We start from the raw sequence: 57,671 nt of genomic DNA, 5'->3' as shown, positions 1-57,671 counted from the left end.
ATACGCCCGAAGAGGAGAAGCTGTCCTGCAGCCGGGACCTGGAGAAGCTGCGTCATGCAGCGGAGTATTACCGCTGGCTGCAGCAGTTTGTCGACGGCCTGAAGAACGGGGAGATGTTCGGCGGACCGGGTGGGGAGCAGCGTTGAGTTGCATGAAGGGCGTCTCAGTGATCTGGTTCCGCTGGCTCGGTTCCTGAGCGACGAGGTCCTGAATAAGTGCGCCCGGAAAGTGATCAGCAGCGGTAAACGGAGTGATTTGACGCCGCTGCTCCCTTTTCTAGAGAGCGATACCGTCGATAAGATCGCATTGCAGATGATGACCGAATGACCTGACCGTCTAACAAGGGCGGCTTGAATATGCCGGAATCACCAAATAACAGCAGGCAGACCCGTAATCATACGGATCTGCCTGTTCCATTATTTCCGCTATTCCCCCTGCCGCAGCCGTTCAATCAGCGTATTCTTACTCAGTATCCTGTACGAGCTCAGGGTCACCGTGTAAGCAATGACAGCCAGCACCGGGATGACCAGCACAAAGGGCAGCCAGCTCATGCGGAATACGGTAAAAGCCGTGTTGCCCGCAATGCTCTTGGCAATGTTATAAGTGAGAAAGACACCAAGGGTTGAGGTAATGGCGGTGGTCAGAAGGACATTGTACAGCCCCTCATAGATCAGCATTTTTTTGAGCTGCCGCTTGGTCATACCGATGCTCTCCAGCAGGGCGAATTCATTCCTCCGTATAATAACACCCGTAACGACTGTATTGATATAATTCAGGATGCCGATCAGCGCAATGACGAAGCTCAGGCCATAGCCGATAATCTGAAAAATCCGGATAAATCCGTCCAGCTCCTCCCGGTAATCCTCTCTCGATTTAACCACCAGCTCATCACTGGAAGCGGCCAGAGATTTGGCGGCCTGTGTTGCACTGTCCAGCTTGTCCGGGTCAATATGCAGCGTTGCTGACAGCGCCCATGGCGGGTTGGTCCCCGCAGGCAGCTCTCTGGTTAATTCGGATGAGGGGAAGAACGCATTGAACCCGTACGTTGAGAAAGACTGGGTCGTCGCAGCATAGAGCGCATCGTAATTCATTACAGCCATGACCTCATAGCTTTTGCCCAGATTTTTAAACTCAATCATATCACCGGGATGATAGTAAGAGGTATAAGTATCTTCCCCCCGCATGTTGGCTTGAGCCACCAGTATATAGTCCCCGGAAGCGAATTTCTTCGGATTGAATCGGCCTTCGATAACATCTTTCTCTACCAGGCCGTACCAGCCGGGATCGATGCCATACAGACTAAGATGAACAAGATTATTCTCCAGCAGGCTTGTAAGATAAGGCTCCTTCGGCTCTGTCTCTGACAAAGGCTGCAATACAGCACGAATTTTCTCATCCATATCATGAATATCATAATAGTAGTAAACCTTCTCCACGCTCTCCACGCCGTCAATCCGCGCCAATTCACTGCTGAATGCTTCCGAGAGCTTATAAGGATCGCCTGGGCGCTCCCCCTCATATGTTTCAATTTTCTCATTACGGATCACCACATCCCCGGAAAGAAACGAGCTAAGATACTTATTCACATCAAGCGAAGCTATCACCGTAAAAATAATACTGAACAGCACAATGCTCAAGGAGAGGGAGGTCAGCATGAGGGTGAGCTTCTTTTTGCTGCGGAACAGGTTCGTGAAGGCCATGACATGCAGCCGGCCTCCGCGCTTCGAGCGTTTGTTCATCCGCCGCGTTGTCTGTACGCCCGTATACCTGACCGCTTCGACAGGTGCAATCCGCGCGGCCATCCGGCCAGGCTTACCTGCGGCAATCCATACAGTCAGATAAGCGAACAGGGCGGCTCCAATGAAAATCCAAGGGCTGGCGGAATAAGCGGCTTCCATAGGCTCACTTGAAAAGGTGTTCATCATCGGCGTAAGCAGCCGTCCGATTATATAGCCTGCAGCGAGGCCGAAGGGAAGCCCGATCAGATACAAGACCTGTGATTGTATTCTGATGATCCGTTTGAGCTGCCTTGGTGTCGTCCCGATCGCTTTGAGCAGACCGTAGAACTTCACATCACGCACAACCGATATGTAAAAAATATTATAAATCAGCAGATACCCGCTCAGCATAATAATGAAGACGACAGCTACATAAGGCACAAATTCAATAAGATTGTCGGATAGGGAAGAGGTCGTATAAGCCCAGTTGATCCCGATGGGTCTGTCTATACCCGTATCAGCAAGTACTTTATCCAGCTTTTTTTCAATATTGACTGCGTTCTTGAACATTACGCTCATCTCTGCGGTGTTTACATAGGAGCCGCTGGCTTCAGACTCTGCCGGATCGATCCCTGATATGTTTTGTTGCACCCATGCATCGGAGACAAAGGCCAGCCCCGCGATCGCCAGATTTTTATCCGCTTCATAATAGCCTGACACGACAAAATCCTGCTTAAGAACACGCTCAGTAATATCAATGTCCAGCTGTATCCGCTCACCAATTGCATGTTTTATACCTAGCTTATCCAGCACCCAGGTGCTCAGCACAACCTCATTCTCGGCTTCCGGCAAACGCCCCTCAATAAGATGAATAAAACCATGCCTGGCATAGGCTTCATCAATCTGCTTAACCTCTACCGGACTGTCCCGGAACACTTCGTTCCGCAAGATCCCGGCATTCAGCGAAACGCTGTATTCCTTAATGCTGGGATGCTCCTTTAAAATCTCTATCTGCTCAGGACTCACCCGTTTGAAGCCGCCGTGAAAATCACTGCCGACCGTCCTCATCATCGTTAATTCCATCGACTTGTTAAGGTTCATCGCCATGGTGAAAATCGAGGTGATCAGCAGTGTCGTCAGTACGACAGCACAGATGACAGCCAGGTTGCGCAGCGGATTGGCCCGCAGGCTTCGTAGTGAGAGGCGGGTTACGATTTTACGGTTATTGTTAGCAATCATAATGTCTTAGCTCCGGCCGATGCTGCGTTCCCGGATACAATGCGCCCGTCCTCAATGCGGATAATCCGGTCAGCCATCTGGGCAATGGATTCGTTGTGCGTAATCATAACAATGGTCTGGTTGAACTTTTCGCTCATCTGCTTCAGCAGGATCAGCACTTCCTGGCTTGTTTTGCTGTCGAGATTGCCTGTCGGCTCGTCCGCCAGAATAATCGAAGGCTTGGTAGCGAGCGCTCTGGCAATAGCGACCCGCTGCTGCTGACCGCCTGAGAGATTAGAAGGGAGAGAATGAATTTTGGACTGCAGGCCCAGCGCCTGAATGACCTCATCCAGATACGTCTGGTCGATACTGCCGCCGTCAAGCTGGATGGGAAGCGTAATATTTTCAAGCACACTAAGGATCGGCACCAGATTATAGCTCTGAAACACGAACCCGACCGAGCGGCGCCGGAAAATTGTCAGCTTTTCATCACTCATCGCAAAAAGCTCGTTTCCGTCCACCGTAACCTTGCCTTCCGTAGGCCGGTCCAGACCGCCCAGCATATGCAGCAGGGTGCTTTTTCCGCTGCCGCTGGTGCCGACAATGGCGACAAAATCCCCTTTTTCTACCGTCAGGGATATATCATCCAGCGCTTTTACCGTTGTCTGCGGATCTTTGCCGTAATATTTCTTCAGGTGCAGGGTGCTTAAAATAGGCATTTGCATATCTCCTCCATCATTTGTGGTTGTCCTCTAAGATAACAGACCATTCTAACCGGACAGTGTCTGAAATCTGACGGAATTGACACATTCAAAGCTGAGGGAGATAGATCGTAAGCCTGCTTCCCTGACCTGGCTGCGATGCTGCTGTGATGTAGCCGCCCTGGATACTGATGATTTTTTGCGCCAAAAAAAGTCCGATCCCGATCCCCTCATAATCCCCGGCGTTATGCCCTCTATAGAAGCGTTTGAAAATATGCTCCAGCTCGTCCTCCGGAATCCCGATTCCCGTATCGGTAACCTCAATCCTGGTGAACATTTCATTGCCCTCCGCTGCAATCCGGATACTGCCGCCCGGCTCCGTATATTTCACAGCATTCTCCAGCAGATTGAACAGCGCTTCGCTGGTCCATTTATGATCGTGGCGGGCTGACGTAAGAGGGGCGCATTCAATGGTAATGCGGATGTTTTTATTGCTGGCGCGTGTATACAAATGTGAGAGGGCACTGGTAACCGTTGCTGTAACCGGCCTTACCTCACTCTTGAGATTGATCATGCCCGTCTCCAGCCTCGATAACTTAATCAATGAGGTAATCAGCCATTCCAGCTTTTCCGATTGGGCCTCGATCTGCTGCAGCAGCTGCCGGGTGTCCGTGCTCAGATCCGGTGTTTCCGCAACTAGCTGACTGTAGAGCAGAATGCTTGCAAGGGGTGTTTTGGTCTGATGCGAGATGTCGGAGATCAGCTCCTTGATCATGTTCTTTTCGGCTGCGAGGTTATGCTCGTTCGCCTTCCCCACTTCAATATAGCGCAGGAGCTTATGCTCAAGAGATGACAGCCGGGTCTCGTCAAAAAGGGTCAGTGGCTCTTGCCCGTGAATCGCCCGGTCCACCATTTCATCCACCGTATCCATGAAGCCTGTAATCTGCCGCTGCAGCATACGGTTATATAGTGCACCCGTACCGAGCATGGCAATCAGGAAGAGCAGGGTAAGCTGCAGAAGTGCCGGACTGAACCCTTCCAGAAAAAGAACGGTTGCGGTGTAGCCTGTTAGTAGAAGCACAAATAATGCTGAGAAAATAATAAGGAGCCGTTTATTAGGCCGGATATTACCGTTATTGGTCATAGATACGGCCTTTCTGTCCACATGTACCCCAGACCGTAGACGGTTTTGATGTACCTGGGCGAGGCAGAGTCGTCCTCAATTTTGGAGCGCAGCCGCTTTACGGCCACTGTCAGGGCATTCTCATCCACAAACTCCGCATCCTGCGACCAGATTTTATCGATTAACTGCTCTCTGCTCAAAACGATGCCGGGATTCGAGACCAGGATGTTCAGCAGCTTGAGCTCCGTTTTGCTGAAGGCCAGCGGTTCCTTATGTTTGTAGAATTCCAGTTTCGCGAAATCCAGGCTCAGCGGACCGAACGTAAGGATCTCGTCAGCCTGCGGGGCAGTCCGTTTAAGCACAGCCATCACCCTGGCCCGCAGTACCATCAGGCTGAACGGTTTGGTGATATAGTCGTCTCCCCCGAGGGCGAATCCGGTAACGATATCCGGCTCCATGTCGTTGGCAGTCAGAAAAATAACCGGGACCTGTGAGGTTCTCCGCAGCTGCTCGCAATAGTCCAGCCCGCTTCCGTCAGGCAGATTAATATCCAGCAGGATCAGATCGATCCGGGCTTGGGCAAAAATCTGCTCAGCCATAGCCAGTGTATAGGCCTGCTCAATCCGGAGGCTGTTCTGGGCGAGGGAGAGGGCGATGCCTTTGTTCAGGCTGCGGTCGTCTTCGACGATCAGTAAGGTTTTCAAGGGCAGTGCTCCTTTGAATGGGTCGTATTTGCTTTATGTACGAAAAGGAAGGGGCAGGCTTTACTTCAATATTATGTACAGCGTCATAGGATCACGCAAGCGGGACTGATCACATAAGCGTGGACCGGCAGTCTCCAGTCCGGCGTCCTCCCCGACTAAGGTCCAGTTCATAAAACCGTCCGCGGTCTGTTTTGAAAGTCTGCAGATTACCCTAGAATAAAGCTATAAGAACGAGGTCAACGAAAGGCGGTGAGAAAAAATGCAGAATAGAAAAGGTAACGGACTTGCTATTGTCCTTATCGTGATCGGAGCGGTTATGCTGCTCGGGGTACTGCCCCACCTGATTCAAGGAATTTTCGGAATCCTGTTCCCGGTGCTGTTGGTAGCTCTCGGATACTATGGAATTAAAAGCGGACGCAAAATTATCGGCTGGATCGTATTGTTCATCGGTGTTATGGCTTTGATCTCGAAGCTTTCCTGGATCATCGGACCACTGCTCGGGGTTGCGCTGGTTGTCTGGGGCATCTCGGTGCTGAAGGGCAGAAGCGGCAGAACATACTAAGAATACAGGCAGAACAAGATTACTTAATAAGAAGCAGGGAGGGAACAGGAAATCATGAGTGTTTTTCGCCGCATGAGGGATATTACCGTAGCTAATCTAAATGAACGACTTGAACAAAGCCAGGACCCGGTGAAGCTGATCGATCAGTTCTTGCATTCGACCCGTGAGGAGATCGCTGAAGCAGAACGGCTGTACCAGCAATATGCTGCCCATACCAAGCAGCTGCAGGTGCAGGTGAATCAGGCAACGGCCATGAGAAACAAACGTGAGGAGCAGGCGCTGCTGGCGCTCAAGGCCGGTGAAGACAATCTGGCAAAGATGGCTTTGCAGGAGAAAATCATCCACGAGGAAAAACTGGAGCAGTACAGCGGGCTGCTGGAACAGAGCCAGGGATCGCTGTATGAGCTGGAGAGCCAGCTGAATGAACTGAAGGTTGAATACCAGACGGTGTATAACAAGCGTCAGTACTATGCGGCACGCATGGAGTCGCTGAGACTGCAGCAGCGCATGAACCAGCGGGCGGCTGCATACGGTAACGGCAGCGATGTTCCCAAGATGTTCGGACGGCTTGAAGACCGGATGAACGATTGGGAGCTGGAGGCCAAGAGCCTGCGGGACCTGCGCCGCATGGGCCAGGAATACGCAGTGCAGGCCGGCGAGACCGTAGCAACTGTATTGGAAAGAGAAATGGCTAAGCTCAAGGAGAAGCTTAACAATGGCGGAAAGGAGTAGTGCTATGACCCGGTTGTATCGTTCAACCCGCGACAAGGTAATGACAGGGCTGGCTGGAGGATTGTCCGAGACACTCGGCATTGATTCTACCCTGTTCCGGATTCTGCTGCTCGTCAGCATTCCCTTTACCGGAGGCGCAACCATACTTGTATATTTCATTGCAGCACTGATCATTCCGAAGGAGCCGACGCAGTATAATCCGTTCGGTCCCGGACCGGGGGCACCCGGCGGACCTTATGGCGGCCATTACGGCGGCCCCGGATATGGAAGCGGACCGCAGGGCCCGCATGCACAGGGCGGCTACGGCGGACCTGGCGGACAGCCCGGCTACAACCCGAACCCGGGATATAACAAAGCTAATAGTTATCCCGGCCAGGATTCAGGTCTGGATGCGATGATGAAGGATATCGAGAAGAAGGCACTGCAGAAAGAAGTCGAAGAGCTCAAACAAAAACTTGCTAAATACGAGAAGGGAGAAGTGTAAAACATGGGAGTATTTCAACGGATTAAGGATATGACGAAAGCGTCGGTAAACGACTTGCTGGATAAAGTAGAGGACCCGATCGTAATGCTGAACCAGTACCTGCGCGATATGGAGGCTGAAATTCACGAAGCAGAGGTTACTGTTGCCAAGCAGATGGCCAACGAGCGCCGCATGAAGCAGCGTGTTGAGGAAGCCGCCAAAATGTCCGGACAACGCGCAGCCCAGGCTGAGCTGGCTCTGAAGAACGGACAGGAAGAGGTTGCCCGCAAGCTGCTGGAAGAGAAAATCTACTTCGACCAGAAGCAAACTGAATATGGCGATCTTCACGCCCAGGCAGAAGTGCAGGCCAAAGAACTGGTACAGCAGCTGCATGACATGAAGGATGAGTTCTACAAGCTGCGCAACAAGCGCAACGAGCTGGTATCCCGTGCACAGATGGCTAAGGCCAAGAAGCAGATGTCGCAGATCAGCAGCGTGCATTCCATCGAAAGCGGCAGCGCGTCCCTCGGCTTCCACCGTATGGAAGAAAAGATCATGCAGCTTGAAGCTGAAGCCGATGTTATGCGTGCCCCTTACAGCCCATCCTCCGGCTTGTACAACAAACCGGTTGACGCCGAGAAACAGCTCAAAGTGGAAGAGCAGCTTGCCGCTCTGAAGAACAAATTGAATCCTCCATCTTCACCGTCCCTGGACAAAAAAGAAGATTAATCCCTGTTCCTAAAAAGCAGGCGGATATGATATGCTGAACAAGGTAAAAGCCATACGGTATGGGTCACCATACCGGTATGGCTTTTGTAGCGGGATACGGTATACCGAATCATTATTGGCGGATTACAGGTATTTTAACGTTGAATATAAAGCAGAGGGACCTGATTCCTCTCTTATGTTATATAGTTTAGGTTTACGAAGACAGTTTTGCTCCGCAAAACTTAGCAAATGCTTACGAAGTTAGTTTTGCTTCGCAAAACTTTTAGGAGGTGCGCTATGGATAAACGGAACCGTTTGATTGCCATCGGACTGATTGGCGTGGGCTGCTTGATGATATTTGGCAAATGGATCGGATTTTTCTCCGTTGTCGCGCTCCTGTTCCTGCTGCTCGGGATATACCGCACAACCTCAGGCAAAGTCAAGCAGGGCTACAAGCTGCTGGGAATTGGCGCAGTACTGCTGCTGCTGGATCATCTGCTGCTGGTGCTGGGCATCTGCCTGATATCGCTCGGCGTGTTCTATGTCAAATCGAAACGGCTGCAGCAGGGCAAAGCGTTCATGCAGAAGCAGAGCTTCTCCTCCCGTTTTGACTGGGATTTGTCGCCCTGGGTGATGCGGAGCCTGAGTGCGTGGCATGTCCTTGGGGAGGGAGATGTGGATCTTTCACTGGCAATCGCTGAGGATAAGGAAACCATCATGCTATTTCAGGGGATATTCGGGGATATGGATATCCACCTGTCCGATGACTATGGCGTAGAGATTGAAGCCTTTGTGCTGTTCGGCTCGATCGAGTTCGGCAGCCACCGCGATACGGGGATGATGAACCGGCTGAACTGGAAGTCTGCCAACTATGATACCTGCTCTAATAAGGTGAAGTTCAGCATTTCCTATCTGATGGGGGATCTGGATCTAACCAAATCCTGACCGCTGTGTGGTTTGTATTGAGAGAGGGAGGCTCCTGCACGTGGATAAAAAGAACAGCAGCATGGTGACGCGCAGCATGGGTGAAGGAGCTTTATTCTCCTTTGTCATGCTGCTGGTTTTCTTGTACATTATGTATACATATGGTTATTTGAAGCCTTTCGAGAATTGGGAGATTGGAATCCGCACGGCGGTGACGCTCATCCTGCTGCCGGTGGTCTTCGGAGTCGGCTTTGGCTTCTTTCAGAGCTTCCGCTTCAAGCGCAGGCTGGAGCGGCTGCGGGGAACTTTGGTCGCCTGGGAAAAAGGCAACCTTACCCCGGCAATGCCGGTGCTCGGCAGCGATGAGCTGGGCCGGCTGGGCGAGCAGCTTGGCCGGATCAGCGGCAAGTGGGAGAACCAGGTGAACACCCTTCAGCGGCTGTCGACCAACAATGCGAAGCTGGCCGAGCAGGCGCGGGTGTCGGCGATCATCGAGGAACGGCAGCGCCTGGCCCGCGAACTGCATGATGCGGTGTCCCAGCAGCTGTTCGCCATCTCGATGACGGCGACGGCTGTGGGCCGGACGCTGGAGAAGGATTTTGACAAGGCCCAGCGGCAGATTGCCCTGATTGAGGAGATGGCTGCGGTAGCCCAGTCGGAGATGCGCGCGCTGCTGCTGCATTTGCGGCCGGTATACCTGGACGGCAAGGGACTTGAGCAGGGGCTGCAGGAGCTGATCAAAGAGCTGCAGATCAAAGTGCCGATGGAGATTATTTTTGAGATGGACCCGGATGTACAGCTGCTGAAAGGGGTGGAGAATCACCTCTTCCGCATTGTACAGGAGGCCATCTCGAACACCCTCCGCCACGCCAAGGCAGAGAAGATGGAAATCCGGCTGCACCGGCGCGGTGACTCTGTAAGACTGACGCTCAGGGACGATGGCATCGGCTTTGAGATTGATGACAGCAAGCTGACTTCATACGGTCTGTCCAATATGCAGGAGCGGATTGCAGAAACCGGCGGCTCCATACAGTTTATTACGGCGCCAGGCAAAGGGATGCGGATCGAAATTACTGTACCGCTGGTCAATGAATAAGGAGGCAAGGGCAACCATGGAAACAGAAGAAATCAAGGTTCTGCTGGTGGATGATCATGAAATGGTGCGGATCGGACTTGCCGCAGTGCTCGGTACTGAAGACGGTATTGAGGTGGTCGGTGAAGCCGGCAGCGGTGAGGAGGGCATCCGGCTGGCCCAGGAGTACAATCCGGATGTAGTGCTGATGGATCTGGTAATGGAGGGTATGGACGGCATTGAGACAACCAAACGGCTGCTCAAGCTGTATCCGGACTGCAAGGTTATTGTGCTGACAAGCTATCTGGACGATGAGAAAATGTATCCTGTCATTGAAGCCGGAGCGTTCAGCTATCTGCTGAAGACCTCGCGGGCAAGCGAAGTAGCGGATGCTATCCGTGCTGCAGCCAGAGGGCAATCCGTGCTGGAGTCCCAGGTTGCATCCAAAATGATGAACCGCTTCCGCAACAATGCCAAAGCGGAGGCCCCGGCTTACAAGGAGCTTACCGAACGTGAGATGGAAGTATTGAAGCTGCTGGCCCAGGGCAAATCCAACCAGGATATTGCCGACCAGCTGATCATCGGGATCAAGACGGTAAAGTTCCACGTTACCAACATTCTAGCCAAGCTGGGCGTCGAGGACCGGACCCAGGCGGCTATTTATGCGTACAAGAACGGGCTGGCGGAGTAACTTTGGCTGGCAACTATAGGCTAACCTCACCCCTTTCGGCTGTGGTGGCTAAATGGGCGAAATGAAGGGCAGAAATGCCTCTGAATTCGGCTATATTGGCCGAATGTGCGAAATGAAGGGCAAAAATGCCTTTGATTTCGGCTGTGGTGGCTAAATGTGCGAAATGAAGGGCAAAAATGCCTTTGATTTCGGCTGTGGTGGCTAAATGGGCGAAATGAAGGGCAAAAATGCCTTTGATTTCGGCTGTGGTGGCTAAATGGACGAAATGAAGGGCAAAAATGCCTCTGAATTCGGCTATATTGGCCGAATGTGCGAAATCAAAGGCAAAAATGCCTCTGATTTCGGCTCCGATGGCCTTATGGGTGAAATGAAGGGCAAAAATGCCTTTGATTTCGGCTGTGGTGGCTAAATGGGCGAAATGAAGGGCAAAAATGCCTTTGATTTCAGCCTAACCAGGCTGCTTTTCGTAGTATAAAGGGATTTATCCCACTAAATTAGCCTATCTAAGCTGGAAATAGCCGAATTAAGGGGATTATTCCCTCTATTTTCGCTGATAACGGGTGTAAAAAGCCAAATTAAGGGGATTATTCCCTCTAATAAGTTCATCGAAGGTTAGTAGAGCCAACATAAAGGGATTATTCCCTCTATGTTGGCTTTTGTGCATTGAGGCGTATTCCCTCTTGCGACGGATAATAGGCATATTGCAATACTCAAGGTTCAAGTTCAGGTCCGGAGCCTGTTGTGTGCACACTAAATCCTAATACCCTGTAAGTTTTGGACTTTAGCGGAGTTTCTAGCATGCATGTATATCTTCTCCCGAATCAGGTTATCCTTTCTAGTAGATTAATAGATCGGATGAGAGAGGGAGATGCGGAATGCGGCTGGGGAAACATGAACAAGGGATGGGGAAGCTAACGCTGGTCATGATTGGTCTCAGCCTGCTGGTGCTGCTGCTGGCCGGATTCGCAAGCGGAGCCGGCCGTACTGCTGCAGATGAACCTGCAGCAGACACCGCGCTCTCTGCGTCCAGCCCGGAGCAGCTGACCCGCTCCCTGAATCTCCTGGCCACGGCCGGCCGGGAGATAACAGCCGGTGGTTCTCCGCTGCGGCTGGTTGTGAAATGGCAGGGCGAGTACAGCGGTGAAACTGCGGATACCACTGACGCTGGAGATCAAGCAGAAGCCACTGCTGCAGCTCAAGCTATGAAGAATGCGGATACCACTGACGCTGGAGATCAAGCAGAAGCCACTGCTGCAGCTCAAGCCATGACGAATGCGGATACCGCTAACGCCGTGGATCACGCAGCAGGCACAACTGCAGCTCAAGCCATGACGAATGCAGATGCCGCTAACGCGGCAGATCATCCAGTCGGCGTTAATACGGCCCAAGCCATGTCTGCTAGCGGAGCCGCAGATTCTGCCGCATCGGCAGCCCGGCTGGCAGACCAGCTCGGACTCGGCAAGCTGATGACCGCTGAAGAAGACGGCCATGTAACTTATAGAGCCTCTCGTGCGCTGGATTCAACCAGTACGATTTCATTGTTCTGGAGTGAGCTGGGTGAGGGTGTAAGTTATGTAATCGTGACAGTGGAGACGCAGGATCTGCTGCAGGCAGAAGCGGTTCAGACTGCAGCGGCAGACGCAGGAGCACAGATGCTGGCCGCCGGCATTACTCCAGAATGGAATGCTTCACTGCAGGGCACATCATTGGTGCATGAATCTCCCCGCGAGGCGCTTGAGCGAGCGGAGGGGGCAATTGCTGAGCGGTTGGGTGGATTAGAAGCAGCAGAAAGCTATGAAGATGATGCGACATACAGTCGTTCCTACAGCATTCAAGGCGCACAGAGATACGTGAACAGCGGAGATAACAGGATAGCTCTCCAGGCTGCTGTACACCACAACAGCAATGACAAGAGTAACCGCGTGACAATCGGGCTGCCGCTCATTACGATTGAATATTAATGAAGCTTTGCACAGTCCTCGTCATAATCAGCCGTAATTCAGCATATCCTAACAAAAAGCTCCGCAAAACCGGGCTCCGCGTTTGCGGAGCTTTTTGCCGGAAGGTATAATATGTAAGTGTGCCAGCAGCTATTGCCCCGGCCGCAGACTATAAGCTTTGGTATGAAAAAGGATAAGAAAGTTTAATGGAAAATTACGAAATCCCGAGAAAAACTGTCAGGAATGTGATAGCATCCTTACGGCGAATATGATAAAATGACATCACGCCGTGCTACGGCACGTTGAGAATGATTGTCAACTAACTATATTACATACAGAGAGATGAGGAGCCATGGCTGAAAATCAAACCCTTGATGAACTGCATACACCCGGTGCTGTATTCTTTATTTTTGGGGCAACCGGAGATCTGGCCCGGCGGAAGCTGTTCCCTGCGATATACAGCTTGTACCGCGAAGGCAAGCTGACACATGATTTTGCGGTAATTGGCGTGGCTCGGCGTCCCCGTACCCAGGAGGAGTTCCGGGAGGATGTGAAGGAATCCATCCGTGAATTCTGCCGTTATCAGGTAGCCGATGCTGCGGAATGGAATGATTTTGTACAGCATTTCGAATATAAATCACTGGATATTAACAATGTGGACGGCTTCCGTGAGCTGAGTGCGCAGACAGAGCTGCTGGAGCAGAAGTTCCAGATCCCGGGCAACCGGATGTTCTACCTGGCTCTGGCTCCTGAGCTGTTCGGCAGCGTCTCGTTCAACCTCAAGGCGGGCGGAATGCTGCAGGGTGCCGGCTGGAACCGTCTGGTTATCGAGAAACCGTTCGGCTACAATCTGGAGTCCGCAGAGCAGCTGAATGAGCAGATCCGCCAGGTCTTCAAGGAAGAAGAGATCTACCGGATTGACCACTATCTGGGCAAGGAAATGGTGCAGAACATTGAGGTTATCCGTTTTGCCAATGCGTTCTTTGAACCGCTGTGGAACAACAAGCATATTGCCAACATTCAGATTACCCTTGGTGAAACGGTCGGGGTAGAAGAGCGCGGCGGGTACTATGATCATGCCGGAGCACTGCGCGATATGGGGCAGAACCATATTTTGCAGCTGCTGACGATGATTGCGATGGAGCCGCCAAGCCGTCTGCTGGCCGAAGATATCCGTGACGAGAAGGTGAAGGTGCTCCGTTCGCTGCGTCCGTACTCTTCTTCGGAGGAAGTGCGCGAGAATGTAGTGCGCGGGCAGTACACTCAGGGCCTCTACAAAGGTAAGAGCCTGCCGGCTTACCGCCAGGAGGATAAGGTGGATCCTGAGTCCAATACCGAGACGTATTTTGCAGCGCGTATCTTTGTAGACAACTTCCGCTGGGCGGGCGTTCCGTTCTACATCCGTACCGGCAAACGTCTGCCTGTGAAGACAACGGAAGTGGTGGTGGAGTTCAAGGGCATGCCGACCAATGTATACCTGGGTCAAAAGCATAAGCTTGAGCCGAACCTGCTCGTTATCCGCGTCAATCCGATGGAAGGCATCTATGTGAAAATTAACGCCAAGAAGCCGGGCTCGGAGTCGGAAATTCAGCCGCTCGCCATGGACTTCTGCCAGAGCTGCATGGTCGGCATCAACTCGCCGGAGGCTTACGAGCGTCTGCTGCATGATGCGGCACGCGGCGATTCGACCTATTTTACCCGTTGGGATGAAGTATCGTCGGCCTGGTCCTTCGTTGACCGGATCGCCACAGCGTGGAAGGAAGAGAGCAATGATCTGGCATCCTACCCTGCAGGCTCATGGGGTCCGGTAGAAGCAGATCAGCTGCTGGATCAGGACGGCTTCCACTGGTGGCCGGTGAACGGACAGGATGAAGATAATGTGGTATGGCGTGTGAACAGCTAGTACCAGCTTTATAGATTACACAACAGCGTTTCCCCGGTGGCGGGGGAGCGCTGTTTTTGTATTTTAAGTGAAAGTTACAAAAAAAGGATTTCATATATGTTAATTTGCTATATACTTCCTTTTAATGTAGAGAAAAACAACACGGGTAAAGTGCATCAGCCGCCTGAAGGCCTACAACATCCTTGGCAGGAATGGGGCGTTAGATGATGAAGAGGACACGGCAAGCTCATAAGCAGTACAGCTTTTTTCTGGGAACCCTGCTATGCGGCTATAATCTGGCTGATAAACTGTACGGGGCGGTATATATTGTGCTGATGAGCATGAGGGGGATTGATCCGCTGCAGATCAGTATTGTATTCGCAGTGTCTTCGCTGTCCCTTGCGGTATTTGATTATCCCAGCGGTAATCTGTCTGACCTCTACGGGAGGAAAAAGCTGACGGCCATCGGTTTTATAATATGGGGTGCGGGATTGACTGTATTTGCTTTTGCCGGTAATCTGGCGGCGTTCATTGTTTCTGCGGTCGTGATGTCTCTGGGAGTTGCGCTGATTTCCGGCTCGCCGCAGGCCTGGTATCTGGATAAGCTTGAGGATCTGGGCATGCTGGATTATAAAAATATCGCATTGCCGCGCCTCAACGGATATGTGTCTGCTTTTGCGGTTGTGGGGGCACTTATGGCGTCATTTAGCAGTAATATCCACCTCTACCTCCCGGTTGCCATAGCAGGTGCAGCGGCAGTGGGGCTTGGTCTTTACGCGTGGCTGCGGTTCAGCGACAATTACGGCGTCCGGACGCAGGACAATGTTTTTAAAGAGGTCTACGTGACCACAGCAGAATTTGCCGGAAATAAGCTGATGCGCTTTATTCTGTTCAAAAGCATCTTCAGTCATGCCGCATTGCTTGCCTTCCTTCTGAGCTGGCAGGTGTATGGTGTGAATGAGCTTGGGCTGCCCGCGGGCTATTTAGGAGGATTGCTGGTTTTGTTCATGGTTGTGATCAGCCTGTCTTCGTTCTGCAGCTCTTTTCTGGTGAAACGGAAGGTGCGGGCGGTGCGGGTCATTTCCGGCGGTCTGCTGCTGTCGGCTGCGGGGCTGCTGCTTGCAGGGCTATTTGCTCATCCGGCTGTGTTTATCGCGGGACTGGTCTTGTATGAGTTCGGGCTTGGCCTTGAGTCCTCCTTATTCAGTGCATGGGTCCAGGATTTTATTCCCCGGGGCAAAAGAGCAACCTTCACCTCAGGGTTATCCGCCCTCAAATCGCTCGCCGGCTTCGCTATTACCCTGCTGCTTGGTCTGGCTGCTGAACAGCTGGGCTATACTGTTATCTGGATGATGGGTGCGCTGAGCCTGGTCTTGTCCATGATCGTTTTGCTCGTTTTAAACAGAAAGACTGTTGTGGCAGACTCGGTCCGCACAGAAGCAGAAACGGCAGCCACATAAGGGATATGCGGGAAACGGCAAATTTGTACAACTTGTTTCACTTCCGCCGCTTTTTTGTAGATAAAGTCTGCTGAATTTTGATATACTTTAAAGGATGCTTTCTGGAAACGGAAAAAAGCAATTGGCGATCAAGCATGAATTTATATATGAAGGGATATGTGCAATGGATAAGGCACCGGATCACAAACTGCAACAGGAAGTGGACAAACGGAGAACGTTTGCGATCATTTCCCACCCGGATGCGGGTAAAACAACACTGACGGAAAAGCTGCTGCTGTTCGGCGGCGCGATCCGGCTGGCGGGAACGGTTAAAGCCCGCAAAGCAAGCAAACATGCGACAAGTGACTGGATGGAAATAGAGAAGCAGCGCGGAATCTCGGTAACGTCTTCCGTAATGCAGTTTGACTACTTGGGCCACCGGGTGAACATTCTGGATACTCCAGGTCACCAGGACTTCAGTGAGGACACCTACCGTACACTGACAGCTGCGGACAGCGCAGTCATGCTGATTGACGTGGCAAAAGGGGTCGAGGCACAGACGATCAAGCTGTTCCAGGTCTGCGCCAAGCGCGGTATCCCGATCTTTACCTTCATCAACAAGCTGGACCGTGAGGGCCAGAGCCCGTTCGATCTGATGGAGGAGCTGGAGAACGTACTGGGCATCCGCTCCGTACCGATGAACTGGCCGATCGGCAGCGGCCGCGAGCTGTGCGGTGTGTACGACCGGATGAAGAATCAGGTGGAGCTGTTCCAGGGCGACGATCATTCGGTGATCAAAGTCCAGAAGGTGGAAGACTACCACGATCCGATCATCCGCGAGATGGCCGGAGAATATCTGCATGACCAGCTGTGCCAGGATCTGGAGCTGCTGGATGTGGCGGGTGACGCTTTTGATTATGAAAAAGTACTGCGCGGGGAGCTGACTCCGGTCTTCTTCGGCAGTGCGATCAATAATTTCGGGGTGCAGACGTTCCTCGACAATTTCCTGGAACTGGCGCCGAAACCGGAGCCCCGCCGCAGTACTGTTGGTTCGATTGAGCCTACTAATGAGAAATTCACCGGTTATGTCTTCAAAATCCAGGCCAACATGAACCCGGCACACCGTGACCGCATCGCGTTCCTGCGGATTGTATCCGGCAAGTTCGAGCGCGGCATGAGCGTGAAGCATGTCCGGGCAGGCAAAGATATTAAGCTGTCCCAGCCGCAGCAGTTCCTGGCACAGGACCGTGATATTGTCGAAGAGGCATATCCGGGCGATATTATCGGTTTGTTTGACCCGGGTATTTTCCGGATTGGTGATACACTCAGCCAGGCGGGTGAGATGGAGTTCGATGAGCTGCCGACGTTCTCACCGGAGATTTTCTCCAAAGTAAGCATCAAAAATGCACTCAAATCGAAGCAATTCCAAAAAGGGATTGACCAGCTGACGGAAGAAGGGATGATCCAGGTCTTCCGTACGGTCAACTTTGACGATATTCTGCTCGGCGTAGTCGGACAGCTGCAGTTCGAAGTGTTCGAATACCGGATGAAGGGCGAATATGGCGTGGATGTGCAGCTGCAGCGGATGAGCTACCAGTTCGCACGCTGGATTGTCGACGAGAACAAGCCGGACCCAAGCAAATTCCGGATTAACTCTACCCTGGTAACAGACAAAAAGGGCAATTATGTCGTGTTATTCGAAAATGAATACGCGATGCGTACGGCTATGGAGAAGAATCCGACTGCCAAGTTCCTGGAGACGGCTCCTTAAAACACAGCATGAATGGGCTAGATGAGCCTGATTAGGCTGTACGGATAGCAAATTAAATAAAAACCTCCGCTTCTAACTGTGCGCTGCACGGCCGGGATGCGGAGGTTTTTGGCTGTCTAGCTCTGCTCGGTGGTAACCGATCCGGGGGTGATCTCCTCCAGATGCCGGTGCAGAAGTCCGATGACATGATCCTGCTTGGCCTTGCCGATGTCTTTCCAGACCATTTCAAAAACAACACCTAGTCCGGGAAGCGCTGCTTCCGGCCCGTCTACAGAGCCTTCGATCATGGAGCGCAGGTTTTCCTCAGACTGGCCGTGCACTTTATGAAGAATCGCCTGGCGTAAATCGATGGTTACCGGCATGGTGCACCTCCTTTTTCATTGTTTGGGGGAAAAGTGGAACAGGCATCCGGAACAGAATCTGACTTCTCCAAAATGCCCTGTACTAATGTGCCCTGCGGCGGCAGTGAAAATTCAAGTTTGGCCGCCCGTATGCTATACTGTGTGAGACGAAAAATGCTGCAGGAGGTACACGGACATGGCCAAAAAACAATACGCGATTATCGGGATGGGACGCTTCGGCTCAAGTGTAGCCAAGGCGCTCAGCGGCATGGGGTACGATGTGCTTGCTATCGATACCGACGAACAGCGGACCCAGGAGATATCCGGTATTGTAACCCATGCCGTATCCGCAGATTCCACCGATGAGGAAGCGCTGCGCGCGCTGGGTATCCGCAACTTCGACGTTGTGGTTGTAGCGATCGGCGAAGATATTCAGGCCAGCATCCTGACCACGCTGATCCTGAAGGATCTGGGTGTGCCGGCCATTCTGGTCAAAGCCAGAAATGAGCTGCACGGCAAGGTGCTTAGCAAGATAGGCGCAGACAAAATCATCTATCCCGAACGGGACATGGGCTTAAGGGTGGCGCATCATCTGGCCTCGCCGAACATTCTTGACTATATCGAGCTGTCTCCGGATTACAGTATCCTGGATATGAAGGTGCCGAAGCAGATGCTCGGTAAAAACCTGCTGGAGCTGGACATCCGTGCCAAATACGGCTGTAATGTCATGGCGATCCGCCGGGGCGATGACATGAATATCACTCCCCGAGCCGAGGACCGGCTGGCGGACGGCGATGTGCTGGTTATCGTCGGGCATAAGGATAACCTGACCAAGCTGGAGATGGCGTATCATTAACGAAGTATGAAAGGACAAGACCTTATGGAAATATTATCTCCGCAAAATACGCGGGTTAAGGAATGGGCCGGACTGCAGGAGAAGAAGCACCGCGATAAGACCGGCAAATATATTGTAGAGGGCATTCATCTGGTGCAGGAGGCGCTGCTGGCGGAAGCCGATGTGGAGATTCTCGCCTACGATTTGGACAAGGGAATGCCGTCGGAGCTTCGGGATCACCTGCAGGCCGTGCAGGGCATGGAGGTCATTGGCGTCTCAGCCGCTGTTATTGCCAAGTGCAGCAGCACGAACACCCCGCAGCCTGTGTTTGCGGTTGTCCGCAAGGAGCAGCAGGGTGTGGAGACGATCCTGGCGAAGCCGGACAGTCTGGTTGTTGTACTTGACGGCGTCCAGGACCCTGGCAACGTGGGCACGATCATCCGCAGCGCGGACGCCGCCGGCGCGGACGGGGTTATCCTCGGCCAGGGCTGCGCCGACCTGTATAACCCCAAGACCATCCGCTCCACGATGGGCTCGATGTTCCATCTCCCGGTGGTGGAGGGAGATCTGGGCGTTGTTCTGCCGCAGGCACGCGAACGCGGAGCCCTTCTGGTCAGCACCTCGCTGACCGGGGAAGACTCCTGCTACACGCACGACTTCCGCGGCAGCCAGTGGCTGCTGATCGGCAGCGAAGGCAAGGGCATCTCCCCGCAGACGGCGGCGCTCGTCGACAAGAGCATCATCATCCCGATGGCCGGCCGGGCCGAGTCGCTGAATGCAGCGATGGCGGCGACGATTTTGTTGTTTGAGGGGATGCGGCAGCGGGGGATGCACCGCAAATAAACGCTTCCTAATGTGAGTTGTAACCTCTAAAATGGGACTGATTTTAAGTACAAATGAGACCGTTTATAGCATCAAAATGAGACAGGACAAAGGCATGGGATCCCTTATAGGATAAGGGATCCCATGCCTTTGTTATATGGAGAGTACTATGAGTATTACAGTGCACAAAAGTCGCTTTTACTGCAGAAAAATTATATATCCTATATTAGGATTTTCCTCAGACAGCCAGCAGGCTTAATTTTAATGATCAGCTGCCTTCGTTACGCTAACGGGCATTATAGTGGAATAGAACACAGACCAACAACTAGTAATAACCCATGAGTTACTTCTGGTGGATAGATGGTTGGCACGAACAGTAGTGTGTTACCTTCAATATTAATCTCAAAACGTCATATTCTCATTTTGATAGGAGAATTGATTTTTCTAGCACAAAATAAAAAGCTCAATTCGTTGACAGGGTAAATGCACCGGCGAACTCATGAGCAATGGCGTGAAACCACTTTATATTAGTTTTTGTTTACCTTGAGATTAATTAGAAAGAATGAGAAGTTTAAAATAATAAAAACAAGCAACAGATTCATATTTAATTCTTCCATTTTAATTACCCATGGGAGCATAGGTGTGAAAAAATTTAGCAAAAATAGCATGAATGAATTAATATCCTTCTTTCGGTGAATCTATATCTGATCCAATTATAGATAACATAGATCAGGCCAAAGGAATTAACACATAAAATAGTTACATAGAAGACTGTTTGTTCCACCGGTAATTCCTCTCAGCACGTTGTAAGGTCACAATACTAGCTAGTTTATCACCCTGGTTTGTGGTGCAGGTGCATGCTAAACAGGAAATGATAAAGCTATTAGAGATCCAATGAAAGTGGAACTAAATTTAAAGAACCACCTTCATTGTCGCTTCCCTGGTATTAGACCAATTACATAGCGGATAATGTTTGATAAGCATTATTTATAGAGGAGTCACAATCTTTATTTGAATTGTAAATTCCCCACACTGTAGCGGCAAAGGCTGGAGCTGAAGCAATAAGTCCTGGAATCGCTGCTAAAGAAACAATAACTGCAATTCCTGCAGCTTTGGCAGCATACTGGAAGGCTTTTAAAGAACTTAGGGAACTCGAAAAAGAATTTACATACATTTTATAATCTGAAGCATATGGATTAGATTGTGAAAAATACTTACTTACATTATTTCCAGTTGGACCATAGTCATAATGTTGGTAAGTTGCTGCATAAAAAGTACCCCCGGCAGATGATGAATAGTTATCATAATATTCTTTTACTAATTATTGGGTTATTGTTTATCTAGGCATCACGCATTCTTACAAAGAGTGTAAGGCATTTGTAATCGAGATCGATAGCAGCAACCTGGCAGCTCCTCTAAACTAATCTATTAAGAGGATTATTTTTTAAGGGGGAGTTGGCGTGAGGCTTTTTGAAATGCTGCTATTCTTTTCAAGTGTTTGTTTGTTGGCATTCGTGTTCATATTCAATCAACGTATGCGGAGATCAGCTTTGCTCCTGACAAGCGGAGCAGGCTCCATTGTTTTAGTGATACATTTGCTAGTCGAAGGATACAGGGTTCAGCTTTTGTTTTTATACGGATTTACGATTCTGATGCTTATGCTTTCGCTTAGAGATGTTCTCATAACGCCAAAAGTCGTTCGGACTGCCTCGCGAATCCGCAGGGTGCTGGGCCGCCTTGTTATCGTACTTGGCCTAACCGCAACGGGGGGCTTACTCTATGTGTTTCCCGTATTCGACTTGCCGGCGCCAAGCGGCGAGCATACGGTAGGTACGCAAGTCTTTCATTTCATCGATCCAAGCCGGGAGGAGACATTTGGTAAAACCGCCACAGGCAAAAGGGAGTTGATGGTTCAGGTATGGTATCCGGCTCAGACTGACACCGGCAAGTACGCTCCCTTTGTTCCCGACACCGGGGTTTTACGTTATATGGCTTCAGATTATGGCCTTCCCGGCTTTACTTTTCAACACCTGAAGTACGTATCCAGTCATGCTTATCCGGGGGCTGAGGTCTCTCCGGCACAAACTTCATACCCGCTGGTCCTTGCGAATCCCGGCAACGGTTCATCCAGGTTCCTTCACACGTCTCAAGCCGAGTATCTCGCGAGTCACGGATATATCGTGGCAGTGATCGACCATACCTACAATACATTTGCCACCGAGTTTCCGGACGGCCGAATCACAACAAGCAGAACCAACGACTTATTTTCGTCCGGCCATGATTACGGGACAGGAAGAGAAATCCGCGACAAGCTGGGAAAAGTTTTAACCCGCGATGTGGAGTTTGTCCTGGACCAATTCGAGTTTATCCAGTCGGGGAAGATTCCAAGTCTTTTAAAAGGGAGAATTGATCTCGTCCATGTCGGGGTGTTCGGTCATTCTATTGGCGGAGCAACGGCCTATGATGCTGCTTATGATCCGCGAATCGCGGTTGGAATAGACCTTGATGGAGGACTTTATCGGCTGCGTGACAGAGAGGGTCTGCAAAAGCCGTTTTTATTCATCAACTCAGAAAGCTATTTCGGCAAATTAAAAATGGTGTTGGATAACCGGGCCTACACGGATGCAGAGCTTAACCGGATGGGCTCAACAAGAGAGTGGGAGAATCAAGTAACCGAAGATAAAAAGCTGGAGCTTGAACGGATGCGCGAAACGGCCGGCGAAGGGGGACAAGTCCTCTATATCGAAAACACGGAGCATTTGAATTTTACCGACGTACAGTTCATTTCTCCGATTTTCAAAGGGCTGGGTATTACAGGAGAAATTGCGCCCGAAAGAGCGGACGCCGTTATCAATGCCTACATGCTGGACTTCTTCGATAGGTATCTGAAAAACCAAGGCGGACTCTTAATGAAAGGACCGGATAGCCGCTTTCCGGAAGTGAAGTTCGTAACCTCGCTATTATAAACGGCCCTGAATATGGTAAGGGTGGGATAGGCCCCGCTGTATCCTATAGTCTGTTATCTATTCATGGGATTGACGCTGCTCTCTATAGCGATAAAGCAGATAAACAAAAAGAAAGCAGCAGATCCAGGTGATCGGCTGCTTTTGTTCAGCCAACAGCTTCAAATGTTAGCTAGATAGTGCGGAATAATAGCGAATAATTCATTGTTGCTGATTCTGGAAAACTTTACGCTTAACGATGTAAACGCTTTATTAATGCATCTGGGGAAGGGAGTCTTTTAATGAGGAAGAACAGGTATCTATCCATGGTAATGAGTATGGCTTTGTTAGCCGGCAGTATAACTACGGCTCCGGCACGTGCCCATGCGGCACAGATGGTAACGATTAATCCTGGAATCGAATATCAGACGATGGATGGCTGGGGAACCAACCTGGTCTGGTGGGCCGGGCAGGTCGGCAGCTGGGAAGGGGAAACCAAGAGAGAGATCATGGATTTGGTTTTCGGTGAAGACGGATTGAACCTGAATATGGTCCGTTACAATTTCGGCGGCAGCTCAACAGATCCGGATATTGATTCCAGCATGCATCCCGCCCGCAAAATGCCAAGCCGGGCAATCGGGTATGATGAAGCAACTAACCAAATTCAATACGATCATGAGAATCTTGATCAAGGGCAGGAGTGGGTGATCAAGGATCTGATGAGCAACTATGACCTTGACTTCATGGAGGCTCAAGTCAACTCGCCGCCTTGGTGGATGACGATCAGCGGCAGCGCTGCAGGGAACATTGGCGCGAAGGATGAGAATCTTGCTGCGGATAAGTATGACCTATATGTCCAGTACCTGATTGATATGCTGAAGTATTTCAGAGATTCAGAGGGGGTGACCTTTGACCATATGGATCCTTTCAACGAGCCGGTATCCGGATATTGGAAGAAGGGAGGCAATCAGGAAGGCGCCTATTTTAGCCCTGAAACACAGCAAATCCTTATTCAAAAGCTTCATCAGCGACTCCTGGAAGAAAGGCTTATCACCCGAATTGCCGCTTCTGACGAGACAAGTATTGACCATGCAAGTAATACGTACAAGGCTTTTGATAAAGAGACCCAGGACATGATCAGCCGAATTCAGACACACTCTTACAGTGGATCTAAACGTTATCAGCTTCGGGATCTTGCGCTCGGTGAGAAGAAGCCGCTGTGGATGTCAGAGGTAAGCACTGGTTATGAGACATATGATCCGGAAGGAATGAAGCCTGCTATACCACTTGCAGAGCTTATATTCAAGGATATTAAGGACATGGGGGCAAGCGGATGGATCATCTGGCAAGCTGTCGAAGACAGAGTTGAAAACCTTGTGAATTTGAACAAAGGTCCCGATTATTTAACAGCCTGGAATCCTCCAGGCAGCTGGGGGCTTATTAACGCAGATTACTCGGATCTTGACCTGTCCGCGCAGTATGGGCCTGAGTATGTATTTAATACAGGAAATTACGTAGTGACCAAGCAGTATTACGTCATGAAACAATTCAGCAAATATATCAAGAAAGGCTACAAGATCATTGAGGCGAACAACGATGATGTTATCGCTGCGGTTGGCCCCGACGGGAAGTTAATTCTATTAGTCTCCAACTTTTCCGGAAAAGATCGTTCACTCTCATTGAATTTGGGAGGATTTTCGAATCATGCAGCAACGGCTCAGGGAGTCCGCACCTCTGATACAGAGGCTACAACATCAATTGCGGATACACCCATAGAGCGGTCAGTCATGAACGTCTCCTTGCCGGCAAACTCCCTGACCACATACATTGTGGAGGGTACAAGCTACGATGGTCCTGTAAGTAAGATCATCAATGATCAAGTGCTGGGGACCGGGGATAATGCATTTAATTATTCTGATGGCTGGAACTATTATGATGGACAAACAGGCAATTATTCAGTGGATACGCACTATTCTAATTTGGCTGGAAGCAAATTTGATCTGACATTCAGCGGCAACCGGGTCCAATTATACGGGACGAGATCAGGAGACTCGGGAATTGCGGAAATATCAGTGGATGGGAGAGTTCCTGTCCGCGTTGATCTGTATGATGCTGCAAGAGAAGATAATGTTTTGATTTTCGACAGTGGTGTATTGGAGGAAGATGGAGAACACAGAGTGACCCTTAGTGTAACGGGAGATAACAACGCCCAAGCGACGGACAGCTATATCTCGTTCGATCGTGCTGTGGTAACTAAAGGGGATTATGGGAGTTCAGTTGAAGCACCTGCAATAACCTCCATCGTTTCTAAAGATTCCGGTTTAGATATTGATTTTGAAGGTGTTGCTGGTGCTGAACAGTATTTAGTTAAATATGGAACCGAAAGCGGAAAATATACCTATACAAAGATCGTTAACGCTACGAATGTGCAATTGACAGGATTGACGGAGGGGATGACATACTACGCGATCGTTGCGGCAGTCGTAGATGGAAATGAAAGGATGCCTTCTCTTGAAATAAAAGCAGTATATGAGGGGAGTGAGACGGGGGCGCAAAGCGCACTTGCTTATTATGTTGACGCCGGCGCTGCTGACTTTCCGAAAGGGCTTCCAACCGGGGATTACAATAGCATTGCCGACCAGGCGTACGGGCCTGATCCTTTGACCGGACGCTATTGGGGATGGACGTCTGACCTGGGTACAGGCACCAGTTCCTCTGGTGATCGTTTCAGGTCGGTACGATATAGCGGTGCTGGAACATCCGGAGGGCTGCGATACCAGTTCGAGCTTCCTGACGGGAAATATAAAGTTCAATTAGGCTTTTCTGATCCTTGGGGAAATAAGAACCGTTCTGTTGACATTAAGCTGCAGGGCGTTGCGAAAACAACGCAGTATGTAGCGCCGGCTTACCCGCAAACGGATACGCTCACTTATCCTGCCGTTTCTGTTAATGGAGGCACGCTGCAAATCGATGTGGTCCGTTCAGCCGACAATACGACTCAATATACAGACCCGCTTATCAGCTGGATTCGCGTTGAACGGTACGACTACGCTGAAGTTCCAGGCAGACCGTTCATCACTAATATCAGTACAGAAGTTGATAACGAGGCAACCCTCACCCTGATCGAAGGCTCACAAGCGGATTATTACAAAGTGTATTACGGACTGGCGCCAGGTGAATATACACAGGAACATACACTGGTTAACGGTCTGCAAGCGGCGATCCCGAATCTGGCATCCGGAGCAACCTACTATTTCGCCGTTACAGGCGTGAACACATACGGTGAAAGTGAACGGTCGTCCGAAGTCAGTGCGATTACAAAACAGGCAGCCTTGACAGATTTAATGTATTATACCGTTCTCGGAGCGGGTGGTTTGCCTGCAAGACAATCCTACGGTATGTTGCAAGGGCCGGTTATCGATCCGGCGAATGAACCGGTCAATGTTGATCAGGTTACTGGCTATATCTGGGGGGGAGTGAACCGCAGCCAGCTTGCTGGTGCCTGGGAGACTGGTCCATACGGAGGCTTCGGTTACACTAATAATACTGAAGCAGGACAGGGGATTAACTATGCCTTTGATTTACCTGCCGGTATATATGACGTAAGTATAGGATTTTATGATCCATGGGGCGTGTCCGACAGGAACATGGATATTCTGATCGGTGGAACCAAAGTGGCAACAGAAAACGCGCTTACTTCCGGTACGAAAACGTATACCGGACAGCTATCAACAGGTGGCCTGATGTCGGTCGACATCGTCAATCCTACACCTTCTTTGAAGGTAGCACCGGGTATTTCAATGATTCAAGTCAAGATGACCCGCGGGTTGGCTGTAAATCGGAAGTCGGTCACACTTCTCCCGCAGGAATCGTACATTTTGGGAACGAAAGTAATGCCTGATTCCCTGAGTTCACAACCCATTATGTGGACATCTTCCGATGAAAGTGTAGCTACTGTAGAGAATGGGGTTGTGAGAGCCATTGCAGCAGGCCAAGCAACCATCCGCGCAGTAGTGCAAGGAGAAAGTGATTTACAGACTTCAACATTGGTAACTGTAACTAATCCGGAAATCGCCGCGGTACCGGTAGCCAGTGTAGTGCTTGATCGCTCTTTGATTACAGAAGTCGGCCAATCTAATCTGGTGGCATCCATATTACCAGCAGATTCGTCCGATCAGGAATTGGTATGGACGACAGATGATCCGGACGTTGCGACCATTGCCAGTGTTACAGATAATGTTTATGCCAGAGAGATCACGGTTCACCAATCCGGACGGGCAAAGATCCGAGTTGCAAGCGCCAATGATCCTTCAAAATATGCAGTTGCAAGGGTTGACGTAAAAGCAGCAGCCGATTCAATCCATATGAATGCAGACCGCGTAACGCTGACAAAAGGGGAAGCTGCTACATTGTCAGCAACGATCAAGCCGGACCAGGCTGAAATTCAGGGTTTGAATTGGCAATCCTCTGCACCCGAAATTGCGACGGTAGATCAAAACGGCAATTTGAAAGCGGTTGCCAACGGGAACGCAACGGTAACAGTCTCAGCGGGAGGCATTACTGCATCGGCCGCCGTAACTGTGAGAACACCTGTAACCGGTGTGACCTTACTGCCTGCGTCCACGGCGATTACGAAGGGGAGCGTCTTATCACTTAGCGCGGTACTTGAGCCAGGCAGTGCAACGCAGCACAATCTGATATGGAGTTCGAATAAACCGGTTATTGCCGCCGTAGACGCAAATGGACAAGTAACTGCACTCAAGCCAGGAACGGCTATCATTACCGTAGTGACAGCAGATGGATATTATAAAGATACCAGCATCATTACAGTTCTGAACAAAGTAGATAATAACGAGGGATCACCTTCTGTTGTTGCGCCGACAAGCCCTTCGCAAGCACCTGATCAAATTCTGGTATCCAGTGATGCTTTGAAACCACGGAGCGGAGCGGATAAGGTGCTGGTTGATTTGAGCGGGAGCGGGCAGCAGAGTCTGGTTGTCCAACTGCCGATTAACACTGCTGAGCTACTGGACGGCAAACCACTGGAACTTGTTACAGAGAAGATAAGGCTTACTATTCCCGCCAAGAACCTGGAAGGGCTACGCAGCTTGCTTCCAGACGGAACAAAGACAAGTGGAGCGATGATTTCACTATCCATTCAAATGATTACGCCGTCTGAATCCACCTCACTGTTGGCTCAAGCGGAAAGAGATTTGAAAACAAAGCTGACCCTGGTGAGTGATGTCTACGAGTTCGGGCTTAAGGTCATTCCGTCCGGCGATGAATTCATCCCGGTACCGGCATTTGAAGTACCCGTTACCCTTTCGTTTAAAATGAACCGGACTGCTGACCCTGCTCTGACCGGTGTGTTCAATATGGGGAAAGGCGGCACGCTGGATTATACAGGCGGAAAGGAAAGCGGAGACCAGATAATCACAGAGGTTTCTTCCGTCAGCAGGTATGCAGCGATTGAATATGCCAAGACGTTCAAAGATATTCCTGAAGGACACTGGTCCTACGAAGCAATCCGCTCTATGGCAGCGCGGCAAATCGTTAAGGGGGTAACTGCAGACGAATTCCAGCCGGATAAAAAGGTTACACGTGCTGAATTTATTGCTATGATTGCCCATGCACTCTTTTTGAAAAGCAATAATCCTTCCGGTTTTAGCGATGTACCCAAAGGTGCTTGGTATGAAAACGAAGTCGCTGCTGCCAAAGAAGCGGGGATTATAACGGGCCGGCAAAATCAGCTCTTTGCTCCAACGGAATTTATTACTCGTGAGGAGATAGCTGTAATGCTTGTTAACGCTTATAACTATGCGATGAACAGCGGTAATGCCGGTATGATTTCGGGAGAAACGCAATATAAAGACCAGCACCAAATCAGTATTTGGGCGGAAAGTGCCGTGTTGAAAGCTAACGAGTTGAAAGTGCTGAGCGCTAATAACGGATTATTCCGGCCAAAAGCGGTATCAACACGGGCGGAAAGTGCGCAAGCCATATTTAATCTTATGCAGGCGGTTGAAGAATCCCAATAATGGATGTCCGTAATGAAAGAGAGGAACCCAGATGGCTGTACACTATCTGATAGATCAAAATGCAACGCATCAAAAGATTGCACATTTTGGAGCTTCGGGAGCCTGGAGCCTGGATCCGATCGGTAAACATTGGTCAGATGAGGGGAAGAACAAAATCGCGGAGCTTTTATTCTCCAGAGATACCGGTATCGGACTTAGCGTTTGGCGATTCGCTATAGGATCTGGCGGAGCAGATGCTGATGCTGATTATCCGGAGCCGATGGGGTGGCGGGGTCATACGGAGACATTCAAGCGGCAAGCTGATGCTGTGTATGACTGGACCGCCCATGAAGGACAACGATGGTTTATGAAAGCAGCCAAAGATTACGGAGTGGATTCATTCATAGCGATGTCTTATGCACCTCCGGTCTGGATGAGTAAAAATGGCAGAATCGCTCCCGATGAGAGCAGCGGGCAAAGCAATCTGGCGGAAGAACGTTTCGATGAGTATGCCCGCTGGCTAGCGGATGTGCTGGAGCACTTTGAACAAGAAGGGTTGCCTTTTGCCGTAATCAGCCCTCTAAACGAACCTTCCTGGTCGTGGAATGACAGTAAGCAGGAGGGGAACCGCTACAGCAATGCCCAGATTAAAGCTATCGTCCGGGCGCTGCACCGGGAACTGACAGAGAGGGGACTTTCTGCATCGATTGATGTTCCTGAGAGCGCAGAAATTGCGGCACTGCTAGACGATACAGAGGTTAGACAATTCCAGAATTGGAGTACCCATTATACAGGGCATGATAATGGGGCCCATTATGGGGGCAAATACGGGGAATACATCAAGGACTTCCTGGGAGACTCTGAGTTCGCCGGGTTAGTCGGAAACAAATTGTCGTATCACTCCTATTGGGCAGATCATGTAGGGGGTGAGGACAGGCTAACCCGTTACCGGCTTTTATTAAAGGAAACAATGCGGCGGCATGCACCTTTAGCTGAGCTATGGCAGACAGAATATTGTAATCTGAATCCGGATGGACCCGGGATGGATTTGGGAATGGATATGGCCTTGTTTACGGCAAAAGTAATCCATCACGATCTGACAATAGCCGGTGTGTCCTCTTGGCAATGGTGGCTGGCGGTATCCCCTCATGATTACAAGGATGGTTTGATTTACACAAATTATACTAAGTACGGTGATCCTGAGACGGTGTTGCCATCTAAAACATTGTGGGCGCTGGGACATTATAGTAGGTTTATACGGCCTGGTGCTATGCGTATTTCGTGCTTTGCTGCTACGGATAACCCGCATATCATGACATCGGCGTTTATCCATCAAATGGATCGTACATTCACCATGGTGGTCATCAACGATGGAGAAGCTGCGGAAGAGGTCTCTTTCGATGGTCCGCACTTTCCGGAGCAATTCAAGCTATACTTAACATCTGAGCAGGAAGGTGACCTCCGGTTAACGGGACAAACCGGCAGGCGCTTCAGTGTTCCGGGCCGGTCGATAGTGACACTATCAGCTGATTTATGATTTGAGAACGAGTGACCGTCAGGTCGCTCGTTCTTTTTTCTTACTGGGTAGGAGAATATCCCCTTGAAGCACTTTTCCAGCATTTATGTAAGCGATAACAAATCAGCAGGATCGTATGGGTCATTAGCATGATTAGCGTAGAAACGCCTACTGGGAGTAGTTATTATTAAGTTAATAAAAGGATGAAATTTGGAGGTGCTTCATGAGTAATACCAATGTGCTCATGCCATCGAACACGGAGAGGATTAGTGCGAGAAAACGCAGAATGGGGCGTATTTGGAGCAATAAAACCTTGTTGTTGATGTGTTTGCCGGCTATTCTGTTTTTCTTTATATTCGCCTATCTACCCATGCCTGGCCTTTATCTTGCGTTTATCAAGTACAACTATACAGACGGGATTTTCAATAGCGAATTTGTAGGGTTCGAGAATTTCAAATTTTTGGTCAGAACCGGGGACTTGTGGCGTCTTACACTTAATACAATCCTATACAATCTGGCGTTTATCCTGATCGGAAATATACTTCAAATCGTGGTTGCTGTATTCCTGAATGAAATCAGGGTGAAGTGGTTTAAAAAGGTGACGCAAACGTTAATGTTTCTTCCGTACTTTATCTCGGCCGTGTTAATCGGTTTAATTGCCTACAACATTTTAAGTTACGATTACGGCATTTTAAATAACTTCCTGGTTTCTGTAGGCCTTGATCCTGTAAAAACCTACTCCAATCCCAGTGTCTGGCCGTTCATTATCGTATTGACCTACCTGTGGCAGACAACGGGTTACGGGTCGATTGTATATTTCGCTGCAATCATGGGGCTTGATAGTGAAGTTGTGGAAGCAGCTGAAATTGATGGTGCCAATGCTATTCAGCGTATCCGCTATATCGTACTTCCTTGGTTAAAACCAACCTTCATTATCCTGCTGTTATTCTCGCTTGGCGGCATTCTTCGAGGAAACTTCGGACTCTTTTATAATCTCGTCGGTGCCAACAACACCGCATTATACGCTTCGACGGATATTATCGAGACCTATGTCTTCCGTGCACTTATGACGAACTTTAACTTCTCCATCGGTTCTGCAGTCAGCTTATATCAGTCCGTAATCGGATTTGCTTTTGTCATTACTGCGAATCTGCTGGTCAAGAAATTCTCACCTGAAAACTCACTCTTCTAGGAGGATAAATGCATGGATGATACGATCCAATCACGTAGTATACGTACTGATCTAAGCAGTGTGCTGGTAAAGATCATCGGTTATCTGTTCATCGGACTGTTTTCACTCTGCTGCTTGTTGCCGTTTCTGCTCGTATTAGGCACTTCATTCACATCCGAAGAATCAATCAGAATGAACGGTTTTAATTTCTGGCCACATGAATTCAGCACATTCGCCTATAAACTGGTGTTCGAGAATCCGACTATGATTCTTGGCTCGTACCTGGTTACGGTCGGACTCACGGTGGTGGGGACGACAGTCGGTTTGTTCCTGGTTGCGATGACCGGATACGCTCTTCAGCGGCCTGATTTTCAGTATCGCAATGTCATCTCGTTCCTGATCTATTTTACCACGCTATTCTCTGGCGGTCTGGTACCGTTCTATCTTCTAATTACAAAGTATTTAAGCCTCAAGGACAACTATCTGGCGGTCCTTCTGCCGGGATTGCTGAGCGCATTCCTCATTATTATGATGAAGAGCTTTGTGAAGTCCATTCCTCATGCCATTACGGAGTCGGCTAAAATCGATGGAGCTGGTGATTTTACCATTTTCATGCGGCTTATCCTTCCAATGACGAAACCTGCATTAGCAACAATCGGATTGTTCATTGCATTAAGTTACTGGAACGAATGGTATAACTCCATGCTTTTTCTGTCTCCTGACATGACTTATAGACCGTTACAACTCTTTCTCTACAATGTCATCACAAGTGCTGATTTTGTACGGAATTCGGCTGCAGCATCCAACGTTCCTTTGCGGGATGTGCCGCTGGAATCGATGAAGATGGCAACCGCGATCGTCGCGACCGGTCCGGTCATCCTGTTCTACCCATTTGTGCAGCGTTATTTCATAAAGGGGATTACAGTGGGTGCCGTTAAAGGCTAAGGTGTCAAGGACTCTTCAGGTCCATCACATTCGGGCGATCCGGTGAAGGCTGCTGGGGCCTCGAAGAACATACAATGGGGGAGGCAGATTCAATGAAAAATGGGAAGAGAGCTATGAAATTATTGGTTGTAACTGCTTTGGTATCGCTGCTGGCAGCTTGCGGCGGTAACAATAGCGGGGGTGGTGGGAATTCTGCTGCAGGATCGAATACTAATTCGGAGAGCAGCACCGGCAGTAACTCGTCTACAGCGTCTAACACGGGGATTGATACCTCGGAGTTTGTGAAGATCAATTATCTGATCCTTGGTGACAAGCCGAAGAACGGACAGTTCGAGATTGTTTTGGATAAAGTTAATGAAATCGTAAAGGAAAAGATCAATGCGGAACTGGAATGGAAATGGATCGAATGGGCTGATTGGCAGACAAAATACAACCTGTCACTCGCATCCGGAGAAGCGATTGATCTTATTACGGTCGGTACAGACTGGCTGGATACCTGGGCAAATGCCCAGCGGGGTGCTTTTATGAATCTGGACGAGCTTCTTCCTGCGTATGCTCCAGAAACGTGGAGCTCTATTCCGGCGGAAGATTGGGACCAAACCAAATATAACGGGAAAATCATCATGATTCCTGAAAATGATTATACCCAATGGGTCAATCACGGTTTCTACTACCGCGGCGATTGGGCGAAGGAAGCCGGTTTGGCCGAACCCATCAAGGATTGGGAAGGAATCGGAGAATATCTGCAATTCGTTAAAGATAATAAAGAAGGGGTAATCCCTTACGATGCCGGAGCAGGTGCCCAATTATTCGGAGGGTTTGTACAATCCTATACTGATCAGCTGGAGCTGCCGATATCGACGGGATTCATGCCTGTATTTACGGCAGAATCCTATGACGAAAAATATTCAGTAACGAGTCCGGTCTTTGATGACGTATTTGTTGACTTTGCTACCATGATGAAAGAATGGTCAGACAAAGGCTTCTGGCGCGAGGACGCTCTGAATAACAAAAATGACATTCATGCCGCTTTTAAATCCGGCTTATCGGGGCTTGATCAGCAGCATACACAGTGGTTCTCCACGCTGCGCGTGCAGATGGATAAAGAGCAGCCTGGCTCCGAGGCACAGATGTTCCCGTTCTCCCGTACACGCGGCAATCTTATGGAAACTTCAATTACTCACGGCGGCACATCAATCGGCGCAAACAGCAAAAATCCGGAACGTGCGCTGATGGCGTATGAATTGATTCGTAATAACGAGGAAGTGTACCACTTAATTAACTATGGAATTGAAGGAGTACAGTACGAGATCAAAGACGGCACACGAACTCTCCCTGCCGGATATAATGAAGCACGGGACCAGTTCTATTCTGACTTCTGGGGCGGCCGTGTCGACAAGTTCGAAATTCCATCTGATACCTCATGGGATCAGCTCGATGAAACATTGTATGCAGAGTACGACAAAATTAAAAAGCCATATGTATATAGCAAGTTTGTATTCGATAAGTCGCCAGTGGAATCCGAATTGACCTCTATCTCACAGGTTACGGGTGAGCTTGGACCGGCAATTACGCTTGGTAAGGCTGGGGATCCGGTCAAGGCAGTAGAGGAGTTCCGCGATAAGCTGAAACAAGCGGGTTATGATAAGGTGCTGGCCGAATTGCAAAAGCAAATGGATGCATATAAGCAGCTTATGGAAAGCAGCAAGTAATTCATGAGAGAGCAGGCCTCTTGTTCGGGCCTGCTCTCTTTTTACCTTCATGACTTATTCTGGGTGTGTTGTTTACGATACTGGGAGGGATTGACGCCATAGTAGCTGGCGAATTGCCTCGTAAAATAGTCTGGTGAATTGAATCCTACTTCGAGAGCAATGTCTGTGATGGGCCGCAAGGTGTACTGAAGCAATTTCTCGGCCTGTTTCAATCTATATTTCGTTAAGGTTTCTATAATGGAGTCTCCTACCTGTTCTTTGAACAAATGGGACAAGCGGGAAGGCGACAAGCATACTTTATTGGCAAGCTCCTCAATCTGATGATTGTCAGAGTAATGCTGGGCGAGGATGTTAAGGACATCTTTGATCCGGGGATCCAGCTTTTTTTTGTCTGCAATCTGGCTTGCGATCAGCAAAATGATCTCTTCCAGCGCATTAAGAGTTAGTTCTTCCCGAAATTCACCATAGGAGTCTAATTGGTAAGACAAGACTCTGCGGAATGCATATTCAACGGTATGACGGGCTACCTCACTGTCGATCCGAATATGATAGATCGGACCCTCAGTGTTGCTTGTTGGAATCCAATCCATCCATGCCATACGGGGAATGAAATGGGCCCAAAGCTTCTCCCACTCATATCCTTCTGCAGTGAAATAATCATGCGGCACTCCTGGTGGTACGATCGTTAAAGTTCCCTCCGAACACAGCAGGAGGTCATCGCTTCCGTCGTTGATGAGGCCCTTACCGGATAGTGTATACATAATTAACCAATCCTTTGTGCCTTCAGGCCGATAGCAAGCGTAACCGTAACCCTTATTGTAATAGTCAGAAACAAGAATTCCAGGAGGATGAGTATATTGGATATGGGAACTTGAAATAGCAGGATTGTTGGGTTTAATAGCCATATCATCATTCCTTTCATATGCTCTCTATTTTACAATGAATATACGATAACAACAAGATATAACATATTTTTTGAAGTGATTATCACTAAATGAGGAGGTTGTTTGATGTTGAATATACAGCAGGAAAAATCGGTTATTGATTTAGCTGGACAGTGGGCGTTTGCTCTGGATCCCTACGATAAAGGTGAAGAGGAACACTGGTACAGGAGCGCATTGCCAGAGCAGTCCGGTACGCTAAAGCTTCCCGGTACATTATCGGACAACGGGATTGGAGAGCAGGCGGCTTGGGGCGAAGAGATGAACAGGGAATCCGTCCGCTCGCTTAGGCAACGTTATCGTTTCGTAGGGGCAGCCTGGTATCAGTGTTCGCTGGATATTCCTCAAGAATGGGAGGACAAACACCTGAGCGTATTCTTGGAGCGGGTCATGTTCAAGTCGACTTTATGGATTAACGGTCAGATTGCAGGTGATCAGGATAGCCTGTCGGTTCCTCATCAATTTGATGTTTCGGGACTTATACGTACAGGCTGCAGTAATCAGATAACGATTCGGGTTGACAACCGTGACATTCACAAGCTTGGTGAGTTCCCAAGTGCCTATACCGATGAGACGCAGACAATCTGGAACGGATTGATCGGACGGTTGGAGATACAAGCGCGTAATCCTGTCTACATCGCTGATATTCAGCTATATCCCGATCCAGTAAACAAAAGCGTCAGAGTTTGCGGGAACTGGGTGAATACAGAAGCTAAAGAAGCCAATTCTTCGTTAGAGCTGTTTGCATTTATTAAACACGGAGACCGTCCGCACCAAACGGAACAGCAGCAATTCGAGTTTTCGATCGCCGCTCACAGCGTTCAGCCGTTTACGATTGAATATGATATGGGGGAAGATATCCTTTTGTGGGATGAGTTCTCCCCCAATGTGTACGAGATGGTATTTCGCTCACGAGTGATATTAGCAGGCAAGGCTGTCCGCGGGGAAAATAAATGCAGCTTCGGTATGCGCTCTTTTCGAAGTGTGGGTACCCAATTTGAAATTAATGGGGCGAAAACCTTTCTTAGAGGTACATTGGAGTGCTGCATTTTTCCCCTTACGGGCTATCCTGTGATGGATTTAGACAGTTGGCTCCGTCTTTTTGGAATTGTTAAAGCGTACGGTTTGAATCATATCCGCTTCCACTCCTGGTGTCCTCCAGAAGCTGCTTTTGCAGCAGCAGACCAGACCGGTATATATGTGCAGGCAGAGGGACCGGTGTGGATGGACACTTGGAATACACCTGTCGGGACACATAAGGAGCACTATTCATACCTGCCGGCTGAGGCTGGCCGGATTATAGCAGCGTATGGCAGCCATCCATCCTTTTGCCTGTTTAGTAACGGGAACGAGTTGAATGGTGATTTTGATCTGCTGCATCAAATTGTAATGAATTTGAAGGCCGCCGACGATAGACGGGTATACACACTGACCACGAATTGGGACCGGCCACTTGATCCTGCGGATGATCTGTTTTGTTCGCAGACGGTGGACGGGATTGGAGCAAGAGGACAATATTTTCCTGAGGAATTGGTTAACTCCACAACACTTGATTATAGAATGGCTGTTGCAAACCGGAATGTTCCGCTCGTTACGCACGAAGTAGGCCAATACACCGTATATCCGGATGTCACTGAAATAGATTCTTATACCGGTGTTCTAAGACCTGTAAATTATGAAGTCATAAAAGCTGATTTGGAGCGGAGAGGACTATTAAAGGATATCGGCAAATTCGTTCGCGGATCTGGTATGCTGGCTCTTCAGCTTTACCGGGAGGAGATAGAGGCTGCGCTGAGAACGCCTGGTTTGGGAGGGTTTCAGTTACTTGATCTGCATGACTTTCCTGGACAAAGCACAGCTACGGTCGGAATACTGAATGCATTCTGGGAATCCAAAGGGTTGATTGAGCCGGAACAATTCAAACAATTCTGTAATTCTACAGTTCTTCTCCTTCGTATGCAAAAAAGAATATATACAGCAGGTGACTTATTCGAGGGAACAGTAGAGATTGCCCATTTCGGACCTGACGAGCTGCCGGAGGCCGATATCTTATGGTGTATTAAGGATGATCACGGCGATGTCCTTGATGAAGGGATCATTCGTACAGGTATCATCCCATTAGGCTCTGGAGTGGCAGCCGGTGAGTTTAAGTCCGATTTTACTTGCCGTGTTGAACGGAGCTCTAATTTAAGGGTTTCTCTCCAATTGGCCGATCATGATATAAGTAATGAATGGTCCATATGGGTATATCCGGAGGTTCAGGCATTTGATGAAACGGAATCCGAAATCTATATAACGGAATCGTTGGATGAAACGGCCGGGAGAAAGCTTGCTGCAGGGGAGAACGTGCTGCTTACCGCCGGTGCCAATCTGCGTAATGCCGTTGCCGGTAAGTTCTACCCCGTCTTCTGGAGTCCCGTTCATTTTGCGAGTGAAAGTCCGTGCGGGATGTTCGTTAATCATAATCATCCTGTCTTCGGTTCCTTCCCGACAAAAGAATATGCGGAGCACCAGTGGAAGGACCTGATGGACCGGTCGGTATCTTTATGCCTTAATGGGGATTTTGCCGGTAACGAACTGATAGTGCAGGTCATTCCGAATTTTTATCATAACCGCCGGATGAGCAATTTGTTCGAATGCCGTGTTGGAGCAGGGAGGCTCATCGTTTGCGGCTTTGATATACAGAATGATCTCCCGGCCAGACCGGCAGCCGCACATTTGAGAAGAAGCATTATTACCTATATGCGGAGTGAGGCATTTCAACCTGCTGACTCGTTTAGCATAGAGCAATTGCGGATATTACTTGAGGAAAAAAACGGGACCATTGGAGAATTGAAGATCTCGGGAAGTGAGCTTGCCATCGGAAAACAAGCCGCATGCAGCAGTAGTATGAATATCGAGCATGCAGCAAATAAGGGGAATGATGGCATCGGGCATACCTTCTGGCTTGCGGCTGATGATGCCGTTGGTCATTGGTGGCAGGTCGACTTGGGAGCTGAAAGAGAGATAACAGGTACCAGGGTGAAGTTTCACCGGGAAGGGAATTTCCTGTATGTCATACAGATTTCTTCTGACGGGGTGAATTGGAAGGTTGCCGCCAATCAGACAGGCCAGACTTCTGAAGAGCAGGAGAGAGTTGACCTGATTAGCGGAAAAGCGAGATTCGTAAAGATCAACTATAACAGTCTGCCTCCTGAAGGCAGAGCCGGTCATTCTGCATTTGAGGTGTATGGATACTAAATGGTATAAAGGATTCTTAGCTGAAAATGATCACAAAAGCCCGTACCCGGCCTAATGGCTCGTGTACGGGCTTTTGTCTTAGAATAAGTCTTGTCCGTTCTCGTTCTCGGTGTAGATGGAGATTAGCACGATGGCTGTGTCTTCTCCGATATTTTTTACCAGATGGGGGGTGCAGGCATTCCAGCTGAAGGAATCACCTTCCGTAAACTCGGCTCCATCCTCTCCTTGCTCTGCATAAATCCTTCCTCTGATGACTACATGCACTTCCTGCCCTTCGTGCGCATGCGGCGCCTCGCCGGTCATGGCACCAGGAGGGAGCTCTACAATGCTCATACGTACGTTCTTCGTAGAACTCAAATGCTCCACTTTCAGGTTTTCCGGTCCGCTGGTTGTAATGGTCCGTTCGTCCTTACGGACAATGTGCATTCGTTCTTCTTTCTTTAAAAGCAAATAGGCCAGCGGAACTTTTAGCGCCTGGGCTATATTTTCCAATGTTGAAATGGATGGTGAGGTTTTATTCGTTTCAACCTGGCTCATAAAGCCTTGGGATAGGCCGGTCAATTCGCATATTTGGGCAATCGTTATATTTTTACGCTTCCGGATTGCCCGGATCGTTGAGCCAATATCCATCTGATCACACCCTTGGGATATTTGTAATACAAAACTTAATTTTATATTATCAATTTTTGTGTTGACAAGTCAATGTGAAGCGCGTTAAATTACTCATATAGAAAATATATTTTTATTACTAATATTTCATTTATGCAGCAGATAATTAACGATGAAGGGGGAGACGAAGATGAATTCCACATATCCATATGACGTTCACTTACCGGTTAATCTGGAGCAGGACAAGAAATATCCGGTGATTTTTACTCTTCACGGCAAAGGTTCGAATGAACGCAATATGTATGGTCTGGTTGCTCCGCTGGCTGGTGATTTCATCATTATAGGCATTCGCGGTAATCTGCCGCTCGGTACCGGTTACCAGTATTACGATTTGAAAAGCCTGGGTAACCCGATCCGGGAAATGTTCGACCAGGCAGTTAACGATCTTGAATCTTTTATTCAATATGCTACTGAGAAGTATCCGGTTGATCCTGACAGACGTTATTTACTCGGATTCAGCCAGGGGGCGATCCTGTCCATGACGCTTGCCCTTACGATGGGATCACAATTAAAGGGGATTGTAGCGCTCAACGGATATATTCCTGATTTTGTGAAAACAGAGTACCCGCTTCGCGGGATTAAGGATGTCTCTATATTTGCCTCACACGGGGAATATGATTCTGTATTTCCGGTCCGGATCGGGCACGAGACAGCCGCCTATCTACAAGAACAAACGGAGCGCGTAACTTTCAAATTGTATCCGACCGATCATGGTGTATCTGAAGAGAATCAGCTTGATTTGTTAGAGTGGATTAAGAATGATGCCAGTTTAATCTAAATAAGGGGTGGAACAAAAGATGATACCTTCCTATTTCTTTGCACACGGTGCACCCTCAATCGTGCTTGAGGATAATGACTATACGAAGCTGCTGAAGCAGTTTAAAGACAATACGCCACAGCCGAAAGCGATTGTTCTCTTCTCCGCACATTGGGAAGAAGCAGTCCAGACGGTTGGCGCTGCTAAGGCGTATGAAACGATTTATGATTTTGGCGGATTCCAGGACGAGCTGTACCGGATGACTTATCCGGCGCAGAGTGACCTGGCACTTGCGGAGCAAATCCAGAATTTGTTCACCAAGTATGGTGTTGAGAACACCCGGAATGAGACAAGGGGCTTGGATCACGGGGCATGGGCAGTTCTGAAACTGCTCTATCCTGATGCAGATATCCCTGTAATAGCGTTATCCGTAAACCGCCATCTGTCTAATGAACAGCAGTATGAGATCGGCAAGGCATTGGCTGAGCTTCGAGAGCAGGATGTGCTCATTATCGGAAGCGGAGGAACCGTGCATAATCTAAGAGGATTGAACTGGGCGTCCGAGGGGATTGACGGGTGGGCTGAACAATTTGACAACTGGATTCAGAGTAAGCTGGAGACATGGGATACCGAAGCATTGTTTCAATACCGCGAGCTTGCCCCCTATGCCCGGGAAGCCGTTCCCACCAACGAGCATTTCATCCCGCTGCTGCTGGCCATGGGTACTGGCGATGCCGGCCGTAATGCCAAGCTGCTTCACCGGAGCTATCAGTATGGCAACCTTAGCTTGAGCTGCTGGCAATTTAATTAAACATTCAAAGGGCAGTGGAGATTGGTGAATCTTCGCTGCCCTTTGGTTATGTTTCGAAGTTCCTGCTATCTCGGCGTTCGGGCCGGACAAATAGATACGGGAATCAGTAGGCAATACCTACACGTGAGTGAATAAGATTGGCGGCTTGTATTTGACTATAAGTAAATTCGGCCGTATCCTGCACAGATATTTCCATACCGCCTTCAGGCAGAATATTTTGCCTCACACGATAGTTCCTTAACCCTTCCCCATTCCGCAAAGCAGTAGGGCATACGATTGTCCAGCTAAGCGTCGATTGTTTTAGCAAATGATATACCTGATGATGTTCTTCAGCTGCGCGGGTTGACCTGCGTTTGGATTCGCTTGACTGGTAGCGCAGAAGATGGGGGGAATGTTCACTTTGCAGAATACCGGCAGTTCCTACGGTTATGATACGTTGTATGCCTTCGTTATACATCGCCTCGATGATTAAAGGCATACTGTCTGAAAGGGTTGTTGTACCATCTGTATTTAGTGCACTAATCACTACATTATTTCCATGTACTGCATGGGTGATATCTTCTTTATTTAGAACATTACCTTGAATGATCGTCAGGTTATGATTGGAATGTTGAATCTTCTCCGGAGTGCGGACTAATACGGTCACATGATGTCCATCCTGAAGAGCATGGGTAACGATATGACTCCCAACCCGTCCGGTGGCACCAAGAATCAATATATTCATATAAGAGTTCCTCCAAGTTGATCTGCTTTCTTTTATTTTGTAATAAAGGAAAAGAGAGGTGAGCATATGGCTGAAGTAACTATCCGTATATAAGTATCGGCGTTACGGAATAATATTTGAAGTTACGGGCTCAGTGATCATGCCTCGAAACAAGAGTGAAATATATAGACCGTCATTAAACTTACCGAAAACGATAGCTCAATACAGACAGAAGCGGCCGGCCATGAGGACCGGCTGCTTCTCGTTACGTTAAGAACGGGCAGGTTAGTTAAATGACTAATCGACAGAAAATAATGGGTGAATTTGAATAAATAGATCGATAAACTGCGATATGTTATTATTACTGATGGCATTTGAGATCGATTAATCTTGTTATGTTGGAGGGAAACATGGATATCATTGAATTTCAACAGTGGGTTAAGGAATATTACAAGAGTCGTAACTGGTCAGACTTAGATATATTTGTCCGTATAGGATTTCTTGCTGAGGAAACTGGAGAAGTAGCTCGAGCAATCCGTGCTTTAGAGATTGGCAGGGATCGTCCGGATGAGGCTGCAAGCACGTTTCAAGAGAATAAGTCTGAATTAACAGAAGAACTTGGAGATGTTTTAGGAAATCTCATTGTTATCGCCAATAAATATGATATATCCCTTGAGGATAGCCTGATATCTCATCAATAACCGTGAAATAGCTCATATGGGATTAACAGAGCTAATAATGGTCGACTCGCTGCATGAGCGTAAAGCAAAGATGGCGGAGTTGGCAGATGGGTTTATTGCTCTTCCAGGTGGACCTGGAACATTAGAGGAGTATTTCGAGATTTTTACATGGGGCCAATTAGGACTGCACCAAAAGCCATGTGGGTTATTGAACATCAATCAATATTTTGATCCGCTTATATCCATGTTTGATAATATGGAACGCAACCATTTCATGCAATCGAAGTATCGGGCTATGGTCATTACAGATAATACTGCGGAAGGGATTCTTAAGCAGTTCTCGAACTATAAGGCTCCTACAATAAAAACCTATCTTACAGAACAGCATACTTAATCTTTCGACTTTACATATAAGTGTTTATTTCAGAAGAGGTGAACAACAAATGGGGAAAAGCAGCTTTATATCTGGCCTGGGACTAATTATGTTAAGCAGCATTTTGTTCACAGTAGAAAGATTTATTGCCGTTTATAAATGGATTGGTGAAACGACTCCAGTAAAAATAAACGGTTCTGGTTCGTATCCAGCAGAACCAACTATGCCGGGTGTGTTTGATAATGTATTCGTAGGAATTTTCTTGATACTTGGACTGGCTTTATTAATAATTGGGCTGAGCAGAGGAATAAAGAAATCTAGTTAAAGCGAAATGCAATCCAGGTGAAGCCGAATGGAAAAAGAACTAAATTAATAAGCGCCCCGCAGCTGAGTATGAATCAGCTGCGGGGCGCTTATTGTTAAGGGAATTATTTTTCCAAGGCCATTAAGGCTACACGGTATTGAGGGATGGCTTCTATACGGTGGAACACAGCAATCTCAATACCTTCAAATACTTCAATTTGTGCCTGATTGATATACGTATGGACGGTGCCTTTGCGCAGCGGCGTAATGGCAATATGAAGCTTGTCTTTCTCCAGCTGGTTGTAGGACGATTTCAGGCCAATACTCCAGGTCTGACCGAAATGTACATTATCCGTAAGCAGCTTGTCACCAAGGAAAGCCTCTGCAACGTCACCGTCATAGTCGATTTCCAGCCATACATCCTCTATATGAGAAGGCCATGCGGTATCAACTCCAATAACGGCCGTTTTTTCTGCCGGCTTCACTACACTGAGTTCCGGGGTATACTGCGGAAGCTGCAGGGAGTAGGTGCTGAACACCCCTTCATGCTGAACAGGTCCCAGTTGACCAAAGGTAGAGCATAATTCTGCTGCCGGAGCAGGGAAGAGAGCAACACTAAAGGAATGGAAACCCAGAGAATTGCAGACCAGCTGATCGTTCTGAGCGGTTAACGGGCAATCACTAACGGCCACAACCTGCTGTCCCCACAGGTCAAACCGGTAGGTTTGCAGCGCTTCTTGACGCGTCAGTGTAACAAAACGGATTGCTTTACCATGAGTAGTACGGAATACGACTCCGTTATTTTTACCGGCAACAGGCCGAATCACATACTCCCTGTCGTTATCTTGAACCTGGCCGTCGGTTGTTGCAATACCGGTAATGGATGATTTCGCAATAACAAATTCCGGAGCAAGCCCATCATGAGCATAGAAGAACATAACGTGCTCGTCTTCTGTTGAGATTTCTGTCAGCAGCTGGGCTGTGGAACTGACCAGTGATATTCCATGCAAATCAAGATTAAATGGAAGAACAGCACCTGTGCCGCTGTTCAGCACAGCTTCTCCTTCATGAGGGAAGGTGACCTTTCCGAGAGTAGTCTCCAGCTCAATCCGGAAGCTGCGGTCCGGCATATCTACACTGTCCTGGAAGTTGTTCAAGAATATGAATCCGCTGCCGTCCTGTTGTCTGACGCACCAGCGCAGTGTCCCGGTATCCGTAACCTCAAGATCTGCCTGCCCTTCAGGCAGTACAGTCGGCATCGGAGCAAGAATATGTCCGAAGGACTCCATGAAGAGTGAAAGGGAACGGATGCGGTCATAAGCCTCTCCAATCCGGCCGAATTCCCCGAGCGGTGCCTGATAATCATACGAGATTTTTGGAAGAAACTGCTCGTTCATATAGGTTTTCTTTCCAACTGGATTAGATCCGCCATGGTACATATAGTAGCCCAGCATATTGCTGCCGCTGGCGAGCTTGACCAGGGTCATGGCTTCCACACTCTCGGCAGGAACAAAGGGGCGGGCTTTATAGCTGACCTGCATTCCTCCAGCCATTTCACAATAAGCGACAGGATATTCGCGGGTATTGAAATCTACTTCCTCCATCGGGACGGCATGCAGATCACGGTACAGGAATTCGCGGCTTGCCGGCTGGTCCGGAAGCCAGGAAGTGTAGGCATAGCCTGCCAGCATCGGCAGGAAACCTTCAGTTGGAATGGCAGCGCCGCCCCAGGCTGTAACCGTAAAGAACATAGGATGGATTCTGGCTTCTTCTGCAATCCGGCGAAGCTCGGCCAGATGCGCGGTGCCTTCAGTGCCTGAACTCATAAACTTGCCTGACGTGTAGCCCCAGGCGTCGTTAGGAGCGCTGCAGTGCATATATTCATTTTCCAGCTGGACAGCAATAACAGGGCCGCCCTCCTGATACATGGTTCCTCTGATCTGTCTGGAGATTTCCCGGTATAGCCTTCTGGAGAGTTCCAGATAAGCCGGATCATTTGAACGGATTTCCAGCGGCTTGGCAAATACCCAGTCCGGAATGCCGCCGTTTCTGACCTCACCGTGACAGAAAGGACCGATGCGCAGAATCAGCGGGTAGTCGAGCTTTGCACACAGATCTACAAAGTGACGTAAATTGCGGCTGCCGCTCCAGTCAAACACACCTTCTTCTTCTTCATGATAGTTCCAGAACACATAGCTGGCCACAATATGAACGCCGCCTGCCTTCATCTTGAGCAATTCCTCTTCCCATTGCAGATAACTGAAGCGGGAAAAGTGAAACTCACCTACTACCGGTATAAAAGGCTTACCGTTACGGGTCATATAGTAGTTCGTGAAACCAAAGGTTTCACCTTTAGGGTTAGAGCCGCCGTTTGCTCCCAGTTTACCCGGGACAATCTCAAAGTGCGGCGTATTAGTCAAATCAAGCCTGGTTACTGCAGTCATTACATTTAGCCCTCCTCAAATGAATTGATTGTGATGGATATTGTTATCTGATTTAATAGATAAATCAGATTTCTCTTGTATTTTAGGGCATTTATAGGAAGGAGAGGTAGAGTGGATATGGCTAAAAAAGTGATGGATTATGCTATTCACGGAGAGCGTTCCTATGGCATTCTGATTGCCGGACATTTCAGTGTAACCACTGATTACGCGATCCATCGGCCATCGGGCAGCAGGGACTGGCTGCTGATTTATACCATTTCCGGCGAAGGGCAGATTCAATTGGGCCAGGAGGCAGTGACATGCACCGCAGGGGATATGTCTATTCTGCTGCCTGGAATGCCTCATCAATACAGCACCAAAAAGAATGAATGGGAGTTCATATGGGCGCATTTTATCCCTGATCCGCAGTGGAGCACCTGGCTGAAAATTCCGGAACCGGACCAGCCATTTATTTTTCATCATATCTCTTCTATAAAGATGCGCCAGTCCATTCAGGAGGCTCTAATGCGGATGGTCGCTCATGAGCTTCCGGGCGTAACCTCTATTCTTCACCGCAGGCTGTCTGAAATCGGACTGGAAGAAGCGCTTGTTCATGCCCAGATAAACGCAGACCCGGATCATACCGTTTCCATGGACCCGAGAATCGCTGATATTTTGCGTGATTTACAGCTGAATCCGGCTCAAAAGGTCAGCTTGCCCGAGCTTGCCAAGAAAAGCTGTTTATCCATTTCCCGTTTATCCCATCTATTCAAGGAGCAGGTGGGTGATACGATTCTGAATACATTGACTAAATTTAGAATGGAGAGGGCGGCCCAACTTCTTGCCGGCACCCAGCGTCAGGTGGCAGAGATTGCTGCCGATGTCGGATTTGATTGTGCGATTCATTTTACACGCAAGTTCCGTGACACCTATGATGAGACGCCATCCGTATACCGGAAACGCAAGCGTGAAGAGCTGCAGAAGGTGGAAGGTCATGAAATACAACTTACAGAAATGTAAACCGGAGCAGCTTGATTTTCATACGGCAATTTGTTACTCTGTATTTACACCATTGGTTTAAAAGTTTAAACATTTAATCATAGATAGGGTGAATGCTAAATGGGCAAACAGGCGCTGGACATATTCCGTCAAAGCCTTCCGATTCTCCAGGTATTAAGCGATTCGAACCGTCAGGACATTCTGCTGTTTCTGTCCGAGAATGAGAAGCTCACGGTCAATGAAATAACGGAGCGGTCCAAGCTGTCACGGCCGGCAGTTTCCCATCACCTGAAGCTGCTGAAGAATGCGGGCGTCATTGACGTGGAGCAAATAGGTACCCAGCGCTATTATTATTTATCCATGCAGGAGGCAGTGGAGCTGTTGAAGAAGCTGCTGGCTGCATTGGAGCGCGATTGTTTATAAATGTAAAATTAACTGGAGGTGTATTAGATGGAACAGTGGACTACAGAGCGGGTCGAACAGATACTACAGGAGCACCGGAGTAAGCTGAATAACGGGTATACCCGCAGCCTAAGCTTCCGGCAGGAGCAGCTTAGAAAGCTCGCTGATGCGATTAGAAGGAACGAGCAGGAGATACTGTCAGCACTTTATCAGGATCTGCACAAAAATGAATTTGAAGCCTACTCCACAGAAGTCGGGTATGTGCTGAACAGCATCCGGTATATCCGTAAGAATCTGAAACAATGGATGAAGCCGCAGAGGGTGAAAACACCATTTTATCATGTTGCCTCGAACAGCCGGATATATAAGGAGCCCTATGGAACTATTCTGATTATAGGCCCCTTTAATTATCCCTTTCAGTTATTGCTGGAACCCCTGATAGGTGCAATTGCCGCAGGGAATAGTGTTATCCTGAAGCCCTCCGAGAATACTCCGGCTGTCAGTGCAGCTGTAAAGAAGCTTATAGCCGAGACCTTTGATGAAACGTATATCCGTGTTATTGAAGGGGAGAAGGAGACTACCTCTGCACTGATTCATGCTTCGTTTGACTATATCTTCTTCACCGGAAGTGTGCCTGTCGGTAAAATTGTCATGGAAGCAGCGTCCCGGAACCTTGTTCCCGTTACGCTTGAGCTGGGAGGTAAAAGTCCTGCGGTTGTAGACCGGTCGGCTAATCTTGACGTTGCTGCTGAAAGAATTATCTGGGGGAAAATGATCAATGCAGGCCAGACCTGTATTGCCCCGGACTATGTCCTGGTGCATGAAGAGGTCAAGGAAGAGCTGATCGGCAAGATGAAAGAGGTTTTATCCAGATTTTTTGGTTCTGATGCGCGGGAGAGCCAGGCTTATGGGCGGATTGTTAATGAACGCCAGTTCGACCGTTTAGCTGCTATGCTGGACAAGGATCAAGCCCGTATCGTATCTGGGGGCAGCCAGGTCAGGGAAGAGCTTTATATTGAACCGACGCTGCTTGCTGCAGAATCCTGGTCTGATGCCGCTATGGAAGACGAGATTTTTGGTCCGATCCTGCCAATAATGGGTTTCGGCCACCTCAAGGATGCAGTTAACATGATTAACAGCCACCCCAAGCCATTGGCATTGTATCTGTTTACGGAAGACGGTCACGTTGAAAAAGAGGTGATAACCCGGGTATCGTTTGGCGGTGGCTGCATTAATGATACGATCAGTCATGTGGCCAATCACCATCTGCCCTTCGGCGGGGTGGGACCGTCAGGCATAGGTGCCTATCACGGGAAATATAGCTTCGATTTATTCTCGCATGCCAAGAGTGTTTTGAGCAAAAGCACAAAGCTCGGAATTCCGATCTTATATCCTCCTTACGGGAACCGGTTGAAGTGGATTAGAAAACTATTACGCTGATGCCTTTTGTAGGGTGGCAGGCGAGGAGGAGAGGTACTATGAATAACGTTACGTTTGCTTCATTAGATGAAGTGAAAGAAGAGCTGTCCAAAATGTCCGGGCAGATTATCGTCCTGATGAAAGAATGGCCTGTCTATGAAATTCTGGCCCATTGCGCCCAGACCATTGAATATGCGATGACCGGTTATCCGCAAATGAAGCCAAAAGCGATAAGGAATACCATCGGCCGTGTTGCTATCCGGAAATTTCTGAAGCAGGGATACATGAAGCATAGCCTTACCGCTCATGTTCCAGGCGCTCCCAAGCCTGAGCTACAGGGTACAGCCAGAGAGGGGATGGATCTTCTGCTAAGGATAATTGAAGCATTTCAGGCATTTCATGGACCCTTGCAGCCCCATTTGCTTTTTGGAGAACTGAGCAAGGAGCAATATGATCAATATTTTGCGATGCATATCGCAGATCATTTTTCGGAGCTGCAGCATACGGACTGACAGTGATTACTATGCATTATATTTTCCAGCTTTTACAGGCAGTCTTAGTTGAAAAGTAAATAAGTCGTTTACATGATGAAGTGTAAGTGACCCCCCATGCAGCTCAGCGATATTTCTGGCAATGGAAAGGCCCAGGCCGGCTCCGGTCTGGATGCCTTCGCTGCTGCGGGAGTGGTCAACCTTATAAAAGCGCTCGAATAGTTTATCCTGCTGCTCCCTTGTTAGAGGGGTCCCCCGGTTTTCAACCCCGATTGTAATCTGCTTATCATCCGTTATCATCTGAATGCGGATGGCTCCCGGTTTAAAGGCGTATTTCAAAGCGTTCATCAGCATATTATCAATGGCTCTAGCGATTTTACCACTGTCCACCACCGAAAAAACGGGTGAGCTGCCGATATCTTTGATAAGATGAAGCCCGTTTTCATAAGCGATCGGTTCAAATTCAAACAGCAGCTGGTTCAGGAGCTGGTTCAAGTCGATCCGGTGTACAGTGAGATGGGTATCAACCGAATTAAGCCGGGTGTATTCAAAGAGGTCGTCAAGGAGCTTCTTCAGATGCGTGGCTTTATTGTAGGTATTGTGCATAAAACGTTCGTATTCTTCCTGGTCCTGAAAGGATCTGGATCTTAGAAGCTCTATATATCCGATGATGCTGGTCAGTGGAGTACGCAGGTCATGTGAAAGACCGGTAATCCATTCCATCTTCGATTGCTCTGCTTCCCGTTCTTTTGCAATTTGCCGCTCCAGTCGCTCTGTCATCTGATTGATGTTATAGGCTACCCGCCCGAGCTCATCTTGCCGCTTTACAGGAACGCGGTAGCTGAGATCTCCTTCAGTAATGGTTTGGAGGCCGCGTTCCAGTGTCATCAGATCTTTGACAATTCGGCGGGTTGATATTAGGAAGGTAATAATAAAGACCATTATAAAAAAAGGCGTAATGAAATAAGGAAATATCTTTTCCAGCCAGTCCATACCAGTCCCGATCTGAAAAACGAAGTAAATCAGTACATTGTTTAACGTCACAGCAAGAACTAAACTAAGCAGCATGCTGAGCAGAATGTTAACCTGGATCTTTTGTTTTCTGTTTGCTTGCTTTGCAGGTTTAGTCAATTTTATAGCCAACTCCCCAAACCGTTTTAATATATTGAGGACTCCGGGGGTTATCTTCCAATTTCTCCCGCAGGTTCCGGATATGGACCATAACCGTGTTATCAGAGTAGCCGAAGGGTTCTTTCCAGACCTTTTCATAGATATGCTCTGAGCTGAAGACTTGTCCCTCATGGCTGGCCAGCAGCACCAGAATGCTGAACTCGAGAGGAGTAAGTACAATTTCCTGATCTTTTAGCTTTGCCGAATGCTTACCTTTGTCAATCACAAGGTCTTTAATTAGAATAAGGGAGTTATTCTCCGCTTTGCCCAATAATGTTTGGCGCCGCATTTGGGCCTTTACCCGGGCGATCAATTCTAACGGATTAAAGGGCTTGGTCATATAATCATCTGCTCCGGTTGTAAGGCCGGTGATTTTATCAATATCCTCTTCTTTAGCGGATAACATAATAATGGGAGTATCAGAGATCTCTCTGATTTTTAGGCAGGCTGTAATTCCATCCATCCGGGGCATCATGACATCGAGGATTACCAGTTGAACTGATGAGGCTTGTACAACTTGTAAGGCTTTCTCGCCGTCAGCTGCTTCAATGACATGGTACCCTTCATTTCGTAAATAGACATGTATGATATCCCGGATATCGGATTCGTCATCAACAACAAGAATTGTATTCATCGGTGGCCCTCTCTTTTTGAATCTGGCAGCTTAGTATATATCAGATAGTTTACTTTTTCCGGCAGACGTACACAAACGCAGGAGGAACATTCAAAGGTACAAACTTAATAGCTTCTATAATAAAATGTTCAGAAAGCTGTTTCTTCATCTGCAGGGAGTACTGAAAGGCAATGAATAACCCGCCCGGCTTGAGGGCATGAACGATCTGTTCCATTAATACATCCCTCAGTTCGCGTTCAAAGTTAAAAAAGGGCAGCCCGCTGAATATACAATCCAGATAAATGATGTTTTTTTGATTAATGGTATGCACTAACCGGGTTGCATTAGCGTGACAAGTAAACCGGGGATAATGCATACGCAGTTTTTTCCTCATCACAGGATCCATTTCAAATAAAAAGACATTTGCATCCTGATTCACATTGGATTGAATGTAACGGGTGATAGGACCTGTTCCCGATCCAAGCTCTGCAACGGCCTTTATTTCATCCCAGTTTACCTGCCTGACCATCTTTTTTGCCAAAAAGCGTGAGCTCGGTGCCACACTTCCCACATTCTTCGGACTTTTCATAAACCTCTGAAAAAACAGTAAATGCTGATTCACTCATTATTCCCCCGTAATTAAAATTAAAATAAAGTATTTAAAAAAGATAAAATGTGATGGCCAAAGCTTGTGCCTGCCGTGAAAAAAGTGAGTGTCCAAACCAAGGCGCTCGAGTAGGCAATGAGGATAAACTTCTTGAGAGATCCTCTGTTGAATCCGATTAAAAAGGGAAGGAAGTATCTCACCACAGGTATGAAAATACCGATACACATCGCCCAGTCGCCCCGCCGGCTTAAGATTTCTTCAGCTTTTTGAAAATTGCGGTTGTGCTGAAGCTTAGGTTTTAAGTGCTGTCCGAACATTCTTCCTGCACAATGAAACAGGGTAACGGCCGTTAGAAGCCCGGACAGAATGGATACATAGGTCAACCCGATATTTAAAACACCGCTGCGGCTCAGAATAGCGCCAGTAACCACCGTAATTTCGTTTGGAATGGGGACACCAAAGGGTCCGAGGGACAAAGCCGCATAAAAAAACAAATAACCATAATGGTCAATGAATGATAAAAGTGTGCTGCTGATGGCCGGTCACCCTTTCTCTTTGCTGCTGATGCAGTCAGTTTAATGAACAGAACTGAAGAAATTACGGGGATAATTCTGAAGAAATTCTGAAGGATTGTATAAATGAAGCAAAAAAAGAAGCCTGCGGAGCAGTGAGACTTAGTCACTGAATACTCCTCAGACTTCTTTTTATATATCCGACTGGCTCTGTCTGTATTTGTGAGGCGTTACTCCGGTCAACGCTTTGAACATCCGGTAGAAATGAGTTGGTGTTTCGTATCCGCATTGTTCTGAAATATCGGCGATCTTTTGATCAGAGCGGATCAGGAGCTCCTTGGCACGGATAATCCGTTTGGCGTTCACATATTGGGTAACATTCATAGTGGTCAATTGGCGGAACACGCGTGAGAAATGAGGTGCGGATACATTGGCTTTTTCTGCGAGCCTGGCAAGGGAAGCTTCTCGTTCGGGATGCTCGTCGATATCACGCAGCACCTGCTTCATCCAGGAAGGGCCTACTCCGGTTTCGAGTGGGGCATTGCGTTTGCGGATAGACTGAACATGCCTGTTGATTTGCAGTAAAAGCTGGCATGAGAGAAGCTTAACGGCTTCATGATAGCCCAACTTTTGTTCTTCCAGCTCCTGATGGATTTGGCCGAGCGCCATTTCCGTAACAGATCTCAGAGGTTCCTGCAGCTCAATCTGGTAGATCCCTTTTTGTCCGGCAAAATCAAAGCATAATAAGCTGTTGTACGAATCGTCCATCGGCTCCATTGCAAGCAGAGTAGGGGCAAAGTAGAGGGCTGAGGATACAATGGGATCTTCGTTATGCGGCAGAGAATGATGGATCGTGTTCCCCGGTATGATGAACAGGTCACCCTGTTTTTTTTCAAACCAGGCATTATCAATAAAGAATACACCCTTACCCTGATGGATATAGACTAGCTCATAGCGGTCATGCAGATGATCCGGGAGCTCGTTCATTTGTCTTTTCACCGTTTTGTATGCAAGCTCAAAGGGAAACAGAGGGTCGCCAAAGAAGGGTTTACGGATAGGCTTCACTCAGATCACTCCTTATAGAGAATGTTGTAATGCAATGATCGGATATCAAAATAGGTTATAAAAATGCATGTTTAGGACATTAAATACTTGATTCTCTTAGTATACAATGTTCATTGAAGAGGAGCATTACATTATGAATGCAGAAGAGGTGTGCAGCAGGATGCGTATTGACGCTCATCAGCACTACTGGAAAATCGCACGGGGCGATTACGGCTGGATTACACCGGAGCTGCCGGTGCTGTACCGGGATTTCATGCCGGTTGATCTGCAGCCGCTTCTTCGCTGGGATCGGTGTTTCGTGAAACGGATGACCGGCAGAGTATCAAGACTGTACATGCTGCCATTGATGCAGGCATTAACTATATTGATGTTTCACCCTATTACGGTCTGACCAAAGCAGAGACGGTACTTGGAAAGGCGGTTCAGGAGCTGCAGCGTGACAAGTTCCTGCTGTCCTCCAAAGCCGGGCGCTACGGTGAAGCGGCCTTTGATTTTTCCGCCAAACGTATCTTCAGCAGTGTGGAAGAGAGCCTTGGGCGGCTGCATACGGACTACCTGGATATCCTGTTCCTGCATGATATTGAATTCGTGCCGGCTGATATTCTTATAGAAGAAGCAGTGCCGGCGATGCTTAAGCTGAAGGAGCAGGGTAAAATCCGCTTCAGCGGGATCAGCGGCCTGCCTTTACAGCTGTTTGAAAAGCTGCTCCCGCAAATGGATGTGGATGCGATTCTGTCCTACTGCCATTATTCGCTCAACGACACATCTCTATTGGAATTGCTGCCACTGCTTCAGACAAAAGGGACCGGATTGGCCAATGCCTCTCCTCTATCTATGGGACTTCTGAGCACACGTGAGACGGCAGATTGGCATCCTGCGGGAAGCAGGCTAAAAGCAGTATGTAAACAAGCCGCCGAACATTGTGCCTCAAAAGGTACGGATATCGCCAAGCTGGCTGTTCAGTACTCTACCAGTCATGAACAGATTCCGACTACACTGGTCAGTACAGCTACTCCGGCCAATATAATCAATAATGCCGTTTGGACTGATGAAAAGATGGACGCTGAGCTGCTGCAGGAAGTGCTGGATATACTGAGGCCTGTTCATAATGAATCATGGGTTAGCGGCCGTCCTGAATACAACGAACGTCTGGAACCGGCCAAAGGGGGCGGAATAGCATAATGAAGGGAATTGTCTGCGAGAAAATCGGGAAATTGATCTGGCATGAAGATTTAACGGAGCCCTTACTGGAAAAGGAAACGGCCATCGTCCGCATTCGCCGGATTGGAATCTGTGGGACGGATCTGCATGCCTATCAGGGCAATCAGCCGTTTTTTAGCTACCCGCGGGTACTTGGTCATGAGCTTGCCGGCGTTATTGAAGCGGTAGGAGAGAATGAGGCAGGGCTGCACGCAGGGGATCAGGTCAGTATTGTGCCCTACATGCATTGTGGTGAATGCTCGGCTTGTCTGGGCGGAAAAACAAACTGCTGCGCAAATATGAAGGTGTTCGGTGTTCATATAGATGGAGGAATGCGTGAGCTGGTCTCTGTTCCGCTCAGTCATTTAATCAAGACAGAGGGGCTTACGCTGGATCAAGCTGCAATGCTGGAGCCGCTGGCGATCGGTGCACATGCCATCCGGCGCTCCGGCTTGACCGCAGGTGACACCGTTCTTGTTATTGGAGCAGGCCCGATTGGCCTGGGCGTTATGGCACTTGCCCGGTACGCGGGAGCCAGGGTCATCGCCATGGATGTTAATGAAGAAAGGCTGGAATTCTGCCGCAAATGGGCACAAGCAGAGTATACAGTGAATGCATTGCAGCCGCCGCAGGAACAGCTTACTGCTATTACCGGAGAATCAAGCGCAGCCTTTGTTATTGATGCAACGGGGAATGCCAAATCCATGACGAATGCATTCAATCTGGTTGCACACGGCGGATCGCTTGTATATGTCGGTCTGGTCAAAAGCGACATCACCTTTAATGACCCCAACTTCCATAGTCACGAGATGAGCTTGATGGGCAGCCGCAATGCAACCATGGAGGACTTCGATTTTGTACGGAGGGCCATCTCGGCCGGATACGTTGATATAGACCGTTATATAACGCACCGTTCGGGTTTTGAAGATATGGTTAACCATTTCGAGAACTGGCTCAAGCCGGAGTCCAGGGTGATCAAAGCGTTGGTTGAAATTAATGATTAATATGAAATAGATCTTATTTGGGTTAACATAGGTTAATCCATTTTTTTATTAAGTTTATCTACTCCTGTAACTCTACCCGGTCCAATAATGCCTAGATGATTCATAGAACATTTTTGAAAAAAAGCTTGCAATACATTTTCGGGCATGGTATATTCTTATTCCGGCCAAGAAATGCTGAAAAGCATCGAAGCCAAGCTCGAAAAAAGAAATTAAAAAAAAGCTTGACATTGAATGGTTGGAAATGATATAGTATAAGAGTTGCTGCTGACGAGAACATCGAAGGCGACAACGAGCTTGATCTTTGAAAACTGAACAACGAGTGAGTATCGGAATTCACTTCGGTAATTCCAAAACTGATGATTTTCGCAGCGTCTTGTACGCTTTAGAAATTCATCTTGAGAATGTAAATTCTCGTCAGATGTTTCAAAATGAGCGAATCGCTCTGACAATAGTTTTCGGATGGTTATTTCCTCGGAGTAATTCGGGTGAAGTAACCGCTCGGAAAAACCTTATTGGAGAGTTTGATCCTGGCTCAGGACGAACGCTGGCGGCGTGCCTAATACATGCAAGTCGAGCGAAGTTTATCCTTCGGGGTGAGCTTAGCGGCGGACGGGTGAGTAACACGTAGGCAACCTGCCCCTTAGCCTGGGATAACTACCGGAAACGGTAGCTAATACCGGATAATCCCTTTCCTCGCCTGAGGAAAGGATAAAAGGCGGAGCAATCTGTCGATGAGGGATGGGCCTGCGGCGCATTAGCTAGTTGGTGAGGTAACGGCTCACCAAGGCGACGATGCGTAGCCGACCTGAGAGGGTGAACGGCCACACTGGGACTGAGACACGGCCCAGACTCCTACGGGAGGCAGCAGTAGGGAATCTTCCGCAATGGGCGAAAGCCTGACGGAGCAACGCCGCGTGAGTGATGAAGGTTTTCGGATCGTAAAGCTCTGTTGCCAGGGAAGAACGTCCGGTAGAGTAACTGCTACCGGAGTGACGGTACCTGAGAAGAAAGCCCCGGCTAACTACGTGCCAGCAGCCGCGGTAATACGTAGGGGGCAAGCGTTGTCCGGAATTATTGGGCGTAAAGCGCGCGCAGGCGGCTATTTAAGTCTGGTGTTTAAACCTTGGGCTCAACCTGAGGTCGCACTGGAAACTGGGTGGCTTGAGTACAGAAGAGGAAAGTGGAATTCCACGTGTAGCGGTGAAATGCGTAGAGATGTGGAGGAACACCAGTGGCGAAGGCGACTTTCTGGGCTGTAACTGACGCTGAGGCGCGAAAGCGTGGGGAGCAAACAGGATTAGATACCCTGGTAGTCCACGCCGTAAACGATGAGTGCTAGGTGTTAGGGGTTTCGATACCCTTGGTGCCGAAGTTAACACAGTAAGCACTCCGCCTGGGGAGTACGGTCGCAAGACTGAAACTCAAAGGAATTGACGGGGACCCGCACAAGCAGTGGAGTATGTGGTTTAATTCGAAGCAACGCGAAGAACCTTACCAGGTCTTGACATCCCTCTGAATCCTCTAGAGATAGAGGCGGCCTTCGGGACAGAGGAGACAGGTGGTGCATGGTTGTCGTCAGCTCGTGTCGTGAGATGTTGGGTTAAGTCCCGCAACGAGCGCAACCCTTGACTTTAGTTGCCAGCAGGTAAGGCTGGGCACTCTAGAGTGACTGCCGGTGACAAACCGGAGGAAGGTGGGGATGACGTCAAATCATCATGCCCCTTATGACCTGGGCTACACACGTACTACAATGGCCAGTACAACGGGAAGCGAAGCCGCGAGGTGGAGCCAATCCCAGCAAAGCTGGTCTCAGTTCGGATTGCAGGCTGCAACTCGCCTGCATGAAGTCGGAATTGCTAGTAATCGCGGATCAGCATGCCGCGGTGAATACGTTCCCGGGTCTTGTACACACCGCCCGTCACACCACGAGAGTTTACAACACCCGAAGTCGGTGGGGTAACCCGCAAGGGAGCCAGCCGCCGAAGGTGGGGTAGATGATTGGGGTGAAGTCGTAACAAGGTAGCCGTATCGGAAGGTGCGGCTGGATCACCTCCTTTCTATGGAGAATCGTTTCCTGCAATGGAAACATTCAAATCTAAGTCTTCAGGAAGCATGCTTCCGAAGCGAGCTTTACTTCGTAAAGCTTTCTACTCACTCGTTGGTCAGTTTTGAGAGTTTAAGCTCTCTACTTGATCTTTGAAAACTGGATACCGAAACGAATTTGCGTTTTAGAACATTCCTTTAAGCTGAACTTGTGTAAACAAGTTTTGAATTAATGGCGATGCTAACGATGATCTTAACGAAAATAAAGGCTTTGAAGAAATTCAATGTCCGATATTTTCCGAAGGAAAAATCGAGGTTAAGCTAATAAGAGCACACGGAGGATGCCTAGGCGCCAGGAGCCGACGAAGGACGTGGCGAACAACGAAACTGCCTCGGGGAGCTGTAAGCAAGCTTTGATCCGGGGGTGTCCGAATGGGGAAACCCAGCTGTGGTAATTCGCAGTTACTCGTATCTGAATACATAGGATACGCAGAGGCAGACCAGGGGAACTGAAACATCTAAGTACCCTGAGGAAGAGAAAACAATAGTGATTCCGTCAGTAGCGGCGAGCGAACGCGGAACAGCCTAAACCAGGGGGCTTGCCTCCTGGGGTTGTGGGACGTCTCACATGGAGTTACAAAGGAATACGGTAGGTGAAGAGGTCTGGAAAGGCCCGCGATAGAGGTAAAAGCCCTGTAACCTAAACTGTGTTCTCTCCGAGACGGATCCCGAGTAGTGCGGGGCACGTGAAACCCCGTATGAATCCGGCAGGACCATCTGTCAAGGCTAAATACTACCTGGCGACCGATAGTGAAACAGTACCGTGAGGGAAAGGTGAAAAGCACCCCGGAAGGGGAGTGAAATAGAACCTGAAACCGTGTGCTTACAAAAAGTCAGAGCCCAATCTATGGGTGATGGCGTGCCTTTTGTAGAATGAACCGGCGAGTTACGTTTAACATGCAAGGTTAAGGTGAGAAGCCGGAGCCGCAGCGAAAGCGAGTCTGAATAGGGCGACTAAGTATGTGGACGTAGACCCGAAACCGTGTGATCTACCCCTGTCCAGGGTGAAGGTGCGGTAACACGCACTGGAGGCCCGAACCCACGTACGTTGAAAAGTGCGGGGATGAGGTGGGGGTAGCGGAGAAATTCCAATCGAACTCGGAGATAGCTGGTTCTCCCCGAAATAGCTTTAGGGCTAGCCTCGGTGAATGGAGTGATGGAGGTAGAGCACTGATTGGGTGCGGGGCCCGCAAGGGTTACCAAGCTCAGTCAAACTCCGAATGCCATTAACTTCTTG

General features: G+C 48.8%; 48 protein-coding genes, 2 rRNA genes and 2 pseudogenes (2 of these 52 running past the window's edge). 37 read left to right on the top strand and 15 right to left on the bottom strand.

Annotated features, from left to right (window positions below):
- Together AC4G46_RS27665 and AC4G46_RS27660 are read left to right on the top strand one after the other, a co-directional pair.
- Window positions 1-146, top strand: partial view of a GbsR/MarR family transcriptional regulator gene (locus AC4G46_RS27665; RefSeq protein WP_491125525.1) — the 3' end only. It extends 418 nt beyond the left edge of the window; the window shows 146 of its 564 coding nt (coding positions 419-564); the start codon falls outside the window, past its left edge; its stop codon occupies window positions 144-146.
- A gap of 1 nt (window position 147) precedes the next feature.
- Window positions 148-327: a hypothetical protein gene (locus tag AC4G46_RS27660; protein ID WP_491125524.1), complete on the top strand. Its 180-nt coding sequence runs from the start codon at window positions 148-150 to the stop codon at window positions 325-327.
- Window positions 328-425: 98 nt separating this feature from the next.
- Here AC4G46_RS27660 and AC4G46_RS27655 read toward each other — a convergent pair whose 3' ends face one another.
- The 4 genes from AC4G46_RS27655 to AC4G46_RS27640 all read right to left on the bottom strand — a co-directional run bounded on the left by AC4G46_RS27655 (window position 426) and on the right by AC4G46_RS27640 (window position 5,464).
- On the bottom strand, window positions 426-2,957 hold the full coding sequence (locus AC4G46_RS27655; RefSeq protein ID WP_491125523.1) for an ABC transporter permease: 2,532 nt from the start codon (window positions 2,955-2,957) through the stop codon (window positions 426-428).
- Window positions 2,954-3,655 (bottom strand): ABC transporter ATP-binding protein, encoded by a 702-nt coding sequence (locus tag AC4G46_RS27650; RefSeq protein ID WP_491125522.1) that lies wholly within the window; start codon window positions 3,653-3,655, stop codon window positions 2,954-2,956. The genes AC4G46_RS27655 and AC4G46_RS27650 overlap by 4 nt, the downstream gene beginning before the upstream one ends.
- A gap of 91 nt (window positions 3,656-3,746) precedes the next feature.
- Window positions 3,747-4,718, bottom strand: a complete 972-nt coding sequence (locus AC4G46_RS27645; protein WP_491125521.1) for a sensor histidine kinase — start codon at window positions 4,716-4,718, stop codon at window positions 3,747-3,749.
- Between the two features lie 59 nt (window positions 4,719-4,777).
- A complete protein-coding gene (locus AC4G46_RS27640; protein WP_491125520.1) occupies window positions 4,778-5,464 on the bottom strand; it encodes a response regulator transcription factor in 687 nt (228 codons plus the stop codon).
- A gap of 259 nt (window positions 5,465-5,723) precedes the next feature.
- Here AC4G46_RS27640 and AC4G46_RS27635 point away from each other — a divergent pair, with 259 nt between their 5' ends.
- The 12 genes from AC4G46_RS27635 to AC4G46_RS27580 all read left to right on the top strand — a co-directional run bounded on the left by AC4G46_RS27635 (window position 5,724) and on the right by AC4G46_RS27580 (window position 17,648).
- Window positions 5,724-6,026, top strand: coding sequence for a LiaF transmembrane domain-containing protein (locus AC4G46_RS27635; RefSeq protein WP_491125519.1), 303 nt, complete (start codon window positions 5,724-5,726; stop codon window positions 6,024-6,026).
- A 54-nt stretch (window positions 6,027-6,080) separates the two neighbouring features.
- Entirely contained in the window at window positions 6,081-6,758 is a 678-nt protein-coding gene (locus AC4G46_RS27630) for a PspA/IM30 family protein (protein ID WP_068725703.1), read from the top strand.
- Window positions 6,759-6,762: 4 nt separating this feature from the next.
- Window positions 6,763-7,242 (top strand): PspC domain-containing protein, encoded by a 480-nt coding sequence (locus AC4G46_RS27625; protein WP_221803560.1) that lies wholly within the window; start codon window positions 6,763-6,765, stop codon window positions 7,240-7,242.
- A 3-nt stretch (window positions 7,243-7,245) separates the two neighbouring features.
- Entirely contained in the window at window positions 7,246-7,950 is a 705-nt protein-coding gene (locus AC4G46_RS27620) for a PspA/IM30 family protein (RefSeq protein ID WP_491125518.1), read from the top strand.
- A gap of 276 nt (window positions 7,951-8,226) precedes the next feature.
- On the top strand, window positions 8,227-8,874 hold the full coding sequence (gene liaF, locus AC4G46_RS27615; RefSeq protein ID WP_491125517.1) for a cell wall-active antibiotics response protein LiaF: 648 nt from the start codon (window positions 8,227-8,229) through the stop codon (window positions 8,872-8,874).
- Window positions 8,875-8,935: 61 nt separating this feature from the next.
- Entirely contained in the window at window positions 8,936-9,949 is a 1,014-nt protein-coding gene (locus AC4G46_RS27610) for a sensor histidine kinase (protein WP_491128991.1), read from the top strand.
- A 16-nt stretch (window positions 9,950-9,965) separates the two neighbouring features.
- The gene (locus AC4G46_RS27605; protein ID WP_068725710.1) at window positions 9,966-10,616 is read left to right on the top strand and encodes a response regulator; all 651 of its coding nucleotides are present in this window, start codon (window positions 9,966-9,968) and stop codon (window positions 10,614-10,616) included.
- Window positions 10,617-10,872: 256 nt separating this feature from the next.
- Window positions 10,873-11,025, top strand: a complete 153-nt coding sequence (locus AC4G46_RS27600; RefSeq protein WP_491125516.1) for a hypothetical protein — start codon at window positions 10,873-10,875, stop codon at window positions 11,023-11,025.
- Window positions 11,026-11,491: 466 nt separating this feature from the next.
- On the top strand, window positions 11,492-12,577 hold the full coding sequence (locus tag AC4G46_RS27595) for a YwmB family TATA-box binding protein (protein ID WP_491125515.1): 1,086 nt from the start codon (window positions 11,492-11,494) through the stop codon (window positions 12,575-12,577).
- Between the two features lie 331 nt (window positions 12,578-12,908).
- On the top strand, window positions 12,909-14,459 hold the full coding sequence (gene zwf, locus AC4G46_RS27590; protein ID WP_491125514.1) for a glucose-6-phosphate dehydrogenase: 1,551 nt from the start codon (window positions 12,909-12,911) through the stop codon (window positions 14,457-14,459).
- A gap of 203 nt (window positions 14,460-14,662) precedes the next feature.
- Complete coding sequence (locus AC4G46_RS27585) at window positions 14,663-15,898, top strand: MFS transporter (RefSeq protein ID WP_491125513.1); 1,236 nt, start codon at window positions 14,663-14,665, stop codon at window positions 15,896-15,898.
- 163 nt (window positions 15,899-16,061) lie between these two features.
- Complete coding sequence (locus AC4G46_RS27580; protein ID WP_491125512.1) at window positions 16,062-17,648, top strand: peptide chain release factor 3; 1,587 nt, start codon at window positions 16,062-16,064, stop codon at window positions 17,646-17,648.
- 116 nt (window positions 17,649-17,764) lie between these two features.
- Here the strand turns inward: AC4G46_RS27580 and sspI are convergent, their stop codons facing one another.
- On the bottom strand, window positions 17,765-18,010 hold the full coding sequence (gene sspI / locus AC4G46_RS27575; protein WP_491125511.1) for a small acid-soluble spore protein SspI: 246 nt from the start codon (window positions 18,008-18,010) through the stop codon (window positions 17,765-17,767).
- Window positions 18,011-18,185: 175 nt separating this feature from the next.
- On the opposite strand from sspI, the gene AC4G46_RS27570 reads away from it, so the two are divergent.
- Entirely contained in the window at window positions 18,186-18,845 is a 660-nt protein-coding gene (locus AC4G46_RS27570) for a potassium channel family protein (protein WP_068725719.1), read from the top strand.
- Window positions 18,846-18,869: 24 nt separating this feature from the next.
- Window positions 18,870-19,667, top strand: a complete 798-nt coding sequence (locus AC4G46_RS27565; RefSeq protein WP_491125510.1) for a TrmH family RNA methyltransferase — start codon at window positions 18,870-18,872, stop codon at window positions 19,665-19,667.
- Between the two features lie 934 nt (window positions 19,668-20,601).
- On the opposite strand, the gene AC4G46_RS27560 is transcribed toward AC4G46_RS27565, so the two are convergent.
- Window positions 20,602-20,820 carry a hypothetical protein gene (locus AC4G46_RS27560; protein ID WP_491125509.1) on the bottom strand — a complete coding sequence of 73 codons (219 nt, stop codon included), beginning with the start codon at window positions 20,818-20,820 and terminating at the stop codon, window positions 20,602-20,604.
- Between the two features lie 286 nt (window positions 20,821-21,106).
- Between AC4G46_RS27560 and AC4G46_RS27555 the strand changes: the two genes are divergently transcribed.
- The 6 genes from AC4G46_RS27555 to AC4G46_RS27530 all read left to right on the top strand — a co-directional run bounded on the left by AC4G46_RS27555 (window position 21,107) and on the right by AC4G46_RS27530 (window position 33,949).
- Window positions 21,107-22,612 carry an alpha/beta hydrolase family protein gene (locus tag AC4G46_RS27555; RefSeq protein ID WP_491125508.1) on the top strand — a complete coding sequence of 502 codons (1,506 nt, stop codon included), beginning with the start codon at window positions 21,107-21,109 and terminating at the stop codon, window positions 22,610-22,612.
- A gap of 308 nt (window positions 22,613-22,920) precedes the next feature.
- Complete coding sequence (locus AC4G46_RS27550) at window positions 22,921-28,626, top strand: Ig-like domain-containing protein (RefSeq protein ID WP_491125507.1); 5,706 nt, start codon at window positions 22,921-22,923, stop codon at window positions 28,624-28,626.
- A 31-nt stretch (window positions 28,627-28,657) separates the two neighbouring features.
- The gene (locus AC4G46_RS27545; protein WP_491125506.1) at window positions 28,658-30,142 is read left to right on the top strand and encodes a glycoside hydrolase; all 1,485 of its coding nucleotides are present in this window, start codon (window positions 28,658-28,660) and stop codon (window positions 30,140-30,142) included.
- Window positions 30,143-30,407: 265 nt separating this feature from the next.
- Window positions 30,408-31,313 (top strand): ABC transporter permease, encoded by a 906-nt coding sequence (locus AC4G46_RS27540; RefSeq protein ID WP_491128990.1) that lies wholly within the window; start codon window positions 30,408-30,410, stop codon window positions 31,311-31,313.
- Window positions 31,314-31,325: 12 nt separating this feature from the next.
- Complete coding sequence (locus tag AC4G46_RS27535; RefSeq protein WP_491125505.1) at window positions 31,326-32,237, top strand: carbohydrate ABC transporter permease; 912 nt, start codon at window positions 31,326-31,328, stop codon at window positions 32,235-32,237.
- A gap of 92 nt (window positions 32,238-32,329) precedes the next feature.
- Window positions 32,330-33,949 carry a DUF3502 domain-containing protein gene (locus AC4G46_RS27530; protein ID WP_491125504.1) on the top strand — a complete coding sequence of 540 codons (1,620 nt, stop codon included), beginning with the start codon at window positions 32,330-32,332 and terminating at the stop codon, window positions 33,947-33,949.
- Window positions 33,950-33,996: 47 nt separating this feature from the next.
- Here AC4G46_RS27530 and AC4G46_RS27525 read toward each other — a convergent pair whose 3' ends face one another.
- A complete protein-coding gene (locus tag AC4G46_RS27525; protein WP_042196085.1) occupies window positions 33,997-34,854 on the bottom strand; it encodes a helix-turn-helix domain-containing protein in 858 nt (285 codons plus the stop codon).
- A 105-nt stretch (window positions 34,855-34,959) separates the two neighbouring features.
- Between AC4G46_RS27525 and AC4G46_RS27520 the strand changes: the two genes are divergently transcribed.
- Window positions 34,960-38,130: a DUF8487 domain-containing protein gene (locus tag AC4G46_RS27520; protein WP_491125503.1), complete on the top strand. Its 3,171-nt coding sequence runs from the start codon at window positions 34,960-34,962 to the stop codon at window positions 38,128-38,130.
- 78 nt (window positions 38,131-38,208) lie between these two features.
- On the opposite strand, the gene AC4G46_RS27515 is transcribed toward AC4G46_RS27520, so the two are convergent.
- Window positions 38,209-38,760, bottom strand: a complete 552-nt coding sequence (locus AC4G46_RS27515) for a helix-turn-helix domain-containing protein (RefSeq protein ID WP_491125502.1) — start codon at window positions 38,758-38,760, stop codon at window positions 38,209-38,211.
- A gap of 169 nt (window positions 38,761-38,929) precedes the next feature.
- Here AC4G46_RS27515 and AC4G46_RS27510 point away from each other — a divergent pair, with 169 nt between their 5' ends.
- Window positions 38,930-39,577, top strand: a complete 648-nt coding sequence (locus tag AC4G46_RS27510; RefSeq protein WP_491125501.1) for an alpha/beta hydrolase — start codon at window positions 38,930-38,932, stop codon at window positions 39,575-39,577.
- 19 nt (window positions 39,578-39,596) lie between these two features.
- Entirely contained in the window at window positions 39,597-40,367 is a 771-nt protein-coding gene (locus AC4G46_RS27505) for a DODA-type extradiol aromatic ring-opening family dioxygenase (RefSeq protein WP_491125500.1), read from the top strand.
- A gap of 103 nt (window positions 40,368-40,470) precedes the next feature.
- Here the strand turns inward: AC4G46_RS27505 and AC4G46_RS27500 are convergent, their stop codons facing one another.
- A complete protein-coding gene (locus tag AC4G46_RS27500) occupies window positions 40,471-41,091 on the bottom strand; it encodes an NAD(P)-dependent oxidoreductase (RefSeq protein WP_491125499.1) in 621 nt (206 codons plus the stop codon).
- A 389-nt stretch (window positions 41,092-41,480) separates the two neighbouring features.
- Between AC4G46_RS27500 and AC4G46_RS27495 the strand changes: the two genes are divergently transcribed.
- From AC4G46_RS27495 to AC4G46_RS27485, 3 genes and pseudogenes are all read left to right on the top strand, one after another.
- Complete coding sequence (locus AC4G46_RS27495; RefSeq protein ID WP_491125498.1) at window positions 41,481-41,771, top strand: MazG nucleotide pyrophosphohydrolase domain-containing protein; 291 nt, start codon at window positions 41,481-41,483, stop codon at window positions 41,769-41,771.
- A pseudogene (locus tag AC4G46_RS27490) lies at window positions 41,761-42,144 on the top strand (LOG family protein); the annotation flags it as partial. The gene AC4G46_RS27495 and the pseudogene AC4G46_RS27490, both read left to right, overlap by 11 nt.
- Before the next feature lie 49 nt (window positions 42,145-42,193).
- Entirely contained in the window at window positions 42,194-42,448 is a 255-nt protein-coding gene (locus AC4G46_RS27485; protein WP_491125497.1) for a hypothetical protein, read from the top strand.
- Window positions 42,449-42,551: 103 nt separating this feature from the next.
- Here AC4G46_RS27485 and AC4G46_RS27480 read toward each other — a convergent pair whose 3' ends face one another.
- On the bottom strand, window positions 42,552-44,870 hold the full coding sequence (locus AC4G46_RS27480; protein WP_491125496.1) for a beta-galactosidase: 2,319 nt from the start codon (window positions 44,868-44,870) through the stop codon (window positions 42,552-42,554).
- Between the two features lie 117 nt (window positions 44,871-44,987).
- Between AC4G46_RS27480 and AC4G46_RS27475 the strand changes: the two genes are divergently transcribed.
- From AC4G46_RS27475 to AC4G46_RS27460, 4 genes are all read left to right on the top strand, one after another.
- Entirely contained in the window at window positions 44,988-45,869 is an 882-nt protein-coding gene (locus AC4G46_RS27475; protein WP_491128989.1) for a helix-turn-helix domain-containing protein, read from the top strand.
- Between the two features lie 99 nt (window positions 45,870-45,968).
- A complete protein-coding gene (locus AC4G46_RS27470; protein ID WP_042180625.1) occupies window positions 45,969-46,271 on the top strand; it encodes an ArsR/SmtB family transcription factor in 303 nt (100 codons plus the stop codon).
- A gap of 27 nt (window positions 46,272-46,298) precedes the next feature.
- Window positions 46,299-47,690: an aldehyde dehydrogenase gene (locus AC4G46_RS27465; RefSeq protein ID WP_491125495.1), complete on the top strand. Its 1,392-nt coding sequence runs from the start codon at window positions 46,299-46,301 to the stop codon at window positions 47,688-47,690.
- A gap of 38 nt (window positions 47,691-47,728) precedes the next feature.
- Window positions 47,729-48,181 carry a DUF1569 domain-containing protein gene (locus tag AC4G46_RS27460; protein ID WP_491125494.1) on the top strand — a complete coding sequence of 151 codons (453 nt, stop codon included), beginning with the start codon at window positions 47,729-47,731 and terminating at the stop codon, window positions 48,179-48,181.
- A gap of 9 nt (window positions 48,182-48,190) precedes the next feature.
- Here the strand turns inward: AC4G46_RS27460 and AC4G46_RS27455 are convergent, their stop codons facing one another.
- From AC4G46_RS27455 to AC4G46_RS27435, 5 genes are all read right to left on the bottom strand, one after another.
- Window positions 48,191-49,204: a sensor histidine kinase gene (locus tag AC4G46_RS27455; RefSeq protein ID WP_491125493.1), complete on the bottom strand. Its 1,014-nt coding sequence runs from the start codon at window positions 49,202-49,204 to the stop codon at window positions 48,191-48,193.
- 79 nt (window positions 49,205-49,283) lie between these two features.
- The gene (locus tag AC4G46_RS27450; protein WP_491125492.1) at window positions 49,284-49,964 is read right to left on the bottom strand and encodes a response regulator; all 681 of its coding nucleotides are present in this window, start codon (window positions 49,962-49,964) and stop codon (window positions 49,284-49,286) included.
- Window positions 49,965-50,013: 49 nt separating this feature from the next.
- Window positions 50,014-50,532 carry a class I SAM-dependent methyltransferase gene (locus AC4G46_RS27445; protein ID WP_491125491.1) on the bottom strand — a complete coding sequence of 173 codons (519 nt, stop codon included), beginning with the start codon at window positions 50,530-50,532 and terminating at the stop codon, window positions 50,014-50,016.
- 56 nt (window positions 50,533-50,588) lie between these two features.
- Window positions 50,589-51,044: a DedA family protein gene (locus tag AC4G46_RS27440; protein WP_491125490.1), complete on the bottom strand. Its 456-nt coding sequence runs from the start codon at window positions 51,042-51,044 to the stop codon at window positions 50,589-50,591.
- A gap of 210 nt (window positions 51,045-51,254) precedes the next feature.
- A complete protein-coding gene (locus AC4G46_RS27435; protein ID WP_491125489.1) occupies window positions 51,255-52,127 on the bottom strand; it encodes a helix-turn-helix domain-containing protein in 873 nt (290 codons plus the stop codon).
- Window positions 52,128-52,287: 160 nt separating this feature from the next.
- Here AC4G46_RS27435 and AC4G46_RS27430 point away from each other — a divergent pair.
- From AC4G46_RS27430 to AC4G46_RS27410, 5 genes and pseudogenes are all read left to right on the top strand, one after another.
- A pseudogene (locus tag AC4G46_RS27430) lies at window positions 52,288-52,410 on the top strand (amidohydrolase family protein); the annotation flags it as partial.
- 8 nt (window positions 52,411-52,418) lie between these two features.
- The gene (locus tag AC4G46_RS27425) at window positions 52,419-53,309 is read left to right on the top strand and encodes an aldo/keto reductase (protein ID WP_491125488.1); all 891 of its coding nucleotides are present in this window, start codon (window positions 52,419-52,421) and stop codon (window positions 53,307-53,309) included.
- The gene (locus AC4G46_RS27420; RefSeq protein WP_491125487.1) at window positions 53,309-54,331 is read left to right on the top strand and encodes a zinc-binding alcohol dehydrogenase family protein; all 1,023 of its coding nucleotides are present in this window, start codon (window positions 53,309-53,311) and stop codon (window positions 54,329-54,331) included. Before AC4G46_RS27425 ends, AC4G46_RS27420 begins: the two co-directional genes overlap by 1 nt.
- Window positions 54,332-54,840: 509 nt before the next feature.
- Window positions 54,841-56,388, top strand: a 16S ribosomal RNA gene (locus tag AC4G46_RS27415).
- Window positions 56,389-56,688: 300 nt separating this feature from the next.
- Window positions 56,689-57,671, top strand: a 23S ribosomal RNA gene (locus tag AC4G46_RS27410) (it continues 1,943 nt past the right edge of the window).
- Together the 16S and 23S rRNA genes form the textbook arrangement of a ribosomal RNA operon.

Source organism: Paenibacillus sp. fava2 (genome assembly GCF_058313675.1).
This window is presented reverse-complemented; position numbering and strand designations above follow the sequence as displayed.

Excerpts from the sequence above, each read along its gene's own strand:
- AC4G46_RS27655 (WP_491125523.1), bottom strand. The coding sequence starts at position 2,957 with ATGATTGCTAACAATAACCGTAAAATCGTAACCCGCCTCTCACTACGA.
- AC4G46_RS27650 (WP_491125522.1), bottom strand. The coding sequence starts at position 3,655 with ATGCCTATTTTAAGCACCCTGCACCTGAAGAAATATTACGGCAAAGAT.
- AC4G46_RS27635 (WP_491125519.1), top strand. The coding sequence starts at position 5,724 with ATGCAGAATAGAAAAGGTAACGGACTTGCTATTGTCCTTATCGTGATC.
- AC4G46_RS27630 (WP_068725703.1), top strand. The coding sequence starts at position 6,081 with ATGAGTGTTTTTCGCCGCATGAGGGATATTACCGTAGCTAATCTAAAT.
- AC4G46_RS27625 (WP_221803560.1), top strand. The coding sequence starts at position 6,763 with ATGACCCGGTTGTATCGTTCAACCCGCGACAAGGTAATGACAGGGCTG.
- AC4G46_RS27620 (WP_491125518.1), top strand. The coding sequence starts at position 7,246 with ATGGGAGTATTTCAACGGATTAAGGATATGACGAAAGCGTCGGTAAAC.
- liaF (WP_491125517.1), top strand. The coding sequence starts at position 8,227 with ATGGATAAACGGAACCGTTTGATTGCCATCGGACTGATTGGCGTGGGC.
- AC4G46_RS27610 (WP_491128991.1), top strand. The coding sequence starts at position 8,936 with ATGGTGACGCGCAGCATGGGTGAAGGAGCTTTATTCTCCTTTGTCATG.
- AC4G46_RS27605 (WP_068725710.1), top strand. The coding sequence starts at position 9,966 with ATGGAAACAGAAGAAATCAAGGTTCTGCTGGTGGATGATCATGAAATG.
- AC4G46_RS27600 (WP_491125516.1), top strand. The coding sequence starts at position 10,873 with ATGGACGAAATGAAGGGCAAAAATGCCTCTGAATTCGGCTATATTGGC.
- AC4G46_RS27595 (WP_491125515.1), top strand. The coding sequence starts at position 11,492 with ATGCGGCTGGGGAAACATGAACAAGGGATGGGGAAGCTAACGCTGGTC.
- zwf (WP_491125514.1), top strand. The coding sequence starts at position 12,909 with ATGGCTGAAAATCAAACCCTTGATGAACTGCATACACCCGGTGCTGTA.
- AC4G46_RS27585 (WP_491125513.1), top strand. The coding sequence starts at position 14,663 with ATGATGAAGAGGACACGGCAAGCTCATAAGCAGTACAGCTTTTTTCTG.
- AC4G46_RS27580 (WP_491125512.1), top strand. The coding sequence starts at position 16,062 with ATGGATAAGGCACCGGATCACAAACTGCAACAGGAAGTGGACAAACGG.
- sspI (WP_491125511.1), bottom strand. The coding sequence starts at position 18,010 with ATGCCGGTAACCATCGATTTACGCCAGGCGATTCTTCATAAAGTGCAC.
- AC4G46_RS27570 (WP_068725719.1), top strand. The coding sequence starts at position 18,186 with ATGGCCAAAAAACAATACGCGATTATCGGGATGGGACGCTTCGGCTCA.
- AC4G46_RS27565 (WP_491125510.1), top strand. The coding sequence starts at position 18,870 with ATGGAAATATTATCTCCGCAAAATACGCGGGTTAAGGAATGGGCCGGA.
- AC4G46_RS27560 (WP_491125509.1), bottom strand. The coding sequence starts at position 20,820 with ATGTATGTAAATTCTTTTTCGAGTTCCCTAAGTTCTTTAAAAGCCTTC.
- AC4G46_RS27550 (WP_491125507.1), top strand. The coding sequence starts at position 22,921 with ATGAGTATGGCTTTGTTAGCCGGCAGTATAACTACGGCTCCGGCACGT.
- AC4G46_RS27545 (WP_491125506.1), top strand. The coding sequence starts at position 28,658 with ATGGCTGTACACTATCTGATAGATCAAAATGCAACGCATCAAAAGATT.
- AC4G46_RS27540 (WP_491128990.1), top strand. The coding sequence starts at position 30,408 with ATGGGGCGTATTTGGAGCAATAAAACCTTGTTGTTGATGTGTTTGCCG.
- AC4G46_RS27535 (WP_491125505.1), top strand. The coding sequence starts at position 31,326 with ATGGATGATACGATCCAATCACGTAGTATACGTACTGATCTAAGCAGT.
- AC4G46_RS27530 (WP_491125504.1), top strand. The coding sequence starts at position 32,330 with ATGAAAAATGGGAAGAGAGCTATGAAATTATTGGTTGTAACTGCTTTG.
- AC4G46_RS27525 (WP_042196085.1), bottom strand. The coding sequence starts at position 34,854 with ATGGCTATTAAACCCAACAATCCTGCTATTTCAAGTTCCCATATCCAA.
- AC4G46_RS27520 (WP_491125503.1), top strand. The coding sequence starts at position 34,960 with ATGTTGAATATACAGCAGGAAAAATCGGTTATTGATTTAGCTGGACAG.
- AC4G46_RS27515 (WP_491125502.1), bottom strand. The coding sequence starts at position 38,760 with ATGGATATTGGCTCAACGATCCGGGCAATCCGGAAGCGTAAAAATATA.
- AC4G46_RS27510 (WP_491125501.1), top strand. The coding sequence starts at position 38,930 with ATGAATTCCACATATCCATATGACGTTCACTTACCGGTTAATCTGGAG.
- AC4G46_RS27505 (WP_491125500.1), top strand. The coding sequence starts at position 39,597 with ATGATACCTTCCTATTTCTTTGCACACGGTGCACCCTCAATCGTGCTT.
- AC4G46_RS27500 (WP_491125499.1), bottom strand. The coding sequence starts at position 41,091 with ATGAATATATTGATTCTTGGTGCCACCGGACGGGTTGGGAGTCATATC.
- AC4G46_RS27495 (WP_491125498.1), top strand. The coding sequence starts at position 41,481 with ATGGATATCATTGAATTTCAACAGTGGGTTAAGGAATATTACAAGAGT.
- AC4G46_RS27485 (WP_491125497.1), top strand. The coding sequence starts at position 42,194 with ATGGGGAAAAGCAGCTTTATATCTGGCCTGGGACTAATTATGTTAAGC.
- AC4G46_RS27480 (WP_491125496.1), bottom strand. The coding sequence starts at position 44,870 with ATGACTGCAGTAACCAGGCTTGATTTGACTAATACGCCGCACTTTGAG.
- AC4G46_RS27475 (WP_491128989.1), top strand. The coding sequence starts at position 44,988 with ATGGCTAAAAAAGTGATGGATTATGCTATTCACGGAGAGCGTTCCTAT.
- AC4G46_RS27470 (WP_042180625.1), top strand. The coding sequence starts at position 45,969 with ATGGGCAAACAGGCGCTGGACATATTCCGTCAAAGCCTTCCGATTCTC.
- AC4G46_RS27465 (WP_491125495.1), top strand. The coding sequence starts at position 46,299 with ATGGAACAGTGGACTACAGAGCGGGTCGAACAGATACTACAGGAGCAC.
- AC4G46_RS27460 (WP_491125494.1), top strand. The coding sequence starts at position 47,729 with ATGAATAACGTTACGTTTGCTTCATTAGATGAAGTGAAAGAAGAGCTG.
- AC4G46_RS27450 (WP_491125492.1), bottom strand. The coding sequence starts at position 49,964 with ATGAATACAATTCTTGTTGTTGATGACGAATCCGATATCCGGGATATC.
- AC4G46_RS27445 (WP_491125491.1), bottom strand. The coding sequence starts at position 50,532 with ATGAAAAGTCCGAAGAATGTGGGAAGTGTGGCACCGAGCTCACGCTTT.
- AC4G46_RS27420 (WP_491125487.1), top strand. The coding sequence starts at position 53,309 with ATGAAGGGAATTGTCTGCGAGAAAATCGGGAAATTGATCTGGCATGAA.